Annotated in this window: 58 protein-coding genes, 1 other RNA gene, 3 pseudogenes, 1 riboswitch and 1 other annotated feature (1 of these 64 running past the window's edge); of the genes and pseudogenes, 44 read left to right on the top strand and 18 right to left on the bottom strand. The window is 38.0% G+C overall.

Annotated elements, in window-relative coordinates:
- Positions 1-2422, bottom strand: partial view of a vitamin B12-dependent ribonucleotide reductase gene (locus ACEN31_RS00790; RefSeq protein WP_407108309.1) — the 5' portion only. The gene continues 176 nt to the left of window position 1, outside the view; 2422 of the gene's 2598 nt are visible here — the first part of the coding sequence; the start codon lies at positions 2420-2422; its stop codon lies beyond the left edge, outside the window.
- Positions 2423-2786: 364 nt separating this feature from the next.
- Between ACEN31_RS00790 and ACEN31_RS00785 the strand changes: the two genes are divergently transcribed.
- The 7 genes and pseudogenes from ACEN31_RS00785 to ACEN31_RS00755 all read left to right on the top strand — a co-directional run.
- A complete protein-coding gene (locus tag ACEN31_RS00785) occupies positions 2787-3140 on the top strand; it encodes a hypothetical protein (RefSeq protein ID WP_138405535.1) in 354 nt (117 codons plus the stop codon).
- A gap of 133 nt (positions 3141-3273) precedes the next feature.
- On the top strand, positions 3274-3789 hold the full coding sequence (tadA, locus tag ACEN31_RS00780) for a tRNA adenosine(34) deaminase TadA (RefSeq protein WP_171031393.1): 516 nt from the start codon (positions 3274-3276) through the stop codon (positions 3787-3789).
- Between the two features lie 248 nt (positions 3790-4037).
- Positions 4038-4622: a uracil-DNA glycosylase family protein gene (locus tag ACEN31_RS00775; protein ID WP_407090614.1), complete on the top strand. Its 585-nt coding sequence runs from the start codon at positions 4038-4040 to the stop codon at positions 4620-4622.
- 41 nt (positions 4623-4663) lie between these two features.
- An RNA gene (gene ffs / locus ACEN31_RS00770) (signal recognition particle sRNA small type) lies at positions 4664-4757 on the top strand.
- 188 nt (positions 4758-4945) lie between these two features.
- Positions 4946-5125, top strand: coding sequence for a hypothetical protein (locus ACEN31_RS00765; protein WP_138403906.1), 180 nt, complete (start codon positions 4946-4948; stop codon positions 5123-5125).
- Positions 5125-5310, top strand: a complete 186-nt coding sequence (locus ACEN31_RS00760; RefSeq protein ID WP_268951492.1) for a 2-keto-3-deoxygluconate permease — start codon at positions 5125-5127, stop codon at positions 5308-5310. The genes ACEN31_RS00765 and ACEN31_RS00760 overlap by 1 nt, the downstream gene beginning before the upstream one ends.
- Positions 5311-5380: 70 nt before the next feature.
- Positions 5381-5593, top strand: a pseudogene (locus ACEN31_RS00755) (2-keto-3-deoxygluconate permease); the annotation flags it as partial.
- A gap of 37 nt (positions 5594-5630) precedes the next feature.
- Here the strand turns inward: ACEN31_RS00755 and ACEN31_RS00750 are convergent.
- The gene (locus ACEN31_RS00750; protein ID WP_138403903.1) at positions 5631-6566 is read right to left on the bottom strand and encodes a LysR family transcriptional regulator; all 936 of its coding nucleotides are present in this window, start codon (positions 6564-6566) and stop codon (positions 5631-5633) included.
- A 178-nt stretch (positions 6567-6744) separates the two neighbouring features.
- Between ACEN31_RS00750 and ACEN31_RS00745 the strand changes: the two genes are divergently transcribed.
- The 18 genes and pseudogenes from ACEN31_RS00745 to ACEN31_RS00660 all read left to right on the top strand — a co-directional run bounded on the left by ACEN31_RS00745 (position 6745) and on the right by ACEN31_RS00660 (position 24010).
- Complete coding sequence (locus tag ACEN31_RS00745; protein ID WP_407093573.1) at positions 6745-7344, top strand: NADPH-dependent FMN reductase; 600 nt, start codon at positions 6745-6747, stop codon at positions 7342-7344.
- Positions 7345-7368: 24 nt separating this feature from the next.
- Positions 7369-9786, top strand: a complete 2418-nt coding sequence (locus ACEN31_RS00740) for a flavocytochrome c (RefSeq protein ID WP_138403901.1) — start codon at positions 7369-7371, stop codon at positions 9784-9786.
- Positions 9787-10027: 241 nt separating this feature from the next.
- On the top strand, positions 10028-10213 hold the full coding sequence (locus tag ACEN31_RS00735) for an HIT domain-containing protein (RefSeq protein WP_328590763.1): 186 nt from the start codon (positions 10028-10030) through the stop codon (positions 10211-10213).
- Positions 10214-10455: 242 nt separating this feature from the next.
- Positions 10456-12360 (top strand): M13 family metallopeptidase, encoded by a 1905-nt coding sequence (locus ACEN31_RS00730; protein WP_407094757.1) that lies wholly within the window; start codon positions 10456-10458, stop codon positions 12358-12360.
- Between the two features lie 118 nt (positions 12361-12478).
- Complete coding sequence (gene dnaX, locus ACEN31_RS00725) at positions 12479-14617, top strand: DNA polymerase III subunit gamma/tau (protein ID WP_407108308.1); 2139 nt, start codon at positions 12479-12481, stop codon at positions 14615-14617.
- Positions 14618-14640: 23 nt separating this feature from the next.
- Positions 14641-15189: an ECF transporter S component gene (locus ACEN31_RS00720; RefSeq protein ID WP_407108307.1), complete on the top strand. Its 549-nt coding sequence runs from the start codon at positions 14641-14643 to the stop codon at positions 15187-15189.
- A 438-nt stretch (positions 15190-15627) separates the two neighbouring features.
- Positions 15628-15933, top strand: a complete 306-nt coding sequence (locus tag ACEN31_RS00715; RefSeq protein WP_407090331.1) for a YbaB/EbfC family nucleoid-associated protein — start codon at positions 15628-15630, stop codon at positions 15931-15933.
- 18 nt (positions 15934-15951) lie between these two features.
- Positions 15952-16548: a recombination mediator RecR gene (gene recR / locus ACEN31_RS00710; RefSeq protein ID WP_138403897.1), complete on the top strand. Its 597-nt coding sequence runs from the start codon at positions 15952-15954 to the stop codon at positions 16546-16548.
- 18 nt (positions 16549-16566) lie between these two features.
- Positions 16567-17202 carry a dTMP kinase gene (gene tmk, locus ACEN31_RS00705; protein WP_407094754.1) on the top strand — a complete coding sequence of 212 codons (636 nt, stop codon included), beginning with the start codon at positions 16567-16569 and terminating at the stop codon, positions 17200-17202.
- A 13-nt stretch (positions 17203-17215) separates the two neighbouring features.
- On the top strand, positions 17216-17545 hold the full coding sequence (locus tag ACEN31_RS00700; protein ID WP_338486704.1) for a cyclic-di-AMP receptor: 330 nt from the start codon (positions 17216-17218) through the stop codon (positions 17543-17545).
- A 15-nt stretch (positions 17546-17560) separates the two neighbouring features.
- On the top strand, positions 17561-18520 hold the full coding sequence (locus ACEN31_RS00695; RefSeq protein WP_407108306.1) for a hypothetical protein: 960 nt from the start codon (positions 17561-17563) through the stop codon (positions 18518-18520).
- Between the two features lie 31 nt (positions 18521-18551).
- Complete coding sequence (locus ACEN31_RS00690) at positions 18552-18911, top strand: initiation control protein YabA (protein ID WP_338486702.1); 360 nt, start codon at positions 18552-18554, stop codon at positions 18909-18911.
- Positions 18912-18936: 25 nt separating this feature from the next.
- Positions 18937-19698 (top strand): tRNA1(Val) (adenine(37)-N6)-methyltransferase, encoded by a 762-nt coding sequence (locus ACEN31_RS00685; RefSeq protein WP_407108305.1) that lies wholly within the window; start codon positions 18937-18939, stop codon positions 19696-19698.
- Positions 19688-20032, top strand: a complete 345-nt coding sequence (locus tag ACEN31_RS00680; RefSeq protein WP_407108304.1) for a GIY-YIG nuclease family protein — start codon at positions 19688-19690, stop codon at positions 20030-20032. Before ACEN31_RS00685 ends, ACEN31_RS00680 begins: the two co-directional genes overlap by 11 nt.
- Before the next feature lie 7 nt (positions 20033-20039).
- Complete coding sequence (gene rsmI / locus ACEN31_RS00675; protein WP_407090322.1) at positions 20040-20909, top strand: 16S rRNA (cytidine(1402)-2'-O)-methyltransferase; 870 nt, start codon at positions 20040-20042, stop codon at positions 20907-20909.
- A gap of 179 nt (positions 20910-21088) precedes the next feature.
- Entirely contained in the window at positions 21089-21946 is an 858-nt protein-coding gene (locus ACEN31_RS00670; protein ID WP_407108303.1) for a YdcF family protein, read from the top strand.
- A gap of 23 nt (positions 21947-21969) precedes the next feature.
- A complete protein-coding gene (locus tag ACEN31_RS00665) occupies positions 21970-22515 on the top strand; it encodes a DNA-3-methyladenine glycosylase I (RefSeq protein ID WP_407108314.1) in 546 nt (181 codons plus the stop codon).
- A gap of 134 nt (positions 22516-22649) precedes the next feature.
- A pseudogene (locus ACEN31_RS00660) lies at positions 22650-24010 on the top strand (IS1380 family transposase).
- Between the two features lie 190 nt (positions 24011-24200).
- Here ACEN31_RS00660 and ACEN31_RS00655 read toward each other — a convergent pair.
- The 3 genes from ACEN31_RS00655 to ACEN31_RS00645 all read right to left on the bottom strand — a co-directional run bounded on the left by ACEN31_RS00655 (position 24201) and on the right by ACEN31_RS00645 (position 25880).
- Entirely contained in the window at positions 24201-24731 is a 531-nt protein-coding gene (locus ACEN31_RS00655; RefSeq protein ID WP_407090319.1) for a 3'-5' exonuclease, read from the bottom strand.
- 80 nt (positions 24732-24811) lie between these two features.
- On the bottom strand, positions 24812-25300 hold the full coding sequence (locus ACEN31_RS00650; RefSeq protein ID WP_407090318.1) for a GNAT family N-acetyltransferase: 489 nt from the start codon (positions 25298-25300) through the stop codon (positions 24812-24814).
- Positions 25301-25580: 280 nt separating this feature from the next.
- Positions 25581-25880: a hypothetical protein gene (locus tag ACEN31_RS00645; RefSeq protein WP_153861772.1), complete on the bottom strand. Its 300-nt coding sequence runs from the start codon at positions 25878-25880 to the stop codon at positions 25581-25583.
- A 76-nt stretch (positions 25881-25956) separates the two neighbouring features.
- Between ACEN31_RS00645 and ACEN31_RS00640 the strand changes: the two genes are divergently transcribed.
- The 3 genes and pseudogenes from ACEN31_RS00640 to ACEN31_RS00630 all read left to right on the top strand — a co-directional run bounded on the left by ACEN31_RS00640 (position 25957) and on the right by ACEN31_RS00630 (position 29171).
- Entirely contained in the window at positions 25957-26340 is a 384-nt protein-coding gene (locus ACEN31_RS00640; protein WP_407090317.1) for a MerR family transcriptional regulator, read from the top strand.
- A gap of 166 nt (positions 26341-26506) precedes the next feature.
- Positions 26507-27826 (top strand): annotated as a pseudogene (locus ACEN31_RS00635) (IS1380 family transposase).
- 358 nt (positions 27827-28184) lie between these two features.
- A complete protein-coding gene (locus ACEN31_RS00630; RefSeq protein ID WP_407108302.1) occupies positions 28185-29171 on the top strand; it encodes a helix-turn-helix domain-containing protein in 987 nt (328 codons plus the stop codon).
- 62 nt (positions 29172-29233) lie between these two features.
- Here ACEN31_RS00630 and mscL read toward each other — a convergent pair whose 3' ends face one another.
- From mscL to ACEN31_RS00585, 9 genes are all read right to left on the bottom strand, one after another.
- On the bottom strand, positions 29234-29608 hold the full coding sequence (gene mscL / locus ACEN31_RS00625; RefSeq protein WP_407089777.1) for a large conductance mechanosensitive channel protein MscL: 375 nt from the start codon (positions 29606-29608) through the stop codon (positions 29234-29236).
- A gap of 119 nt (positions 29609-29727) precedes the next feature.
- The gene (locus ACEN31_RS00620) at positions 29728-30861 is read right to left on the bottom strand and encodes an NAD(P)/FAD-dependent oxidoreductase (RefSeq protein WP_407094750.1); all 1134 of its coding nucleotides are present in this window, start codon (positions 30859-30861) and stop codon (positions 29728-29730) included.
- A gap of 132 nt (positions 30862-30993) precedes the next feature.
- Positions 30994-31548 (bottom strand): folate family ECF transporter S component, encoded by a 555-nt coding sequence (locus tag ACEN31_RS00615; RefSeq protein WP_407108301.1) that lies wholly within the window; start codon positions 31546-31548, stop codon positions 30994-30996.
- 40 nt (positions 31549-31588) lie between these two features.
- Positions 31589-31691, bottom strand: a riboswitch (THF riboswitch).
- Between the two features lie 88 nt (positions 31692-31779).
- Positions 31780-32658, bottom strand: coding sequence for a triphosphoribosyl-dephospho-CoA synthase CitG (citG, locus tag ACEN31_RS00610; RefSeq protein ID WP_407089780.1), 879 nt, complete (start codon positions 32656-32658; stop codon positions 31780-31782).
- Complete coding sequence (locus ACEN31_RS00605; RefSeq protein ID WP_407108300.1) at positions 32651-33355, bottom strand: GntR family transcriptional regulator; 705 nt, start codon at positions 33353-33355, stop codon at positions 32651-32653. The genes citG and ACEN31_RS00605 overlap by 8 nt, the downstream gene beginning before the upstream one ends.
- 208 nt (positions 33356-33563) lie before the next feature.
- Positions 33564-34694 (bottom strand): sodium ion-translocating decarboxylase subunit beta, encoded by a 1131-nt coding sequence (locus tag ACEN31_RS00600; protein WP_407108299.1) that lies wholly within the window; start codon positions 34692-34694, stop codon positions 33564-33566.
- Positions 34695-34709: 15 nt separating this feature from the next.
- A complete protein-coding gene (locus ACEN31_RS00595; protein ID WP_407108298.1) occupies positions 34710-35069 on the bottom strand; it encodes a biotin/lipoyl-containing protein in 360 nt (119 codons plus the stop codon).
- Between the two features lie 16 nt (positions 35070-35085).
- The gene (locus tag ACEN31_RS00590; protein WP_138403881.1) at positions 35086-35382 is read right to left on the bottom strand and encodes an OadG family protein; all 297 of its coding nucleotides are present in this window, start codon (positions 35380-35382) and stop codon (positions 35086-35088) included.
- Between the two features lie 32 nt (positions 35383-35414).
- Positions 35415-36806: an oxaloacetate decarboxylase subunit alpha gene (locus ACEN31_RS00585; protein WP_407108297.1), complete on the bottom strand. Its 1392-nt coding sequence runs from the start codon at positions 36804-36806 to the stop codon at positions 35415-35417.
- Between the two features lie 450 nt (positions 36807-37256).
- Here ACEN31_RS00585 and citC point away from each other — a divergent pair, with 450 nt between their 5' ends.
- The 6 genes from citC to ACEN31_RS00555 all read left to right on the top strand — a co-directional run bounded on the left by citC (position 37257) and on the right by ACEN31_RS00555 (position 42980).
- The gene (gene citC / locus ACEN31_RS00580; protein WP_407108296.1) at positions 37257-38252 is read left to right on the top strand and encodes a [citrate (pro-3S)-lyase] ligase; all 996 of its coding nucleotides are present in this window, start codon (positions 37257-37259) and stop codon (positions 38250-38252) included.
- Between the two features lie 16 nt (positions 38253-38268).
- Positions 38269-38574 carry a citrate lyase acyl carrier protein gene (gene citD, locus ACEN31_RS00575; protein ID WP_218930095.1) on the top strand — a complete coding sequence of 102 codons (306 nt, stop codon included), beginning with the start codon at positions 38269-38271 and terminating at the stop codon, positions 38572-38574.
- The gene (gene citE / locus ACEN31_RS00570; RefSeq protein WP_138403877.1) at positions 38562-39449 is read left to right on the top strand and encodes a citrate (pro-3S)-lyase subunit beta; all 888 of its coding nucleotides are present in this window, start codon (positions 38562-38564) and stop codon (positions 39447-39449) included. The genes citD and citE overlap by 13 nt, the downstream gene beginning before the upstream one ends.
- 2 nt (positions 39450-39451) lie before the next feature.
- Positions 39452-40984, top strand: a complete 1533-nt coding sequence (gene citF / locus ACEN31_RS00565) for a citrate lyase subunit alpha (RefSeq protein WP_407108295.1) — start codon at positions 39452-39454, stop codon at positions 40982-40984.
- Positions 40977-41510: a citrate lyase holo-[acyl-carrier protein] synthase gene (gene citX / locus ACEN31_RS00560; protein WP_407108294.1), complete on the top strand. Its 534-nt coding sequence runs from the start codon at positions 40977-40979 to the stop codon at positions 41508-41510. Before citF ends, citX begins: the two co-directional genes overlap by 8 nt.
- Before the next feature lie 171 nt (positions 41511-41681).
- Entirely contained in the window at positions 41682-42980 is a 1299-nt protein-coding gene (locus ACEN31_RS00555) for an SLC13 family permease (protein WP_407108293.1), read from the top strand.
- 318 nt (positions 42981-43298) lie between these two features.
- On the opposite strand, the gene ACEN31_RS00550 is transcribed toward ACEN31_RS00555, so the two are convergent.
- A complete protein-coding gene (locus ACEN31_RS00550; RefSeq protein WP_407089789.1) occupies positions 43299-44471 on the bottom strand; it encodes an aminotransferase class I/II-fold pyridoxal phosphate-dependent enzyme in 1173 nt (390 codons plus the stop codon).
- A gap of 220 nt (positions 44472-44691) precedes the next feature.
- Positions 44692-44951, top strand: a binding site (T-box leader).
- Between the two features lie 46 nt (positions 44952-44997).
- Here ACEN31_RS00550 and ACEN31_RS00545 point away from each other — a divergent pair.
- Together ACEN31_RS00545 and ACEN31_RS00540 are read left to right on the top strand one after the other, a co-directional pair.
- The gene (locus ACEN31_RS00545) at positions 44998-46059 is read left to right on the top strand and encodes a methionine ABC transporter ATP-binding protein (RefSeq protein ID WP_138403872.1); all 1062 of its coding nucleotides are present in this window, start codon (positions 44998-45000) and stop codon (positions 46057-46059) included.
- Between the two features lie 55 nt (positions 46060-46114).
- Positions 46115-46795 (top strand): methionine ABC transporter permease, encoded by a 681-nt coding sequence (locus ACEN31_RS00540; protein WP_380706316.1) that lies wholly within the window; start codon positions 46115-46117, stop codon positions 46793-46795.
- A 56-nt stretch (positions 46796-46851) separates the two neighbouring features.
- Here the strand turns inward: ACEN31_RS00540 and ACEN31_RS00535 are convergent, their stop codons facing one another.
- Positions 46852-47571 carry a GntR family transcriptional regulator gene (locus ACEN31_RS00535; protein WP_197103029.1) on the bottom strand — a complete coding sequence of 240 codons (720 nt, stop codon included), beginning with the start codon at positions 47569-47571 and terminating at the stop codon, positions 46852-46854.
- A 153-nt stretch (positions 47572-47724) separates the two neighbouring features.
- On the opposite strand from ACEN31_RS00535, the gene ACEN31_RS00530 reads away from it, so the two are divergent.
- The 5 genes from ACEN31_RS00530 to ACEN31_RS00510 all read left to right on the top strand — a co-directional run bounded on the left by ACEN31_RS00530 (position 47725) and on the right by ACEN31_RS00510 (position 53641).
- Positions 47725-49173 carry a 6-phospho-beta-glucosidase gene (locus ACEN31_RS00530; protein ID WP_407108292.1) on the top strand — a complete coding sequence of 483 codons (1449 nt, stop codon included), beginning with the start codon at positions 47725-47727 and terminating at the stop codon, positions 49171-49173.
- 128 nt (positions 49174-49301) lie between these two features.
- Positions 49302-50060 carry a sulfite exporter TauE/SafE family protein gene (locus tag ACEN31_RS00525; protein ID WP_407094170.1) on the top strand — a complete coding sequence of 253 codons (759 nt, stop codon included), beginning with the start codon at positions 49302-49304 and terminating at the stop codon, positions 50058-50060.
- A gap of 123 nt (positions 50061-50183) precedes the next feature.
- A complete protein-coding gene (locus tag ACEN31_RS00520) occupies positions 50184-50567 on the top strand; it encodes a GntR family transcriptional regulator (RefSeq protein ID WP_407108291.1) in 384 nt (127 codons plus the stop codon).
- On the top strand, positions 50564-51925 hold the full coding sequence (locus ACEN31_RS00515) for a DUF5808 domain-containing protein (RefSeq protein WP_407094169.1): 1362 nt from the start codon (positions 50564-50566) through the stop codon (positions 51923-51925). The genes ACEN31_RS00520 and ACEN31_RS00515 overlap by 4 nt, the downstream gene beginning before the upstream one ends.
- Before the next feature lie 219 nt (positions 51926-52144).
- Entirely contained in the window at positions 52145-53641 is a 1497-nt protein-coding gene (locus tag ACEN31_RS00510) for a flavocytochrome c (protein WP_407101792.1), read from the top strand.
- Positions 53642-53725: 84 nt separating this feature from the next.
- On the opposite strand, the gene ACEN31_RS00505 is transcribed toward ACEN31_RS00510, so the two are convergent.
- A complete protein-coding gene (locus ACEN31_RS00505) occupies positions 53726-54379 on the bottom strand; it encodes a hypothetical protein (RefSeq protein WP_407108290.1) in 654 nt (217 codons plus the stop codon).
- 205 nt (positions 54380-54584) lie between these two features.
- Between ACEN31_RS00505 and ACEN31_RS00500 the strand changes: the two genes are divergently transcribed.
- Both ACEN31_RS00500 and ACEN31_RS00495 read left to right on the top strand, forming a co-directional pair.
- Positions 54585-55034, top strand: coding sequence for a universal stress protein (locus ACEN31_RS00500; protein WP_407089795.1), 450 nt, complete (start codon positions 54585-54587; stop codon positions 55032-55034).
- A gap of 190 nt (positions 55035-55224) precedes the next feature.
- Positions 55225-55866, top strand: coding sequence for a YczE/YyaS/YitT family protein (locus tag ACEN31_RS00495; protein ID WP_407094507.1), 642 nt, complete (start codon positions 55225-55227; stop codon positions 55864-55866).
- 32 nt (positions 55867-55898) lie between these two features.
- Here ACEN31_RS00495 and ACEN31_RS00490 read toward each other — a convergent pair whose 3' ends face one another.
- Positions 55899-56795 (bottom strand): mechanosensitive ion channel family protein, encoded by an 897-nt coding sequence (locus ACEN31_RS00490; RefSeq protein WP_407089797.1) that lies wholly within the window; start codon positions 56793-56795, stop codon positions 55899-55901.
- Positions 56796-57053: 258 nt separating this feature from the next.
- Here ACEN31_RS00490 and ACEN31_RS00485 point away from each other — a divergent pair, with 258 nt between their 5' ends.
- Positions 57054-57311 carry a hypothetical protein gene (locus ACEN31_RS00485; RefSeq protein ID WP_138403861.1) on the top strand — a complete coding sequence of 86 codons (258 nt, stop codon included), beginning with the start codon at positions 57054-57056 and terminating at the stop codon, positions 57309-57311.
- The last annotated feature ends 360 nt before the right edge of the window (positions 57312-57671 follow it).

The following is a 57671-nucleotide window of genomic DNA, read 5'->3' as shown; positions in this document are numbered from 1 at the left end:
GTCTTAATTCGTTACTGTCATCAACGATACGCGCCTCTTCCATTGGGAATAATTCGATATTTTCTGCTTCATTCTCTTCAGCCGCAAGTGTTAATACTTGTGAGTCACGAGACCCGTCCACATAGACCGTTCCACCTTTAGCGCCACCTTTGTATAAGCGTTCGTAAATACTTTGAACTTGGCTGACTTGGTATCCTTTAGGTGCGTTTACAGTCTTAGAAATTGAACTATCAACCCATCTTTGGATCGTTGTTTGAACATCAACGTGTGCTTCTGGCGCAAGTGACATAGCTTCAACGAAGAACTCTGGTAAATTTTCAGCGTCTGCTTCTGGGTGTGCATCAAGATATTCTTGAACAATTTCAGCATTCACTTCGATAAATTTACCAAGTCGTCCACTACGGAAGTATTTGAAAGCAAAGTAAGGTTCTAATCCAGTTGCTACACCAACCATTGTTCCTGTACTTCCAGTTGGAGCAACAGTTAATAAGTGTGAATTACGAATACCGTGTTCTAAGACACCTTCACGGATATGATCCGGCATTTTTTGCATGTAGCCTGTTTGAACGAATTTTTGACGAAGAACTTGAGTTTCTTCATCATTTTCGCCGATTAGAAATGGGAAACTGCCTTTTTCTTTTGCTAAAGCAATCGATTCTTCGTAAGCAGATACTGCGATTGTTTTGAATACCTCATCAACAATTTTGTTTCCTTCTTCTGATCCATAAACGTGTTCAGTATAGATGAGTAAGTCAGCTAAGCCCATAACACCTAGACCGATACGACGTTCGCCCAGTGCTTGTTTTTTATTTTCTTCTAGGAAATACGGCGTCGCGTCAATCACGTTATCTTGCATACGTACACCAGTCTTCACTGTTTCAATTAATCGGTCAAAATCTACGGTATGCGTATCTTTGTTGACCATGTTCGCTAAGTTAACTGCAGCTAAGTTACATACCGAGTAAGGTGCTAAAGGTTGTTCACCACATGGGTTTGTCGCGACAACTTTTTGACCGTATGCTTTCGCATTTGTATCATTATTCGCGTTATCGATAAAGAAGATACCGGGTTCAGCTGAATATGTTGCACAAATATTAATTAACTTCCAAAGCTCTTTGGCTTTGATTGTACGGTAATTTTTGATGCCGTAGCCTTTATCTGCCCATTCACGCACATCACCGTGGTCTGGCCATTCAGTATTATAAGCGACCATTTCAGCTTCAGTGTAATTTTCAACATCTGGGAATCTTAATGTCCAGTCCCCATCTTGGTCAATAGCTTCCATAAAATCATCAGTTAAAGTCACGGAAATATTCGCTCCTGTTAAGAATTCTGGGTTATTCACGCTATAAGTTCCGCCATCACGTAGTTTAGCTTGAGCATCTTTAATGTTTTGCTCTGAAAAGCCACCTAAACCTGGCATTGTTTTGTAACGAACGATATTTTCGTACATCGTTACTTCAGCTTGGTTTAATGGTGTGAACTTCAGTTTTTCTTTTGCTAATGTTTTAATCTGTTCGTCATCAGTTTGTTCGATTAAATATTGTAGAACGCGTGGGTTTTGCATTTTTGAGATAATAAATTCAATAATATCTGGATGCCAATCAGCTAACATAATCATCTGTGCACCACGACGGCTACCACCTTGTTCCACAAGATGTGTTAGTTGAGCGATGTCATCTAACCAAGAAACTGAACCAGATGACTTACCGTTAACCCCGCGAGCTAGAGTGTTTCTAGGGCGTAGTGTTGAACCGTTCGTTCCGACACCACCACCACGGCTCATAATCTCCATCACTTCTTTACGGTGATCTGAGATACCTTCACGTGAATCTGGAATGAAAGGCATCACATAACAGTTAAAGTAAGTTACATCAGTATTTGTTCCTGCCCCGTAAAGCACACGACCCGCGGGAACAAAATTCATTTCTTTCAATTGTGTATAGTATTGACCATTTAATTCTTCACGTTTAACTGTATCTGTTTCAACATCCGAAAGACCTTTGGCAGTACGCTTTGCAATCTGTTCATAATAAATTTCTAACGGTTTATCAATCGTTTCGATTTTGCGAGTGACAAGTCCGGTCTTTTGTTCAGTTTCATCTTCTAATGAACCACGGTATTCTTCTTCAATCCAAATAAGGACTTCGTTGTTAGCCGTATCAATGGCTTGCACAATCCCAATCCCTCTCGCTGGGTATTTAGGATCTGCTTTAACCGTTAAGATAACGAGGTCTCCAACCGCTAACGTTGATTTAGCCGCATCTTTAAATGAGTAACGATCTAACATAACCATTCTTGAAACCCCGCTGTGCGTAATATTCATATCGCTTGTCATAGGGAAGATTTGTGGAAATGCTTCGATAGCTTTATTTAATTGTTCTTTGTTCCATGTCACATGTTGATGTGTTGTTTGAGTCATATTTATATTACCCCTTTGTGAAAATGTTCCGTTAGCACTATATATTGTGCTGCTACTGTATTCTAACCCAATATATCGTATTTATCCAGAGTAAACTAAGAATCAAATTTTTTTGTTCGCCTTTTGTTCGCGCAAATCTTGCTAGATAAGGGTAAGCGATATTAAATAAATTTTCAACTATCAATTTTAAAATTAAATTTACTACAATAACGTGTTCTAATAGTATCTTACCGCAATATAATATAAAACATTGCGTTATAGCAAGTCGCTTTAATAGGTTGTGATAGCGTTTTATGCTATAATATACTTATCATTGAATATGAAGATGTTATAAATTTATATAGCATAAAAGGAGGAATTTTAAATGAGTAAAAAAAGAAATAATGTGTCACTTGGCTTAGTATTACTTGGTTCAGCTGCAACAGTTGCCGGAATTGCAGCGATGATGTACTACAACGATGACGTGCGTCATAGAGTTGAAGGTGTTGTGAACCGTGAGCGCGCTAAATTATTTGTAAAACATAAATTAAATGGTTCAGATAGTTTAGTAAATGCTGTTGATAACTTAAGTGATTCTGAAGTAAATACAATCGTTAAGTTAGCAAGTGGTGCTGGAAACGTTAAAGACCAAGCATCTGATGCATTCTCTTCAATTATGGATCGTGCAAAAGACATGTCTTCTGACGTGACTGACCGTGTTCAAGAGTATTTTGAATAATCTCTAAAAGAGTTAATAAATCCGAGTGAATCATGTACACTGAAGAGTGAAGTGGTTTGCTCGGTTTTTTGTGTGAAAAATAATTGAAGCTGTGCATAACGAATGAAAAGATATAAATATTACGAGGTGAAATATGTTAGAGGCAATTGAAATGGAAGAAGCGGTGCGATTAGAGCATGAAAAGTGGATGGAAGAAGCGATAAAAGAAGCGCTAGTGGCTAAAGAGAAGGCAGAAGTCCCGATTGGCGCGATTATCGTTAAAGACGGTGAAATTATTGCCAGAGGGCATAATGTCCGTGAGTTGGAGTTAGATGCTACAGGTCATGCAGAAATTAAGGCCATTCAGGCCGCGAATAAAGCGCTTGATGCCTGGCGACTGGAAGGGACAACAATGTATATCACATTAGAACCTTGTCCAATGTGCGCGGGAGCCCTTATCAATTCACGGGTAGAGAATGTAGTATACGGAGCAGTGGATCTAAAAGCTGGTTGTGGTGGAACACTCATGAATCTATTGGAAGACGAGCGGTTTAATCACCAACCTCAAGTGATTAAAGGAGTTTTAGCTGAGGAATGTGGACAACTTTTAACCAATTTCTTTAGAGAATTACGTGAAAATAAGAAAAAAATAAAGTTATCCACAGATTGATGTGCATAACCCCCATAAAAACGGGAACATCTGTTCAAAACTCTCGACTATGCACAGAAAAATGACTTATCAACAGACTTATGCACAGACTGAGCTGTTGATAACTACCTAATTGTTGATAAATTGAAGCATTAATCACATATTTTAATAGAAATTACCCTATAATGATAGGATTTGGGGCTGTATTTTTAACATAAAGTAAATTGTGGACAACTTGTTAATTAAATGGAAGGATGACAAACAGTATGATGGATAAGATCTATCAAGAAATCATGGAAGATGAATTGAATCGAGCCTATACTGAACGCGGGGTACCACCTTTATTCAAAGCGCCGAAAGAAGCAACAATGGCGATTATTGGCCAAGCACCAGGACGTAAAGCGGAAGAAACGCAATTATTCTGGAATGATCCCAGTGGGGACCGTTTGCGGGAATGGATGGGACTGACTCGTGAACAGTTCTATGAATCAAATAAAATTGCTCAGCTACCTATGGACTTTTATTATCCAGGTAAGGCTAAGACTGGGGATGTTCCGCCTAGAAAAGAGTTTGCACCGAAATGGCATCCACGTATCATCGATGAGTTACCAAATCTGAAGACAATTCTGTTGATTGGAAATTACTCACAAAAGCATTATCTTAAAAAAACACGTCAACGAAATTTAACAGAGACTGTTCGCCATTATGAAGATTACTTGCCAGAGTTCTTCCCACTAGTACATCCATCGCCTTTGAATCAGCGCTGGTTAAAGATTAATCCGTGGTTTGAAGAAGAGGTTATTCCAGTCCTTCGTAAATTAGTGCAGGAAGAAATATTAGAAATCGATAATTAATGCTAAAAAGATTTTGCATTCGAGTGTCTTTTATGCTATTATAAGTGTTGGCAATAGTGGAACCATGAATGAGTCAGGACCGGAAGGTAGCAGCTATAAGTGGTGAAGCTATGTGCCTTTTTTTTGTGCAATTATTTAAATGAAAGAACGCTTGTAAATCCAAGCGTTCTATTTTTTATTACTAAAACACATTTGACCTTTCAAACTAGACTATATCAAGATTATCCTTTAACAATAGTATATATTGAACATAATTAAATAATATCAAATAGGGGATGATAAGATGTTGAAGTCGATCAATAAGCTTCTTTTCAGGGACAGGTATGAAGCTTGGTGCTTTAAAGAAAGTAATCAAAAATCATGGTGTGCTATTACTTGCGCACTTCATTGTTGCGATTGGAAGTATTAATCCTGCGGTTTATTTAGCCTTAGTTAATGATTTTGGAAAAGAGAAAGACAAGACAGTCTTTGGTATTACCTCTTTGTTTGCCGAATACCATTAGTGCCGGTATTTATCTATAGTTTATCGTATGCTGATGGATGTGAATGGATGTTACTCGTTTCAACGCTGATTCCAGTGATTTTAGGAATAATACTTGGACATATCGTACAAGGGTTCCGTAAAATTTTCGGGACAGGAGTTGCAGCTTTACTACTTTTATTAGGATGGAATATTGGACAAGGTTAAAATTTAATTGAAGCTACGCAGTCCGGTTTAGTGGGATTACTATTTAGTTAACCTATACCAACTCTCACTTGACACAAAAGTATTGAAAAATAATGGAGTTGCCTCGCTTTCAAAGATGTCAGCAGCTGGAGCCTCGGTCAGAACGCCCACTGTTATAGGGGCAATGAAACCCGTGCTTATGGAATATGTCCTAAATGCGACCGCAAAACTACTAACAGTCGTGGTCGTTACAAGTCTCATGACACCGATTATTGTAAAAAGATATAAAGAAAATAACTTATAAAAAATCGTTAGATTCATCGATGAATCTAACGATTTTTTTATACAATCAAATGCGTCTGCACGTTCGTAATGAATCTATTTAAGAAATCATGATGTAAATCAGTTAAGTATAGTCGTGAAGAGTAAGCGATAAAAAAATCAACCGACATTAAGTCGAGGGAGATGGGATATAAATTATATTCTAAATCTTCCTGTAAAGTAGGCAAAGCACTTTCTGGGATAAAAGCAACGCCCGAACCGTGCTCTGCAAATTTTGAAACAGTATAAATATTTGTGGACTCTAAGACAATGTTAGGCGTGATACTATAGCGTTTTAAAAGGCGGTCAATTTGACGGCGAATTGCAGATCCACTTGATGTTAGCACCAAGTCTTGGCTTAATAATTTATCAATCGCAATTGTATTCGAGCTCAATTCAACAGAGCCACTGATATATAAATCCGAACTAGGTGGAATCACAGCATAATACCGATGGGTTCCACAAAGATGTGTTATCAACGAAGGGGAGACTGTCTCTGGATTTTGACCAATATAGAAATCAATCTCTTGATTCATTGCTTTCGCTTCACTGTTACTTGGTAAATCTTCTAGAATCGTTAACGTGACTTCGGGATGTGCTTGAACAAATTTTGGTAAAGTAATCGGTAAGATAAAGGTTGCGAGACTAGACAAGACACCAATACTGAGAGAAATGGGAGAATCTTCATTGTATTGAATTAACGTGTTTTTCAATTGATTTAATTCGGCATCTGAATTTTCCAAATATTGATAATACACTTTTCCTGCTTCAGTTAATTGTAGCTGAGGGCTTTTTCTATTAATGATTTCGGTGCCTAAGTCATCTTCGATTTTCTTAATAATTTGAGTGAGATAAGGTTGAGAAATGTACAGATCTTTGGCTGCTTTAGTGAATGAATTATGTTTGAGTAGCACATCAATGTATTGCAAGATATCTTGATAATTATTCAAAGTCATATGTTACACTTCTTTCTTATTGCTTTTTACTTATGATACCATAACTAAATAAATATTTCACAAATAGGTCATTAATATTTATTATATAGGTATAAAGTATTGAAGTTCATGAGCTAAATTTTTTACAATATCATGCTCATTTTGCCACATGCACAATGAATAGAAAGGGATTTTAAAGATGAAATTGATAGGAATTGTAGGTACAAACTCAGATCAGTCGACAAACCGCCAATTATTACAATATATTCAAAAGCATTTTAATTCACAAGCGGATATTGAACTCTGTGAAATTAAAGATTTCCCTGCTTTTAATGAACCTAAAGAAAGAATTGCTCCAAAAGGCATTCAAGAAATATCAGATAAAATACTCGCCGCAGACGGCGTTATTATTAGTACCCCAGAATATGATCACACGATTACAGCTGCATTGAAAAGCTTACTAGAGTGGCTTTCATATACAACTCAGCCTTTATTAAACAAACCAGTGTTAATTACAGGAGCTTCCCTAGGCTCACTTGGGTCGTCACGAGCGCAAGCACATTTACGTCAGATTCTAGATGCGCCTGAACTTAAAGCGCGTATTATGCCGAGTTCTGAATTCCTATTAGGTCGTTCTAGCCAAGCTTTTGATGAGGAAGGTAATTTAAAAGACCAAACAAAAGTTGAAGAATTAGAAGAAGTTTTTGAAGAATTCGTCGAGTTTGTTGAAATAACAAATAAGTTATTAGAATCATCGTCTAAAATCAGAAAGAGTCAAATGTCATTTACTTGGAAATAATTAAGATATAGGAGGTAATTAATTATGAAATTTGTTGGAATTGTTGGAACAAACGCTGAGTTTTCTTATAACAGAATGTTACTTCATTATATGAAGGGACATTTTACTGATGTTGACATTGAAGTACTAGAAATTGATAAAGTGCCAATGTTTAACCAATCAGATGATCAAACAGACAGTGAAGTGATTCAAGAGTTAAACCAAAAAATTATGGAAGCTGATGGGGTCATTATTGCGACACCTGAACATAATCACTCGATTCCATCTGCGTTAAAAAGTACTTTAGAATGGCTATCTTTCAAAGTGCACCCGTTCGATGGTAAACCTGTGATGATTGTCGGTGCATCTTATGATGTTCAAGGATCGTCACGTTCGCAACTTCATTTACGCCAAGTCCTTGACGCACCAGGTGTGAATGCGACAGTAATGCCGGGAAGTGAATTTCTACTAGGACGTGTGCATGAAGTCTTTGATGAAAACGAGCAATTAAAAGATGAAGGAACCATTAAATTCTTAGAAAGTTGCTTCAAAAAATTCGTCCGCTTTACTGATGTGGCGAACTTATTGAATATTCCTGAAGAAATCGAATTTATACCAGGGGAATACTCAGTAACAACACCTGGGCATAATGGTGATTTACCAATGGTGGTTCGCTTATCAAAGAACCGTATTGAAGCGATTGAAATTGATACTGAAGGCGAGTCAGCAGGAATTGCGGATGTTGTATTCACACGTATTCCAGAAGAAATTCTAGACGGTCAAACGTTAAACGTTGACGTTATTTCTGGCGCAACAGTGACAAGTAAAGGGGTTATTGATGGAGTAGCTACTGCGGTTGAATTAGCTGGAGCAGATGCAGAAGTTATGAGAAAACGTCGTCGAGTAACGCAACAACCTCAAGAAGAACCACTTGAAATCACAACTGACGTGGTTGTTATTGGTGGTGGGGGAGCGGGATTAAGTGCAGCCGCAAGTACACTTCAAGAAAGCAAAAAAGTAACATTGCTTGAAAAATTCCCATCGATTGGTGGTAACACAGTTAGAACGGGTGGACCAATGAATGCGGCCAACCCTGTCTGGCAAAATGGGATGACAGCTTTAGCCGGTGAAGATACAACGTTAAAAGGCATTCTTGAGCTGGATGAAGCAGAAATCCACGAGGAATACCGTGAAGACTTTAATATGCTTAAAGAACAAATTCAAGACTATTTCAACCAAGTTGATGGGAAAGAAGAATTTTTATTTGATTCAACTTTATGGCATCGAATTCAAACATATCTAGGTGGTAAACGACATGACCTAGAAGGCAATGAAGCTTACGGAAACTATGATTTAGTGAAGACGTTAACGGATAATGTCTTAGACTCAGTTCACTGGTTAGAAGATATCGGGGTTGAATTCGATAAAGAGAATGTCCAAATGCCAGTGGGAGCGAACTGGAGAAGAGGTCACAAACCGAAAGAGAATGAAGGATTTGCTTATGTTGATGCCCTTCAGAAATACGTACTTGCTCACGATGGAGAGATTATAACAGATACGTCAGTGGAAGAATTAATCGTTGAAGACGGTAAAGTTGTCGGCTTAATTGCTAATGGACCCAACAAGCGCAAAGTTATCGTTCATGCAGACTCAGTCGTTCTTGCTTCAGGTGGATTTGGTTCAAACACGAAGATGCTTCAAAAATATAATACATATTGGGCTGAGATTGCGGATGATATTAAAACATCGAATTCACCTGCTATTACGGGTGACGGTATTCGTTTAGGTGAGAGTGTTGGCGCAGATTTAGTTGATATGGGTTATATTCAAATGTTACCAACAACCGATCCAAATACTGGAGCGCTATTCTCAGGGCTACAAGTGCCTCCTGCAAACTTTATTATGGTGAACCAAGAAGGTAAACGATTCGTTAACGAATATGGAAGTCGAGATGAGTTATCTAAAGCAGCAATCGATAACGGTGGACTATTCTACTTAATCGCAGATGAGAACATCAAAGGTACTGCCATGAATACCAATGATGAGAAGATTGAGAAAGAAGTCGAGCAAGGCGTTTTATTCCGAGCAGATACACTTGAAGAATTAGCTGAGATGATTGGTATGGAGCCATCGGTATTAGTTGATACAATTCATAAATATAATTCGTATGTAGATGTCGGGGAAGATCCAGAGTTTCATAAAGGAGCATTTGAATATAAAGTTGAGAAAGCACCATTCTATGCAACACCAAGAAAACCTGCGGTCCATCATACAATGGGTGGATTAAAAATCGACTCAAATACACATGTATTGACTAAAGACGGCGATATTATTCCGGGTCTATATGCTACCGGTGAAGTTGCGGGCGGAATTCATGCCGGAAACCGTCTTGGTGGGAATGCATTATCGGATATCTTTACGTTCGGGCGCATTGCTGGTAAGAATGCCTCACATTTAGCATAAAGCACTGAGTTTCAAAATATTTTACTTCAGAGTAGGATGTTTGTTAAATCTTCAATATACTAGTGTGGAATAAGAATATGGAGGTATGTTACATGGTTTGGATCCAAATTGCGGTTATTGTCAAAAAGGTGAATGATTAGATGAGTTTGGCTATCTTGTAGGTGAGCTGGAAACGTCATTGGTTATTATTTTCCGTGAGCAAAGTCACCCAGGTCGTACCATTGTTGCGTAAAAAGATCACGTGAGTGAAATGGTCGATATTACAGACGAAGAGCGAAATAACTACTTTGCTGATATATCTAAAGTTGCTAAAGCAATGTATAAACTTTTTCCACCAGATAAAATTTACTATGGTGTTTACGGCGACAGTGGTTCGCATCTTCACTTCCATGTTGTACCTAAATATGAAGGCGAATTTGAGTGGTGAACACGCTTTGCGATGAATCAAGGTGAAACATTCCTCGATGAAGAAGCATACGAGAAGATGGCTTCTGATCTTCGTAAAGAATTAGAAATTTAATGATATTTTATGAGGTTAGATGCTGACATTCTGTCGATTGTCTTGGCTCATGTTTTATGGGAAAATATTAGCAAGTGTGAGCGTCACTTCACTCTAGCTTAATATAAAAGTGCTATAATAGACTAAATATTCAAATAGGAGTGAAACGAATGGCAATAGACAAAGAACTCATTAAAGATGATTTATATCAAGCGGTCAACGGAGAATGGCTTGAAACGGCTGTAATTCCAGATGACAAATCGTCAACCGGAGGCTTTATGAATCTGCGTGATGGCGTAGAGGAATTATTAATGACTGATCTGGAAAAGATGGTTGCTGGAGAAATTGAATTAACAAACGGTGAACAAGTTGAAATGCTTAAGTATTACAAACAAGCGATGGATTTCGACAAACGCAATGCGCTTGGGGAGACACCTGTTCAACCGTTACTAGAAAAGTTAAAAGCTTTAGAATCTATTCAAGACTTGCAGACACTTGCACCAGAGTGGGCACGTTACAGCTTACCTTTACCTTTCTCATTAGGCATTGGGCCGGATATGAAAGATACATCCACATACATCTTAGGTTTATCTGTGCCGGGTACGATTTTACCAGATACAACATATTACCAAGAAGGTAATGAAGCGGGAGAGCGCTTGTTAGTGGTGTATAAAGATATGAGTCAAAAGGTTCTTGAATTAATGGGATTTGAGTCAGTTGAAGCTGCAAACTTAGTTGAACAAGCAGTTGAGTTCGATGCTTTATTTATTCCACATATGAAAAGTTCGGAAGAATTAGCGGATTATACGATTACATACAACCCACGTACAGCAGAGGAGATCAAAAACTACTCACAAGACTTTGACTTCTTAGCTTTATTCAAAGAACTTATCGGTCAAGATATTGATAAAGCCATTGTTTCTGAGCCAGATTTTTTTGAAGCTTTCCATGGCATTGTTAATAATGAACAGATTGAATTACTCAGAGCGTGGATGATTGTGAATTTAGCCAACAGCCAAACTACAATGTTATCTGAAGAGATTCGTCAAGCGGGAAGTCTATATCAATTGGCTTTGTCGGGAAGTCCTAAGACACAAAGTGCCGAAAAGCATGCTTATTATTTTGCAATTAATACGTTTAGTCAAGTAGTTGGAGGTTATTACGGTAAGAAATACTTTGGAGAGAAAGCTCGTCAAGACGTGCGCGAGATGGTTGAAGCGATGATCCAAGTCTATCAAAATCGTTTGAAAGCAAATACGTGGCTGACACCGGAAACGATTGACCTAGCGATTAAGAAATTGGATGCGTTGGATATTTTTGTTGGATACCCTGATACATATCCAGCGATTTTCACTCAGTTAAAAGTTGATGAAGATGCGAGTTTTTATGCAAATACTGCGACCTTTACTCGTCAGTTTAATGAACGTGATTTTGCTCGTTGGAACAAAGATGTTGACCGCAGTGAATGGGGTATGAGTGCTGCAACTGTGAATGCTTACTTCCATCCGAATTATAATTTAATTTGCTTCCCAGCTGCGATTTTACAAGCGCCGTTCTATAGTGTGAATCAATCTCGTAGTGAAAATTACGGAGGAATTGGGGCAGTGATTGCTCATGAGGTGTCGCATGCGTTTGATAATAATGGAGCAAAATTTGACGCACAAGGAAATATGAATAATTGGTGGACAGAAGCAGATCTGGAAGCCTTTGATCAAAGAGCGCAAGCGATGATTAAGCAATGGGATGGCATTGAATTTGCGGGTGGAAAAGTAAACGGTAAATTGACTGTCTCAGAAAATATCGCCGATGGCGGTGGCTTAACTGCAGCGCTAGAAGCAACAAAACAAGAAGATGATGCGAACTTAGCAGAATTCTTTATGAACTGGGCGCGTATTTGGAGCTTGAAAGCCCGTCCTGAGTACCAACAACTACTTCTTTCGATTGATGTTCACTCGCCAGCAGAATTACGTGCGAACATCCAAGTGCGTAATATGGATGAGTTTTATGAAACATTTGATGTTAAAGAAGGCGACAAAATGTATTTTGCACCAGAAGACCGCGTTGTAATATGGTAAGATTATATTAGCAAGAGATGACTTCCCTTATGACTGTGAAATATATTTTATTTCATAGTCATGAAGGGGATTTTTGTTTATAATGAGTAGACTATGAACATGTGGAAGGGGAAAATAAATGAGTTATCAAGCACTTTACCGGGTTTGGCGCCCGCAAACATTTGACGAGATGGTTGGACAACCCATTATTAAAGAAACACTAAAAAATGCCATCAAATCGAATCATATTAGTCACGCTTATTTATTCACTGGACCGCGTGGAACAGGTAAGACCAGTGCTGCTAAGATTCTAGCAAAAGCGATTAACTGTCCGAACCAAACGGATGGAAACCCATGTAATAACTGTGACATGTGTCGCTTAATTACCGAAGGTCAGTTAGGTGATGTGGTTGAAATTGATGCCGCGTCAAATAATGGGGTAGATGAAATCCGTGAATTACGTGAGAACGTTCGCTATGCAGCTAGCCAAGCTCGTTATAAAGTATATATTATTGATGAGGTTCATATGCTTACGACAGCAGCCTTTAATGCTCTGTTGAAGACATTGGAAGAGCCGCCTGAGCAAGTGGTATTTATCCTAGCGACGACCGAAGCTCATAAGATTCCAGCTACAATCCTGTCGCGTACGCAACGATTTGACTTCCAACTTTATACAGATCAAGAGTTAATTGGAAGAATGGAAGAGATTCTTAACCATGACAACATCGACTATGACGAAGAAGCTTTAGCAATCATTGCGCGTTCAGCTAATGGTGGAATGCGTGACACCGTAAGTTTACTTGACCAAGCGATTTCTTTTAATACGGAAGAAGTGACTGTTGAAACTGCACTTGAGGTGTCAGGAAGCTTAAACCAAATGGCTTTATTAAACTATATTCAAACGGTTTTCCGTCAAAATATTGAAGAGGCCTTAGAAATCGTCAATGACCAACTACAAAAAGGGAAACAAGCGGCACGCTTTATTGATGAATTAATCTTATTCAGTCGTGATATGTTACTAACTTTACATATTAAGCAAAACCAAACACTCCTTAGCGAGCAAGAAATTCAACCTTTACGTGAAGAAGTCCCCGCAAATTTCTATTATGTACTCATTGATACATTGAATGAAACACAAGGAAAAATGCGTTTTAGTACCTCACCAAACTTATATATTGAAGTGATGACGATTCAATTAGCCCAAACGGATAAAAAACAATTGGTGAGCGGTAGGCAACAAGCTAATACTGCTAGCGCACCCAATGAAGCAGTTAATGGCGCTTTAATGGATACAGTGCGTCAGTTGGAAGAAAAACTTGCGGCCTTGTCCCAACAAGTGCAAAGTCAGGATAAATTAATTCGTGCTTACTTAGAGAACCAGCCGACTAATCAAGGTGTCCAACCGATTAATCAAGAAGGTAACGGGGAACTAACTAATGATGCGAAGCCAGTGGCCGAAGAAGCACCGAAAGTCCCACGTAAACGACCCGCTCGCCAACAAGCGCGCTATAAATTGAGATTAAATCATGTATACCGTGTATTGAATACCGCGACACATCAACATATTCGTTTGATGAAAGAGCATTGGCCAGCGGTCTTAGATGAATTGTCACCTCAACAACGAGCAAAATTCTTTGAAACAGAACCTTTAGCAGCCGGTGAAGGCAGTGCTTTAATTAGCTTCCCGAATCCAGCCTATGCTGGAGACGTTCAACACGGCCATGAACTAATGAAGTTCATTGAAGAAACTGTCGAGCAAAAAACTGGCATGTCAATGAAAATCATACTCATCTTAGCAAGTGAATGGGCGGATGTCCGTAAGAACTATGCGATGTTACGTAAGAAAAATAACGGCGCACCGATTCCAATTGAAGAAGATGAAACTGACAACGCAGAAGAAACCGTCGAAGTCGAGACAATAGCTGAAAGTGAAGTGCCAGATAACCAAACTGATACAGAGGAAGTCGTTGACGAGCAAGCAACATCTACTCAAGAAGTGTCTGAAAAGACACAAGAAACGCGTGTTAGAGAAGAGAGTGCGGAAGCTCCAGCAAAAGAGCTCCAAGAATCAAATCATTCGATGGATTCACTTGAAGCGTCTTTGCCGAATTCGACGAGAAGTATTGATGACATCTTCTCGCAAGAAGGCTCACCCAGTCATCGAGCTATGGAATTAGATAATAATGAACCTGAAGAAGAGGAAGGTCCCCCTGAGATTGTGTCCAAAGCCATCGAATTATTCGGTGAAGAGAATGTAAATATTTACTATGATCGTTAAAGATATGAGAGCAGGTATTGAATATGAATAATGAAAAGATTAATACACGAGATTTAACTCAGATGGCTACGTATGCTGCCTTAATTGTCTTGGCAATTTATATGATTCGAATCCCAATGCCATCAGCAATTAGCAATACGTTTGTCCATCCAGGGAACGCCTTAGTGATATTAGCTATATTGTTTATGGGCTTTAAAAAGGGAACCATCGCCGCTTTACTTGGCTTAGCGATTTTTGATATTACGTCCGGTTATTTACCAGTCGTACTTTTCACCTTAATTGAGAACTTTATCGTTCTATTAGTGGTAGAATGCATCTTTCGTTACGTGTTTCATTACGATAACCGAATGCGAAACATTATCACACTAGGTATTGTCGGAGCAGTGACTAAGATTGTGGTGATATTTTTCAAATATATCATCCAACAATTGATGTTAGGTTCAATCCTTGGTGGCGCAGTGGCTAGCGCGATTTCAGCACTGCCAGCTTCTTTATTTACTGGCGTTGTCACAGCTATTCTAGTCCCGTTACTATATTGGCCAATAAAGCCGATCTTTGACCGTTTTAAATAAAATCCTTTAAATAAAACCCGTTTAGTTTAGGCCTTGTCAATATCTGACAAGAAATAAGCTAAATGGTTTTTTTAGTATAGTATTTTGAAAATTATAGCAATAATATTGTTAATCTAGGAATAAGGGAAGCCTTTATAGATTATTATATGAAAAATGCCGTTGGTAGTCCGAAAAATATCAGATTATGTTATAATAGAGCTAAGCATTTAAGCTTATTTTGTTTGTGCAAAAATGACAGAATGATGCATAAAAAGAAAGATAAGATGAATCGTTTGACGAGCGGATGAAATCATTGGCTCTACCGCACTAACATAAGTGAGATAAACATTATATTAGTATATATAATGAACAAAATTAAAAGTGAGAGGCTGAGTGAGCGAATATTTAAGTAAAATATTGCTCGCCCAGAAAGCACAAAAAGGAGATATATTTATGAAAATGGGAAACATGCAAGGTATGATGCAAAAAATGCAAAAGATGCAAAAAGATATGGAGAAAGAACAAAAAGCGATTGAAACGTCAATTTTTGAAGCATCTGATAACAATAAATTAGTAACAGTTAAAGTAACTGGAGCAAAACGTATCGTTGAATTAGAAATCAAAGAAGATTTAGTGGATCCAGAAGATATCGATATGTTACAAGACTTAGTCATTGTGACTGTGAACGATGCTTTAGCACAAGTTGATAAAGCAACTGAACAACGTTTAGGGAAATTCACTCAAGGATTAAACTTACCGTTTTAGTAGAAAGTAGGAGACTGTATGCAATATCCAGCGCCGATTGCGAAGTTGATTAATTCCTTTACGAAATTACCAGGGATTGGAGCAAAGTCAGCCGCAAGACATGCTTTCTATGTGCTTGATATGAACGAAGCAGATGTTTTGGAATTTGCACAAAACTTAATTAACGCAAAGCGTGACTTAACGCATTGCAGTATTTGTGGAAATATTACAGACTCTGATCCATGTATTGTATGTACGGATGAAAGTCGTGACCGTAGCCAAGTGCTTGTTGTAGAAGATACTAGAGATGTCATGTCAATGGAACGAATGCAAGAATTCCGTGGCCTGTACCATGTGTTAGGTGGCGTTTTGTCACCGATGGAAGGAACAGGGCCAGAGGATTTAAATATCCCAAGTTTAATTAAACGACTTGAGGATGAGACAATTAAAGAAGTGATTATAGCGACCAATGCTACCGCTGAAGGTGAAGCGACGGCGATGTACTTATCACGCTTAATCAAACCTGCCGGGATTAAAGTAACACGTCTGGCCCACGGCTTATCTGTAGGTAGTGATATTGAATACGCAGATGAAATGACTTTATTTAGAGCCATTGAAGGTAGGCGTGAGTTATAAATGAGTTGGAGTGTAGAGATGACTAAAGGAAAATTTATCTCACTTGAAGGACCTGATGGCTCAGGTAAGACAAGTGTAGTAAGAGCACTAAAAGAAATGTTAGAGGCATCTGGGTACGATGTATTAACAACGAGAGAACCTGGTGGGAGCCCCATTGCGGAACGTATCCGAGAAGTGATTCTGGATGTAGATAATACCGCTATGGATGCAAGAACAGAGGCTTTACTATTCGCTGCGAGTCGTCGACAACATTTAATAGAGACGATTTTACCAGCCTTAGAAAAAGGCCAAATCGTTATTACAGACCGATTTGTAGATAGCTCTATTGCATATCAAGGCATTGCGCGAGGCATTCCAGTTGAAGATATTTGGGCGATTAACAAATTTGGGATTGAAGACCATATGCCTGATTTAACATTGCTCATTGATGTCTCAGCAGAAGTTGGTTTGGAGCGTATTTATAAAGCCCAAGGCCAACGTCAATTTGACCGCTTAGATCAAGAGAGTATTGATTTCCACCAAATGGTGCGAGAAGCTTTCTTGAATTTTGAAAAAGAGAATGAACGAATTATATTAGTGAACGGCAGCCAAAGTGTTGAAGAGGTTGCACAAGAATGTATCGCAATATTAAAAGACAAGGAACTTATAGATTAAGAGGAGGATCATCATGAAATTAGTCATTGCAATTGTACAAGACCAGGATGAAGCTGTATTAGGAAATGCGTTTCGTGAGGCCAATATTTCCGCTACTAAATTAAGTAGTACAGGTGGATTTTTAAAACACGGAAATACGACCTTTTTAGTTGGAGTGGAAGACGATAACGTTGATAAAGTCTTAGATATTATTCGCGATTGTTCAGAGCAAAGAGATCAAGTCGTTGCTTACCCAGCGAACTTAGATATGAACTTAGACGTCGCAACGTCATTTCCGATGAAAGTTGAAGTAGGTGGAGCGATTGTATTCGTATTACCAATTGATAGTTTCTACCGATTCTAGTCTAGAGGTGTCTATATGGGGCAATTAAGTCATTATTTTTATGAATTAATTCACCAAAACCGACTCGTGCATGGCTATGTATTTACGGGTGATGATTATGAAAGTAAAGAGCATGTCTCAACCGAACTGATTAAAGCATTAGGTTGTTTGAATAAGGATGAGGTAGGTCAACCTTGTGGCGTATGTGAACATTGTCAAAAGGCACAAGATCATCAATTAGCTGACGTCGTTTCAATTCAACCGGACGGGCAATCCATTCGAGTGAATCAAATTCGTGAACTGAAAGAATGGTTATCAACCAGTCCGATTGAAAGTAACTTCAAGTTAGCAATCATTGAAAGTGCTGAAACAATGAACCCTTCGAGTGCGAATGCCTTACTGACCTTTTTAGAAGAACCTGTTGAAGGAGTTTACTTAGTTCTTTATACTCAAGACAAAAGTAATCTGCTGCCAACGATTCAATCCCGTGTTCAAGGAGTTCACTTTCCAAGAGCGAATGTAAGTGATCGAGTAGCTTACTATATTGAAACTGGGGTATCCGAGGCGCATGCCCGTATTTTCGCAAAGATGTCTTCGGAAACTGCCCAAAGACTTGTGAGCGATTATGAAGAAGCAGACGTAACGAATTGGTTTAAATCGTTGAATTATTTTTATTCAACACTGGCTCATCGGAATCTTCATGCAGTGATCTTAGTTCAAACCCAACTAAAAAACTCCTTGAGTGTTCAACAGGCTTTAGACGGTATGGATTATTTATTAATCTTAAATCATAGTATGTTGAGAATATTGTCAAATACCGAAGTAGAGAATTTAACCCAAGCTTATTTTATTAACGAAGTGATTAAAACGAAACAACCGTCGCTAGCACATATTTTAGAATTAAACGATTTGATTCTTGAGACGAAACAACGATTACAGGCAAATGTTGCGCCTCAGTTAGCTACGGAACGCCTTGCTATCTTAGCAAGTCAATAATATATACGAAGAAGAGAGGGTGTGCCAAACAATGAGAGACAAAAATAATTACTTAGAAATGTTTGATGAAGCAGAGACACATTTGCTTCAGTTAAGTGATACAGTGGCACAGCTGAGAGAAGTCATTGACAACTTAGTTGAGGAAAACAATAAACTACGTATGAGTAACAATGATTTGAAAAGTCTGTTAATTAAATTTCAAACAGACGCTCAAGAAGACGTGACTGAAGGGGAAGAGGATAGTCAGACAAGTAGTGGGCGCGAGAGTCTTCTAGGCTTTTATAACGAAGGGATTCATGTGTGTCATGAGTTTTTCGGATCACGTCGTTCTTCTAATGAGCAATGTCTGTTCTGTCAGGAAATTCTAGAACGCTTAGGAAATCGTTCATAACATACATTTTTGAGGAGGCTTGTTCATGGATGTTCAAAATAAATCTCAACTCGTTCATTCAACTGAACGAGTTGATTCATTTTTAGGTGGAAAGTTAGGTATTATTCAAAGTACAGAGTATTTTACTTTATCAGTGGATGCTTTATTGCTAGCAAACTTCATTAAATTACCTAAAGGAAATAAATTTAAATACTTGGATTTTTGTAGTGGCAATGGGGTCATCCCGCTACTTCTGTCCCATCGAACAGAGGCACCATTAAACGGTATTGAACTGCAGGAACCTTTAGTAGATATGGCAAGACGCAGTGCGAAGTGGAATGGTAAAGAGGACCAAATTACCTTTGTTCAAGGAGATATTAATGATCTTAAACATACACAAGGGCAATTATATGACATTATTAGTTGTAATCCACCGTACTTTCTAGCAGAAAGTAGTAATGCGACCCACCGTTTGACAAGTCATGCTTTAGCGCGTCATGAATTGATGCTGACGATGGAACAATGGGTCAAAAAGGCAAGTCAAATTATGCGAGAAAAAGGTAAATTATTTATCGTTCACCGCCCGAGTCGTTTAGATGATTTAATCGAAACATTGCTAAATCACCATTTCAGTATTCACCGTATTCAGTTTATTCATCCGAAGAAGGACTTGAATGCGAATGGTGTCTTAATTGAAGCGATATATCGCGGAGGACGTCGCGGTGTGAAGATTGAACCGGTAATTGTAGTTCATGAAGATAACAATGAATATACACCGATATTGATGGCGATGTATAATGGCGAGTAAACAGGCATATTATTTCTACGTCTTATTCTGTCAAGACGGCACGCTATACGGAGGTTATACCGTTGACTTAGCTAACCGCTTGGCTACCCATAATGCGGGTAAGGGAGCGAAATATACCCGTGTTCGCAAACGACTTCCGGTTCGCATGATCTATGCGGAACGTTGGGAGAGCAAGTCGTTAGCAATGAGTGCTGAAGCAAAATTTAAACGATTAACCCGCCCCCAAAAGGAAAAATACTTAAAAGAGCATGGACAAGCAGATGTTAGAAGCCGACAACTTGTCTTTGTAAATAAATTTACCGATAATAAAGACGAAGAGCCAATAGAGGAGTAGGATCAGTGTGCAACAACATAGTTTCCAACAACAAGACGCAGGAATATTATATTTAGTGCCAACACCGATTGGTAATTTGGAAGATATGACGTTTAGGGCCGTCAATATCTTAAAAGAGGCTGATATTGTCCTAGCTGAAGATACACGAAATACGATTAAGTTATTAAATCATTTTGATATTCAAGCGAATTTACGTAGTTTTCATGAACATTCACGCAGTCATGAAGTCACAGCTTGGGTTAATGAATTACATGAAGGTAAGACAATTGCCTTAGTCAGTGATGCCGGAATGCCTTTAATTAATGATCCTGGGCAACCTCTAGTTCAAGCTTGTCTGGAAGAGGATTTGACAGTTGTGGCGTTACCAGGAGCGAATGCGGCTTTAACTGCCCTAGTTGCTTCAGGTTTACCAAGTGAACAGTTTACTTATTATGGCTTTTTCCCACGAGGGAAGGCAGATCAAAAAGCGGCTTTAGAAATTGTCGGGCAAAGAGATGAGACGGCGATTTTTTATGAATCACCTTACCGGATTAAACAAGCTGTATCGCAAGTTGTGACGCATTTAGGAGAAGACACGCAGGTTGTCATCGCGCGTGAACTAACAAAACGTTATGAAGAATACATTCGCGCGAGTGCAGCGGAAGTGAGTGAACATCTTAAAGACCGTGAACTTAAAGGGGAATGCGTCCTCTTAATCGAAGGTGGCTCTGTGAAAACAGCCATAGACGAAGCGGTATCGAATTTACCTTATAAAGAACACGTGGAATTAATGATGACCACCAAAGGGATTCAAGCGAAAGACGCCATTAAAGAAGTTGCAAAAATTCGTGAAGTTAAAAAGCAAATTGTTTATAATGATTATCATAACTTAACTTAAAAATATTCAGAGGGGGGAAAATAGTGCTATTGTATGGAATTGCCATTGTATTTTTGGTGCTATTTCTCCTCTCTTTTTTGACGAATTATTCTTGGCTCCAACCGTCTGCCTTCGCTTTGTACGGTTTAAATAGCTTCTTAATGGGCTTGGTTTTACAAAGTAATTGGACACCTGTCTTTATGTTTCGATATTTTTTATATATTATTAGTGGCTTTTTCATTGCGGCAGTGCCGTTTGTCTTATTACTGATTGCGATCTTAGCAATTAATCAGACCGTCCGACAACCTTCACCGAAGATTTCAAGGACGATTTTTAATCTTATCCTAGCTTTTACCTTGCTTGTCTTTGTCGGGGCAACGATTTGGGCAATGTTACGCTTGAATGATATACAAATCCAAGAAATTATTGGTATTTATATTTACTTATCGATTTACTTTGTCGGGACGTTTCTGTGCTATATTACGCTAAATTTTGCGATTAGTTTGTGGTCGAGAGGGAAGCAAGCAACGATTTTACTAGTCTTAGGAAGTCAGTTAGATGACATAGATAATGTGACGAATGTCTTGAGACGACGGTTAGACGAGGCAATTCAAATGTATTATAGACAGAAGAGCCGAACTCATTCAAAAATCACAATTATTGTTACCGGCGGTCCTCAGCATCAGTCAACGTATTCAGAAGCTGAGGGGATGGAGAATTATTTAATTCAAAAAGGAATCCCAGCCGAAGATATCTTATTAGAACCACGAGCGAAAAATACGGATGAAAACTTTAAATTCGCCAATGAGCTAATTAAAGAACATCGCCTGTCCGGGAAAGTGGCGGTCATTACGAGCCGCTTTCACTTGATGCGGGCGACCTATATTGCGCGCCAAAGTCACTTTAAAGCCTACTATCAAGGCGCAGGTACACCATCGTATTTATGGCCATTCTCAATTGTTCGTGAATATATAGCTTATATTTTACTTACTAGCGAGCTGAATTATGCCTTTATCATCTTATTAATTGCGATTGGTTTGTTCGATATTTTTTATTAAAAGGAGTGGAAAAAGTGACTGAAATCAAACGCTGTGAATGGATTGCGGGCAAACCAGATTATTATGTGGAATACCATGATCATATCTGGGGAGTGCCGGAACATGACGATCAATTGTTATTTCAATGGTTAATATTGGAAAGCTTTCATGTCGGCTTATCCTGGCAACTCGTCTTATCCAAAAAAGAGAACTTTATAAACGCCTTTGATCACTTTGACTATGAAAAAATCGCTGAGTACGGTGAAGAAGACATTGAACGTCTTTCAAATGATGCAGGAATTATTCGTCATAAAGGGAAGATAAGAGCTACGATTGCGAATGCACGAGCTTTTATGAAAGTTCAAGAAGAGTTTGGCACATTTGATGCTTACATCTGGGGCTTTGTTTCAGGTGAGCAAGTCGTGAGTCAATTAGATGAGGAACGGCCTACTCAAAGCCCCTTAAGTGATGCAGTGACAAAAGATATGAAGAAACGCGGGTTTAAATTTATTGGCAGTGTCACAATTTACTCATACCTTCAAGCTATTGGGATTATCAATGACCACGATTTAGCTTGTAATTTTCGTTAAAATTATCAAACAGACTAATTTAACCTGAATAATTCATAGTTTTTCTAAAAAGCTATGTTAACGTTGACTTTATCACTTTTATATTTGTTTGCTTCAGCACCCATTAGGTGATGTAAAAAGAACCCCTTTCTGATATGGTTAGTTCATTACAACAACAACAGAAAGGGGCTCTCTCAATGGATACTTTACAAGAAACAGTAGCAAAATTCAATAATAATTTACATGTCTCTCATACAGGTGGTCGTTTATCCAGTGATTCTGGATTGGTGCTCGTCGACGAATTGATGGATGCATTCCAATTCACTAAATATTCTGAAAATATAGTGACGTTTGATGAGGGGCGTAAGTACTGGACCCATACGATTGATAAGATTTTAAAGCAGCTCGTTTTACAGATTATAGCCGGTTATGACACAGATTCAGCGGCAAATATTTTACAAGCTGATCCAGTCTTACAAACACTGGCATCTGATGAGCCGTTTGCTTCTCAATCGTCTATCTCCCGATTCTTTGATCGCATAACGAAAAAAACAATTCGTAGTTTACAGGTCTTCAATCAAAAATTAATTGATAAGGCACGGTTAGTCCGCAATGACATCAATATGATTATCGATTTAGATTCAACACATTCGGATACTTTCGGCAATCAAGAACAAACTGCCTACAACGCCCATTATGGAACGAATGGTTACCACCCTTTGGTGGCCTTTGACGGGCTGACCGGAGACTTTTTGAAAGCAAAACTTCGGTCAGGAAATCAATATACTTCCAATGGAGTCAAGAGTTTCTTGAACCTTTATTGGAACATTATAACCAAGCGGTGCCTACGACAGATATCCTCGTTTGTGGGGATAGTGGATTCGCAACCCCAGCTATTTATGATTTATGTGAGTTGTACGAAAATCAGTATGTCATTCGGTTAAAAAGCAATCGAAACTTGACTCGTTTAGCTGAAGAATTTGTGTACTATGATAATAATCATCCATGGGATGAAAAAGAAGTTTACTATCAGAATGTGCCTTATCAAGCCGCTTCATGGACAAAACCTCGCCGGGTCTGTGTCCGATCAACACGAGAAGTCGGCGAATTACTTTTTCGCCATGCCTTTATTGTCACGAACTTCTCAAAAAACGTCTCTGCCAAACGAGTGTTTGAAACTTACAACAAGCGTGGTACGATGGAAAATTATATTAAAGAAGCAAAAAACAGTTTCTTTTTTGATAAGACGGATAATCCTGAATTCCTTGAAAATGAAGCACGTATGATGATTAGCCTACTGGCTTACAACATCGTTAACTTCTTACGCACCATCTGTTTTGATTTAAAATGGAAAGGACTACGAGTAAACACGATTCGCCTTCGATTGTTTAAAGTGGCGGGAAAACTGGTCACTACTGCCAGGCGAATGTATTTAAAATTATCAAGTTCGCATGTTTATCAGCGAGAGTTTTATGCTGTGTTCAGGCAAATCCAAAGGATTCGGCAATATATTTAAAAAGCTATTATTTAAAAAAACAAATAAGGGTGTCAAGGGTGAAGTGCGCCCAAAATCTGGTTGGTTAAAATTAATTCATGTTTTTCAGCACGGAAAAATTTCGGGAAATTTTAAAACATCCGAAAAAATTACAAAACACAGCAAAATTGAAAAAGAACTGTGAAAATAACTTAAATTTTAGAAGTATGAATTATTCAGGTCTAACTAATTGATCTAAGTTTGAAAACCGATTTTCATGTATAAACTTAGATACAATAAGCCCTGCCGCTTTAGCATCTGATAAAGCATCGTGATGCGTTAAAGGTATGCCATAGTAATTCGCAATCGTACTTAATTTATAATTATAAAAGTTCTTACGCACTGCCCTTGCAAGTTGATATGAACAAGCATATTTAAAGGCAGGTATTTCTAAACCATAGCGATTAAAATTATCTTTCAAAGCGCCCATATCAAACGTTGCATTATGAGCAACAACCGGTCGCCCTCCAATAAAATCTTCAATTTGTTTAGTTATATCATAAAATCTCGGCGAAGAAATGACCTCATGCTCTTGAATGCCATGAACATGAATATTCGCCAATGAGAAACTTTCATCTGGATTAATCAGTAGGTAATAACTGTCCAGTATTTCCCCATATTTGAAACGTACCATCCCGATGGAACAAATCGTATAACGATTCTGATTGGCCGTTTCAACGTCTAAGGCGACAAAATCATGCATACAATAACCTCTTTTCTTAATCATCTACCCATATTAAACTTCTTATAAACAAAAAGCAAACTGGACTCGAGGTAGTCTAGTTAATCATTATTAATCAATGAATAAATCATTGTAAACGTTTCTTCATCCTCGGTATAAATTTCGAAGCCTAGCGCTAGATACAACGTCAAAGCTCGGTTAGCCTTTTGCACAGATAACGATACTTGTTTGTAGTCTTTGTCTTTTAGTAATTGGAACATACTCTGTAATAATGTACGCCCTATCCCCTTACCACGATATGGGGATAGGATAGAGATATTCAATTCTGGAGTTTTACTATCCACATGCCCATAGCCTTCAACAAGTCGTACCCAAACTAAGCCAATTGGATTTTCTCCATCATAACTTGCAATGGCATAATCGCCTATCAATTGGCCAAATTTATCAATATATTTATTGAGTTCTGCTGTCTCGACAATCGAAAATGGAAAGAGATTCTTGGGATCCGGTTGAAATAATGCCTCATAAAGAAACTTTTGTAAAATTTGATATTCAAGTGCATTCACTTGTTTTATAGTGTAATGTTTCAATCCATGTCTCCTTTTATTTGGATTATATTACAAAAAAATGGAACTCAAACGTTCTTTTGAATTATTGAAAAAGATACTTTAAGTGGTTAATACTTTCCCTGTAATAAGCATTTATTTTATAATAGTTACATATAACACAAGCAATAGTAAGAAACTGAAAATAACAAGAAATCAGGTAAAACACTGTTAAATTAGTGTTTTACCTGAATTTTTAGAAACTTTTCATAATTTAGGTAAGATAACATCTAACAATTGATTTATTCAACAATCATTAGTTATCTTATTTCAACCAATTCCATACGAATATAAGCGTAATTGAAGTGATTAATCGGACAATCAGATGTATCCAGTGAAAAGAGTTTGTTGTCACTCCCATGAATACTGCAAAAATGATAAGAGCAATCAATCCAAAATACAATAGCCATTCTGGATCAGTTTTTACCGCAAATATCATTAAGCAAAGACTTAACAAAATATAGATTGGATGCGACCAATTGAATTGTTCAACCTTAACTTCTTCCCCAACAGCAATTACAGTAAGTAAACCATACAAAAAAATAAATATTCTAAATAAAATCATGAAATTCTCCTTTACTATTTGTTATACTTATCTTAAAAGATGGAGTAAGGTCTATGTCAAGAGAAAGGTAATCAAAATGAAAACAAAAGATATTACTAAGTTATCTGGTTTATCAAAAGATACAATTAGGTTTTATGAAAAATTAGGACTTGTGAAACCTAATAGGGAAAGTTATTCCAGAGAATATGCAGATCATGATTTAGAAAGAATAGAACAAATTAAACAATTAAAAGGTTTAGACTTTACGCTTTCTGAAATAAAGTTGCTTGTTGATATTGATGAAAAATATCAATCAATTGATGAAATCTACTCAATGACACATGATGATTATCAAGAAATCATCCAACTATTAGATAATAAAGTAAACTACTTAGAAGAAAAATCTAAGATGATTGAAGCTGGCTTGGCTAGGCTAAAAGTTATGCAAGAAAAAATTAAAAGCATAAATAATAACAGATGAACTAATATTTAGCCTGAATAATTCATAGTTTTACTAATATTGTTTTTAAACATTAATTTAATAGTATTTAAAGCAACTTACTTCATCACCCATTAGGTGATGAAAAAAGAACCACTTTCTGATATGGTTAATTCACTACAAACAACCATAGAAAGGGGTTCTCTCAATGGTTACTTTACAAGAAAATGCAGTGAAATTCAACAGTAACTTAATCGTTTCTCATGATGGTGGTCGTTTATCAAGTGATTCTGGTTTGATTTTAATCGATGAATTAATGGATGCTTTCCAATTTACTCAGCTCTCTAAAAAGATTGTTCGATTTAACGACAGTTGAAAATATTGGACGCATACGAATCATAAGCTTTTAAAACAGTTAGTGCTGCAAATTGTAGCCGGTTATAACACCGACTCTGCTGCAAATATTCTACAGCATGATCCGGTATTACAGACGCTCTTAACCGATGAGCCGCTGGCTTCTCAATCCTCAATCTCTCGACTCTATGATCGTGTAGAAGGTGAGACAATTAAGACGCTTCAAGTATTCAATCAAGCGTTAATTGACAAAGCCCGTCTGGTTCGCAACGATACAAATATGATTATCGATTTAGATTCTACCCATTCGGATACCTTTGGTCATCAAGAACAAACTGCTTACAACGCCCATTATGGAACGAATGGCTACCATCCTTTAGTGGCATTTGACGGCTTGACTGGCGACTTTTTAAAAGCCAAGCTTCGATCAGGAAATCAATACACTTCCAACGGGGTCAAAGAATTTCTTGAACCGTTATTGGAACATTATAACCAAACGATTCCAACCACTGATATTCTCGTTCGTGGAGACAGTGGTTTCGCGACACCGGATGTTTATGATTTATGCGACTTATACGAAAATCAGTATGTCATTCGGCTAAAGGCCAATAGGAATTTATATCGTTTAGCGGAAGAGTTTGTGTTCTATGATAACCATCATCCTTGGGATGAAAAAGAAGTCTATTATCATTCGGTTTCCTACCAAGCAGCTTCATGGTTCAAACCGCGTCGAGTGTGTATTCGTTCAACTCGAGAAGTAGGCGAACTCCTTTTTAAGCATTCCTTTATTGTCACGAATTTCTCAGAAAACATCTCAGCTAAAAGAGTGTTTGAAACCTACAATAAACGCGGTACCATGGAAAACTACATTAAAGAAGCCAAGAACAGCTTCTTCTTTGATAAAACAGATAGTCCTAGATTCATTGAAAACGAGGCCCGCATGATGATTAGCCTGTTGGCGTACAATCTGGTTAACTTCTTACGCACCTTGTGTTTTGAGCCAAAATCGAAAGGACTCCAAGTGGACACAATCCGTTTCCGTCTATTCAAAGTGGCTGGAAAACTAGTCAGCACTGCAAGACAAATGTATTTAAAACTATCGATTTCTCATGTTTATCAGCGAGAGTTTTATGCCGTATTCAGGAAAATCCAAAGGATTCGGCAGTACATTTAAAGAACCTGATTTTTAAAAAGTTCAAATGGCCCAGGGAGAAGTGCGCCTAAAATTTGAGTTCAAAAAGTGAAAAGTCTCAAAATAATTAAGTAGACCGAAAAAAATAAATAATTAGGATAGAAAATGGAAAACGATAAAGAAAATATAACAATATTGATAAAACAGCCTCTGAAATTAGAGGTATGAATTATTCAGGAATTAAGTATATATTGTTAATAGGAAAGAAATGCTAATATGTAGCCATTTGCAACCGCTAGTTGCGCAATTATACAGTGCACTGTATAGTTTGCAACTATCATTTGAGAGATAATAAGGGTAGGAAAAGAAAGATGAATACAGAACATAAGGAGTGTTATTTATGATATTAGCAGACAAAATTATCCACTTGCGAAAGAGATATAATATGACGCAAGAGGATCTAGCTGAAAAGTTGAATGTCAGTCGTCAGTCAGTCTCAAAGTGGGAAGGCAATCAAGCGACACCCGATTTAAACAAAGTCCTTAAACTCTCAAAACTTTTTGGTGTCACAACCGATTATCTCTTAAATGATGATGATGAAAGTTTAGAAACAGAAGAGGAAGTAGCAGCTGAACCCGAGTTGCCAAAAGCAGATTATGTGTCTGTGTCACTGAATACAGCTAAAGAATACTTAGAAGAGAAGTCAGATTTTGCTCATCGAATTGGTATAGGGGTTGTGCTACTAATAAGTAGTGTCATTCCGATTGTGACTTTAACAACACCATCGATGCTTCGAATAATTCCAGAGAATGTCAGTGAAGCGATTGGAATTAGTGCGCTGTTCTTACTTGTAGCCTTAGGTGTCGGTGTGATGATCTTTGCGAGTATGCGTATGCAAAACTTTGCGTTTTTAGAAGAAGCTTTTGAGTTGGAGTTCGGTGTTCGTGGATTTGTTGAGAAAGAGATAGACAATTATCGTCCGATTCATACGCGACAATTATCCTTTGGCGTTGGTTTAATCATAGTGAGCGTACTTCCAATCATTATCATTAACCTGTTATTTCCTAGTTTTGCGGAAGACCATATTGGTTATGTTGTAGGGATTTTCTTCGCGGTGGTTTCTATGGCTATCTATATGTTGATTTCTACAGGAATTTATTGGGGCAGTTTGAATACATTACTTAATCACCGTCAGCCAGAGGATGAGGAAAGTGAAGTAGTTGAACGTCTAGCCGGTATCTATTGGCCTTTGGTGACAGCGATCTTCCTTGGTTATAGTTTTATCACAGCGGATTGGGGACGCAGTTGGTTCATTTGGCCGATTGCAGCTATGATCTTCGCAGCCTTATCTGGTGTAGTGGATTTTCGCAACCAGAAGAATGAATAAAAGCAAAAAACTCAGGCACCTTGTTAATTTAACAGGTTGCCTGAGTTTTAATGTCTAAAGAATTATTTTTTACGTAATTCTCCTAAAATTTCTTCTAATAATTCAGTTTCAGTTGGTCCAGCAGGTTCTTCGTCTGGAGCAACGATTTTTTTATTTTGTACTTTCTCTAACGCTTTAAGTGTTAAGTATAAGAATAAAGCCACTAAGATAAAGTTAATAATAGCTTGTAAGAATAACCCAACAGCTAATTCAGTGTTACCAATTGAAATAGCAACACCGGATACATCTGCTTGACCTGTGACTGCCACAATAATCGGCATGAAAATATCGTTAACTAATGAATTAACAATTGCAGTAAATGCAGAACCCATAATAATACCGGTTGCCATAGTGATAATGCTGTCGTTCGCAATAAAGCCTTTAAACTCTTTCCACATAAGAACATCCTCCTCAAGGATAATAATAAAATAAATTGCTAATTCAAATATACCACGTTTTCAATTAAAACTCTAATCATGTGATTATAAGAATTACTTATCTTGGCAGGGTGAGCTGACTATTGAGCGTCATTTGCTTGAATGTATTTTTCAATCGGAAAAGCCTCTTTATCAATGTCCCAAGCATCAGTTTCAACGAGTTTTGCCCACTGATAGCCTAAGAATGGCCCACTTGTTAGACCAGATGATCCTAAGCCACTGATTGCCCAGACATTGTCTAAGTCTGGTACTACACCAACAAGCACTGAGAAATCTGACGTATGCGCCCGTGTTCCTACTTTAGATTCAACGATGTCATGGTCATCAACACTTGGCATCCATTTTCTAGCTTCATCTCGTAATTCATGTAGCACAGCTTCATCAACATCTAAGTTGTCGCCTTGGTCATCTTCGTGTGTTGCACCAATGATAATTTCACCATTATTGAATGGGATGATATCACTTTGTCCTGGAGGCATGATCACTGGCCAATGTTGGTCAACCCAGTCAGTATGTTTAAGCACAAAGAGTTGACCCTTTTGAGCACGAATATCAACCTTGTATCCTAGAGGTTCTAATAAGTTTGTTAAACCAGGACCAGGAGAAAGAAGTAAGCGGTCAAAATTATGCTTAGCCACCGAAGGGGTAGAAATGTAGATATCCCCACTTTCTTTCTTAAGTTGGGCTTTTTCACGAATGATTTTCCCACCTAAGTCTTGAATTGCTTGGTGAAGTGTATCAATAAGGGCATCACCATGAACGCGACCCCCACCTTCAACCCACGTCGCTGGATGATCCGATTCAATTAAAGGTAAATAATCCGAGATATCTTCTGTTGAAAGTTTCTTAACTTCTCCAATTGAAGGTGAAGCTTCTTGTTTCGCTTCTGCTTGATCAAGGTCTTTTTGAACGCGTTTATCTGTATTTCGAATCATGATCGTACCATCGATTTGATAGATGGCGTCTGTATTATAACCATCATCTTTCAAATCTTGCATAAACTGATGATAAAACTCAGCCCCTTTAGATACTAGAAAGTACCAAGGCTTATTCCGACGTAAAGAGAACCAAGGGCAGATAATACCTGCAGAAGCACGCGTAGCTTGGCCAACTCCGTGGTCAAAGACTGTGACTGTGTGACCAGACCGCGCTAAATAGTAAGCCGCCGTTGAACCGACAATACCCCCACCAATAATTGCAATTTTTTTAACCATACTATCACCTTTCCTGATTACTTGTTCCTTATATTATAAAGGATTTTTATGTAAAAAAACAAAAAATCTCTGTCCAACGTGCCAGTAATCACTGGGCTCGCACGCTAGACAGAGGGTTTTTATTGAATGTTTTTAAAATTGATATTTTTTAATGAGTTTTTCGATGGTTGGTGACTTGAATAGGAACGTTAATATAATCGTGTTAATTGGTAATGAGATAAGATTTTTAACAATTCTCATTGGCATGAAAGCAGCCCATGCTCGGCCATACATCATGCGAATCCACACGGAATTCAAACCTAAATTGATAATTAATGTCACGAGTAAAACCGCAACAAACACACGTTTCCAACTGATTGGCTTACGCCATAGAACCCAGCCGTAAATCCATCCACCTAAAGCGGCACTTAACGTGAAGCCAGGGAAAAAGAACCCACTCCCACTAATGAAAAAAGTGATTAAGTCTGTCACTGTTGAAACGAGCAAAGCGAAAAAGGGACCAAATAAAATCCCACTAAAAGCTGTACCGACAAAGCCAAGGCCGATTTCAGCTAAGTTACCGAAATTTAAAGACGGAATGAAACTTAAGACAATCCTTGCGGCGATCATAACCGCCATTAAAGTTAACTGCGACGTTGTAACTTTCCTTGGTCTAATGTTCTGCTCGACGTCTACCTTCTTGTTCATATAAATACTCTCCTCTTTCACAGAGAGCCACACAGTGATATGCAGCGAATGCAAAAATAAATCGCACCTAGTTCAGTGAACCAAGTTTCGTTTCTTAGCAACATCCCATCTAAGAACACTTCACGCTTATTTTTTACTCTGTTATCCTTTATTTAATTGTTTCCAATTATATCTTCATTATACTGTATTTTTGTTAGAAAATATAGCTCACTAAGGAAGAAGGGCGCTGTATTAAAAATCTGCTTGTTCTAATAGAGACAAGAAGATACCTAAAGCTAAAGCATCCGCCGCTCCACCAGGACTCAGATGTCGTTCAATCATCACTTGGTCATATTCGTGCAGCGCTTCTAGAAATTCGCTCGGCTCATTAGGATCATTAAATAAAGTAAGTGCTTCCATCTTAATGGTTTCCCAAGCTTCGAACCCACCCCGGTGAATAATATTGCCGTCTTCAATGTGTCCCATGATGAGTAGCAATGCTTTTAATAAATTATGTTCTAGTATTGGATCATCTAAACTACGTAAATAGGGCATCAACACATCTTGTAAGATAGGGTAGCCACTAACTGCTTCGCCACGAATCCCCGTAATGCCATGTTCAATATACAATCTCTCGCCATGAGATAGTTTTTCTCTTGTATGCACATCATCAAAATCTTTCAGTAAGATATCTTTGGTCATTAAACGAATCAATTGAAACGCTTCGGTTGTATGAGAAGCTGACCAAGTCGATAACTGCTTACGCTCAATAATATAACCTACAGCTACAAGTAAAAGGGCGAATGAAAAGTTAGCACCTTTATGAGTATTAATACCATGCGTTGCTTCAAACATAGCGATTTCCGCATTAATCCCAATACGTCTTGAGCCGTTAAATAATTCACTTAAATCTTCTGTTTGATGCAAACTTCTCCCTAAGTCATAATACTGCTTAAAGAAAGGTTCAAAAGACATTACGCTATCAATAAACGTGTAATAGTTCATATCTCGATGCGAACCATTATTGAAACGATCCACTAAACCTGGTTTAGGTGATAAAGAAACCTCATACATCAAAGCTTTCGTTGCGAGACGGGGAATGCGATGATGGATTGAGTGTACATTATCCAATATTACGATTCTCCATATTTTCAATAATAAACTTCAATGAATGATCGAGATGCTCATGAATAAGCATGGTCATTGTTTCAACATCTTTCTTTCGCATCCCTCTTAAGATTAAGAAGTGCTCTTCTAGTGCAATTTTACTGCGAACTTCTGAACGAATGGATAATTCTCTAAAGTAAACGAGATAGGCTTGCAGCTCATCAATAATTTTCGGTAGACGACGCATCTGTGACTTTTCATAAACATAAGCATTAAACCCAGAGAAATTATTAATTAGGTTATCAATTCGGTCATCAGATTCTTTTGTCTGAATGCTATCCCCGCTTTGTAAATGGCGCTCAAGTTCATCGAAATCCTCCTCGGTCATCAGGTGCATAGCTTTCGTAAAGGCAAGTGTGTCGAGTGCTTTACGAATATCATAAATTTCATATGCATCTTTAATACTAATCCCTCTAACAATCATCCCGATACCCGGAACATGCTCAACCAGTTCTTCTTTTAAGAGTTGTTCGAGCGCATAGCGAATAGGAGTTCGACTAATGTTCATTTCTTCTGAGAAAACGGATTCATTAATACGCTCACGTGCGGGAATTTCACCTAAGATAATGGTACGCTTAAATGCGTGATAGACAGAAACTTTTAACGTTTGATTGGAATTGATATCTAAATTTGCCTTAACGGCTTCAACTGTAGAATCCATTGTATACCTCCTAAATTATATATTACTCTTTTCAAAGGACAAAATGTGTCATTAAACAATGCACTTGAATTGTATACTTATTTGAGTTGAAATTCAATAAGCTATGGTAATAGCTTCAATTCAACATACATAAATACAAAATACTAAAAAAACGAAGGTGCACTTTGTTAAAAGTATACCTTCGTTATAAACACATTTGTTACATTGATTATCCAAAGAAGCTTAGTAAGATACCAGCTGCAACAGCTGATCCGATAACTCCAGCTACGTTTGGTCCCATTGCGTGCATTAATAAGTAGTTATTAGGGTTTGCTTTAATCCCTTCAGACTGTGCAACACGTGCAGCCATCGGTACAGCAGAAACACCTGCAGAACCAATTAAGGGATTCACTTTACCATTTGTTAGTTTGTACATCAGTTTACCCATAAGGACACCACTTGTCGTACCAATAACAAAGGCGAATAGACCTAAGAAAATAATTTTGATTGTATCAAATGATAGTAATGTAGCGGCATCTGCTGAAGCACCTACTGAAATACCTAAAAGAATTGTAACGATATACATCATTGAATTCTCTAAAGTTGTTGTGATTAACGGTACAACTTTACTTTCACGAATTAAGTTTCCTAACATTAACATCCCAACTAATGATGCTGCTGAAGGAATTAGTAAACTCACGAATAAAGTAACAACGATTGGGAAAATGATTTTTTCCTTTTGTGATACTGGACGTGCTTGCGTCATAACAGTTGTTCTTTCTTTTTCAGTTGTTAATGCACGCATAATTGGCGGTTGAATAATTGGAACAAGCGCCATGTATGAGTAAGCAGCAATCGCAATTGTTGGCAAGATATGCTCAGCTAATTGAGAAGAAATATAGATAGCTGTTGGGCCATCTGCTCCCCCAATAATACCAATCGCAGCAGATTCACTTGGCGTCATACCTAAGGCTAAAGCACCGAAGAATGCAGCGAAGATACCGAATTGAGCAGCTCCACCTAATAATAATGTTTTTGGATTCGCAATAAGCGGACCAAAGTCAGTAGATGCTCCTAAACAGAGGAAGATCAGTGGTGGGAATATTCCGAGCCCGACCCCTTGATATAAGTAATGAAGCAATCCACCATTCTCTATTGCAGTAGCAGGATCCATTAATCCCGTCAGAGGTAAGTTAGCTAGTAACATACCGAATCCAATTGGAATTAATAAATATGGTTCATAGTTTTTAGAAACGGCTAAAAAGATTAAAACCAAAGCCAACATAATGACGATGATTTCTTGTATAGTTACACTTAAAAACCCGGAAGTTTGTATAAGTTCATTGATTGTGTCTAACATGTAAACGAATACCTCCTATATAGTCAGTAGTAATTGATCAGATTGTACACTGTCACCTTGACTGACACTAATTGAACCAACAACACCATCAGCAGGAGCAACAATTTCGTTCTCCATCTTCATAGCTTCTAAGACGATTAATGTATCCCCTTGAGCAACTGATTGACCTGGTGTGACAGCAACTTTTAAGATAGTTCCAGACATAGGTGCGTTAATTTCTGTTCCGGCTGATGCTGCAGCAGGGGCTGGAGCACTTTGTGTTTCTTGAGTAGCAGGAGCAGCAGTTTGACCCGTTGACATATCTGCATCAGCAGGTAATTCTTTTACCGATACGCGGTATACTTCATTGTTAATTTCGATTTCGTATTTTTTCATGATTTATATCCTCCGATTATTTAATTCGTTTTGATTCTTGGATTTCTAACTTCTTGTTTGGCTCATCTTCTGACGCTAGTGCTAAGGCAACTAATTCAGCAACTTGTTGATGCTTTTTGTTTGGTGCTAAGTTGTTTGTGTTTACTGCAGGTGCTGGTTTAGCTGCTGCAGGTGCAGGTTCGGCTTTATCACTTCCGTTAACAAACTTTGCAATCATTTCTGTTAGTCCCCAAAGAACTAGTAGTACTGAAAATACTGTAAGCATGGAAACGATAGTTAACATCAAACCGTCCATAATACTGATTGATTCCATCTAATTAAATTCCTCCTTCGTTCATCGACTCTTTATTGACCGTAGCGTGCTTGAATCTTAATTGTTTCTCCCGCTACTGGTTTAGGTTGATATTTTCTTTCTAGGTATTGCTGACCCACTTGTGGGAATAAAGCATAAGTTAATACGTCTTCATCATTTTTACCTAGGTCGCCTAATTCAGCTTTAAGTTTTTCGAACTCTGGCTCTAAACGATCTGCTGGACGCGTTTCGATGACTTCTGCGTCACCGATAATTGAGCGACGGAATTCCTCATCCACTGGTGCAGGAGATTTACCATATAAGCCTTTTAAGTAGTCCTTAATTTCGTTAGGCACCATCTTGTAGCGTTCTCCAGCTAAGACGTTGAATACCGCTTGTGTTCCAACCATTTGACTTAAGGGTGTTACAAGTGGTGGGAAGCCCATGTCCTCACGAACAGAAGGAACTTCGTTAAGTACAGCATCGTATTTATCTAAAGCACCTGCTTGGCGGAGTTGTGAGTTTAAGTTCGATAACATACCACCAGGAACTTGGTAAATTAAAGCTTTAGGATCAGCGAACATCATTTTACTGTCTAATGTTCCGTCTGCTAAATATTTATCACGAATGCCTTTAAAGTAGTCCGCAATTTCTTCTAAAGTATCAATGTTTAAGTGTGTATTAATATTTAATTCTTCTAATGTTAATGCCATTGATTCAGTAGGTGGTTGACTTGTTCCTTCAGCTAATGGAGAAATCGCTGTATCAATAATATCAACGCCATTCTCAACAGCAGCTAAGTAAGTCATTTGTGACACACCACTTGTTGCGTGCGTGTGTAAGTTTAATGGCACATCAATCACAGCTTTAATCGCTGGAATTAATTCACGAGTAACAGCCGGAGTTAAGATACCAGCCATGTCTTTAATACAGATTGAGTCAGCACCCATATCGTTGTATTCTTTTGCTAGTTTTGTGTAATACTCAACGGTATGAACATCACTTGTTGTATATGCAATTGCTAATTGTGCATGTGCACCGTATTTCTTAACTGCTTCAAGTGAAGCGCGAACATTACGTGAATCGTTTAACGCATCGAAGATTCGGAAGATATCAATGCCGTTCTCAACAGCCTTTTGAATAAACTTATCAACAACATCATCAGCATAGTGACGGTAACCGATTAAGTTTTGACCTCTAAGTAACATCATCAATTTCGTATTCGGCGTACGTTTACGAATTTCGCGTAGTCGTTCCCATGGATTCTCATCTAAGAAACGAATCGCTGAGTCATAAGTTGCACCCCCCCAACATTCAAGTGCGTAATATCCCGCCGAGTCCATTTTCTCAATAATTGGAAGCATATCTTCTGTCGACATGCGCGTTGCCATCAAACTTTGATGCGCATCTCTCAAGACGGTTTCATTAATACGTACTTCAACCATATATATATCAACCTTTCTCATAAGTTATATTTATCTTTATTGTAAGCGAAAACACCTTGGAATGAAATTCTTTTTTGGGAAAATACTGTTCTAATGGTGTTTTTTTTGCGTATAAATTTTTGCATAAAATAAAAACAAGACTAAATATACCTCTAAAAAACCTTATATAAATGCCTAATTAAAACGGCTTCATATAGAAGAAGTAAATTCAATGCAGCTGTTTTACAGGTTTGTTCTGTCATAATATTTACATCAGAATAACATTCTAATCGACTGATAACGTTAACATGTTAGGCAGCATAAGGATTAGAATTATAAAATACAGGGGAAAAACAACACGATTAATAAAATTAATATATAATGAATAGTAGAATGAAGAAATAAATGATTTTCTTCATACAATATTGGTTTGGGGCAGGCAATAGAACTTTTAGTCAATAAAAAAGGAAGATGATAGTGTATACAACGAAACGTTTATGGATTCATCGAAGCCAAAGTGCACGCAAAGATTGGGAAGATTTATTAGAAACTTCCAACTTAAGCACTCAGGAACAGACCGATTATACAGTCGGTATTTATAAAGGTGATGATCTCCTTGCTACTGGTTCATATGCTGGCAACGTTATTAAATGTGTAGCCGTTCATTCAGACTATCAATCAGAAAACTTTCTGACGGATATTGTTGTCCGTCTAATGGATCAACTAAGAAGTAATGGCTCAAATCATTATTTCGTCTATACATGTCCAAAGAATAGTGTTTACTTTAAATCACTAGGCTTTAATAAGATTGTAGAGACGTCGAATGTTACCTTCATGGAATTTGGTCATCCTAATTTTGAAGATTACTTATCTATGTTAAGTAATCATAAAAAAGAAGGAAACAATGGCGCAGTTGTTATGAACGCCAACCCGATTACTAATGGACACCTTCACTTAATAGAAGAAACAGCCAAACAAAGTGATTACGTGTATGTATTCGTTCTGTCTGAAGATCGTTCTGAATTTAATGATGAGGAGCGAATGATGTTGGTAAAACGTGCAACCGCTGACATGTCAAATGTCATTGTCTTACCAACGAATGATTATATGGTCTCTTCGGCAACATTCCCATCGTACTTCTTGCGAGATCGTGCTCAAGAAAGTGTCGCACGAATTCAAGCAACGGTTGATGCTACGTTATTTAAAGAAAGAGTGGCTCCGATTCTTAATATCAAACACCGCCTCGTCGGTAAAGAGCCCTATTCACGCGTAACAGAGATTTATAACGAAAGTATGAGCGAAGTTTTTCAAGATGATTTGGAATTAGAAATTATTCCAAGATTAGAAGTAGAAGGTGAAGTGATTAGTGCAACGAAAGTACGTCAAGCACTTTCGGAAGGTCATCCAGAAAGCATTAAAAATTTAGTTCCAAGTACAACGTACGACTATATTCAAAACAAAAAATAAATTTGAGGTGAAAAAGATGGAAATTAAACAAAATGGTGTCGCAGGGACAGTAGAGTCATCTGACATTATGGTCACTGTGGCTCAATCAGATAATGGTATCGTGATTGAACTAGAAAGTAGTGTAGAGAAACAATTCGGAGCACAAATCCGTAAAGTCATCAAAGAAACTTTAGAAAAACTTGGAGTGGAAAACGCAAAAGTAACGGCTGTTGACCAAGGTGCATTAGATTGTACCGTTCAAGCAAGAACAATTGCAGCTGTTTACCGCGCTGCTGATGAAACTACATTTAACTGGAAGGAGATTGCAACATGGAGCGTTTAAGAAGAACGATGATGTTTGTGCCTGGTGCTAACGCAGCAATGCTTAGAGATGCACCTTTATACGGCTCAGATGCAGTAATGTTTGATTTAGAAGATGCTGTATCATTGAACGAGAAAGATACTGCACGTATGTTAGTACATAATGCATTAAAAAATATTGACTATAGTAACGTTGAAACGGTTGTTCGTATTAACGATTTAAAAGCTGGTGGAGATCAGGATATCGAAGCATCAGTATTAGGTGGCGTGAACGTGATTCGTTTACCAAAAACTGAAAATGCACAAGAAATCAAAGACGTCGAAGCTGTTATCGAACGAGTTGAGAGAGAAAACGGCATCGAAGTGGGTACAACAAATATTATGGCTGCGATCGAATCCGCTACAGGTATTTTAAATGTACGTGAGATTGCCCACGCGTCAGACCGCTTAATCGGTATTGCTCTAGGAGCAGAAGACTACGTGACAAACATGAAGACTGAAAGAAGTGCCACTGGAGAAGAATTATTCTTCGCACGTAGCTTCATTCTACATGCAGCGAGAGATGCAGGTATTGCAGCTTTAGATACTGTTTATTCAGACGTAGATAACGAAGAAGGCTTCAGAAATGAAGTACAACGTATTAAACAATTAGGTTTCGATGGAAAATCAATTATCAACCCTCGTCAAATTCCAATTGTTCATGATGAATACGCACCAACTCAAAAAGAAATTGACAATGCAAAAGAAATTATTTGGGCAATTCAAGAAGCTGAAGAAAAAGGTTCAGGGGTTATCTCTGTTAACGGAAAAATGGTTGATAAGCCAATCGTTGAACGTGCTGAGCGTGTGATTGCTTTAGCTAAAGCAGCGAATATCATTACAGAGGAGGAACTATAATTATGGTTAAGAATACAGTCGGTCGCGATATTCCACAACATATTGTTGATCAATACGGTGCTTATGGAGAAGAATCTAAATACAGCAAACAATATGAAGAGTCTATCCGTAAAATCAATCCTATTAAACTAGGTGATGACAAATTAGTAGGTAGCTTACGTGAAGCGATTGAAAAAACAGGACTTAAAGACGGTATGACAATTTCTTTCCACCACCACTTCCGTGAAGGTGACTATGTACTAAACATGGTCATGGATGAGATTGCAGCAATGGGAATTAAAGATTTAACGATTGCACCAAGTTCAATTGCTAACGTTCATGAGCCATTAATCGAACACATTAAAAATGGTGTAGTCACAAACATTACATCAAGTGGTTTACGTGATAAAGTCGGAGCAACAGTTTCAGACGGAATTATGAAAAACTCAGTTGTACTACGTTCTCATGGTGGACGTGCACAAGCAATTGCATCAGGCGAAATCAAAATTGATGTTGCCTTCATAGGTGCGCCAAGTTCAGATGCCTATGGAAATATAAATGGTACTAAAGGTAAAGCAATTTGTGGCTCGTTAGGTTACGCGAAAGTGGATGCAAGATATGCAGACAACGTTGTAGCCATTACAGACTCATTAATGCCTTATCCAAATACACCAATTAGCATTCCTCAAACAGATGTTGACTATGTTGTTGAAGTTGATGCTATCGGAGATCCTTCAGGGATTGCTAAAGGGGCAACTCGTTTCACACAAAATCCTAAAGAATTAGTTATCGCGAAATACGCTAACCAAGTGATTACGAACTCACCATACTTTAAAGATAAATTCTCATTCCAAACAGGTACAGGTGGTGCATCATTAGCTGTATCGCGTTACTTGCGTGAAGATATGATTAAAGAGAATATCACAGCTAGTTTTGCATTAGGGGGTATTACAAATGCAATGGTGGAGCTACATGAAGAAGGTTTAGTAGATAAATTAATTGATGTTCAAGACTTCGATGCACCATCAGGAGAATCATTAGGACGTAATCCTGAGCATACGGAAATTGACGCAATTTTCTATGCTTCACCATTATTTAAAGGTGCTGCAATTAACCAGCTTGACGTATGTATCTTATCAGCACTAGAAATTGATACAGACTTCAACGTTAACGTTGTAACGGGATCAGACGGAGTAATCCGTGGAGCCATTGGTGGTCACCCAGATACAGCATCATCAAGTAAGATGTCATTAGTTATTTCACCATTAGTTCGAGGAAGAATACCTACAGTGGTTGAACAAGTTAACACTGTGATTACACCAGGTTCAAGTGTTGACGTAGTTGTTACTGAAATTGGTATCGCAATTAACCCAGAACGTCAAGACTTAGTAGAACACTTCAAGAACGTTGATGTTCCACAATTTACAATTGAAGAATTAAAAGAGAAAGCTTATGCAATTGTAGGAACACCTCAACCAATTGAATATGGAGAGAAAGACGTTGCTTTAATTCAATACCGTGATGGTACGATGATCGACGTTGTTCGCAATGTATAAGGAAGAAGTATTTAATGGCCCGGAAGTGAGTTTAATGGAGATGTTGGATGCACGTGAAAAACGTGCATTTAGACAGACCCAGATTATTAATGAACATTCTCCGGGTTCATTATTATCTGTCACTTTGAATATACCAGGTAATATTAAAACATCTCTTTATCTAGTGGGTGTCTTTGAAGAAATGCTGACAGAAATAAAAGCAAAGTTAGACGATGTGACGGTTCAGTTTTCAGAAGATTTGAACTTGCCAACTGGGCCAGAAGCATATTTCTTTGTGGATATTGATAGCATTGAATTGAAAAAAAGAATGGTGGCACTTGAAGAAACGCATTCAAAAGGCCGTGTCTTTGATTTAGATGTTGTTAAATTAGAAGACGGAAAATTAAGCAGTTTGAAGCGTGAAGAGGTTGGAGTAGGAAAGCGTCAATGTTATATTTGCGACCGTCCAGCTAAAGAATGTGCTCGTTCTCGCAAACACTCAATTGAAGAATCACAAGAAGCAATCGCGAATATCCTTTTAGGATAAGCGATTGTCTATTGGGTTTTATGTGAAATAATACACATGTAAAGAACAGTTAAAAGACAGTGCGCATATTGTTTTAATAGTATTACTATATTAGAATGTAACTGTAAACGGTTTCTTAATGAGTGTTTGGGGGAAGTTTCACAAAATAATATATATATATAGGAGGAAAAAATGAATTTAGCAATAATAGGTTTTATACTCATAATCATATTGATGTTTGTCTTAATCGGAGAGAAAATGTCTCCACCGATGGCTTTCATCATTTTACCACTGATCGCAGCAGTAGTTTCTGGAGCAAGTATTGCGGACATAAGTTTATACGTTAACGATGGATTGGCGTCTATCTTAAACACTGCGGTTCTGTTCTTATTCTCGATCTCGTTCTTTACATTAATGTCAGAACAGGGATTATTCGACCCGTTAGTGGATTTTGTAATTAGTAAAGTTGGTAACAAAATCACTGCGATTTTTATCGCTATTTTACTAGTTGCTGTTGTATCTCACTTAGATGGTAGTGGTGCTTCAACTTACTTAATTGTAATTCCAGCATTCAAACCAATTATGGATAAGTTAGGCGTTCGTCCAGTAGTATTTTTAGGAACAGTTGTTGGGCTAATGTCAGCGATGAATATTATCCCGTGGGGTGGGCCAACGATTCGAGCGGCTTCAGTTGCAGGGGTAGAGGTTTCGGATCTGTATTCATTTATCTTCCCAGCTGTTGTTGTAATGTTCTTATTAGCAATCGTGAATGCTGTTGTTAACTCACGTCGTAAACGTGAAGGTTCAGGTGTTGATGGAAACATTAATATTGCTGATTTAGCAGATAATGCTGACGCAGAACCAAAAACAAGCAAAGGTCTTTATATCTATAACTTAGTTGTAACATTAATTATGTTAGCTTTATTATTCATTGATACTGGTTTACCAATGCACTTTATCTTCATGGTTGCCTACGCATTCGCAATCCTAGGTAACTTTAGATCAGTGAAAGAACAAGGTAAGAAGATCCAAGAATATGGTAATAACGCTATCGTTATGACGATGACATTATTCGCCGTAGGTATATTTATTGGTGTTATTGAAGGTTCTGGAATGGTTGAAGCAATGGCTACAACGATTATTAACGCATTACCAGAATTTATCGCACCACATACTCACTGGTTCTTAGCATTATTCTCAGTACCATTAATGATGGTTCTTGGTACAGATGCTTTCTACTTCGCATTACTTCCAATTGTAATCGGAATTGTAGAGCCGTTTGGAATTTCAGCATCGACAGTTGCTGCTACATTCTTAATTACAGGTACTTATGGTACTTACATCAGTCCAACAGTTGCTGCCAACTACGTTGGGGTATCATTGGCTGGTACAACCATTGGTGAGCATATTAAAGCAAACTTACCAATTATGTGGGCAGCAAGTATCATTACATTAATAGCTGCAACACTCTTAGGTGTAGTGCAATTCTAGAGCCACAAAGCAACAAACTGTTTTTCATTAACAATAAAAACACACAGTCCGCTGTGTGTTTTTTCTTTGCAGATTTTTAAAGATTCGGGTGGTAACTGGAAGAATAGGCGAGAATTGTTCCATTTAATCACTTTAACCAGAACAATAATAAAATATTCTTCCATTTAATCACTTTAACCAGAACAATAATAAAATATTCTTCCATTTAATCGGTTTAACCGGAAGAATAAATAATAATTCTTCTACTTAACCACTGATTAACCAATACAAAGAACACCTCCAAGCATCACTTGGAGGTGTTGATAATTATCACTATACTTATTTAAGTTTATTTTCTTCAACAAAAGCTTCAATACGGTCAACGGCTGTTTCTAGGTTTTCTAGATTTGCAGCATAACTTAGACGGAAGTAGTTTTTACCAGCTTCACCGAATGCTTGACCAGGCACTAGACCAACTTTTGCTTCGTGAGCAACTTTAAGACAGAAGTCCATGTCGTCGCCTTCAAACCAATCTGGAATCTTGATGAATAGATAGAAGGCACCATTCGGTGTTGAGACATCGAAGCCCATATCGCGGAATCGGCCCAATAAGTAATCACGACGGATCTTGTATTCTAAGCGCATTTCTTCAATGGCTGCGTCTCCTTCTTCTGAGTAAGCAGCAAGTCCAGCAAATTGTGCTTGCGTTGTTGGCGCATTGATTGCACCTTGATGAATAACAAAAATTTGTTTTAAGACATCTGCAGGCCCCGCAACAATCCCCATACGCCATCCAGTCATAGAATGCGATTTAGATGCACCATTGATTAAAATAGTGTGTTCTGGAAGATATTTAGCTACTGAGACGTGTTTGCCTTTGTAAGTTAACTCTGCATAGATTTCATCTGAAATCACCCAAATATCATGTTTTTTAACGACTTCAGCAAGGCCTTCGATTTGCTCAGCTGTATAAGTATGTCCTGTTGGGTTTGATGGGTGGTTCATTAATAAGACTTTAATGTCTTTATCTTCAGTCAACACTTTGTCTAAGCGTTCTGGCGTTAAGATGAAGTCATCTTCTGTTACGTCTACCGGTACAAATTCCCCACCAGTTAAGTTTACTTGAGTTTTGTAAACGGCATAGTTCGGCGCAGCGGCAACAACTTTATCACCAGGGTTTAGTAATGCATATAGTGAAACGAAAATTGCTTCAGTCGCACCCACGGTTACAATAATTTGATCTTCAGCACGGTAATCTAGGTCGTACTTACGTTTTAAATAACCGCTAATCGTTTCACGTAATTCAGCTAACCCTTTTGAATGGCTGTATCCGTTAAAACTTTTATCGATAGATTGAATTGCTGCATCTTTAATGAAACGAGGTGTTGGAAAATCTGGTTCACCTAAGGTTAATTTAATTAAGCCTTCGATACCTGAAATTTTATCATTAAAGGCACGAATCGGACTCGGTTTAATAGATTTTAACGTTTCTTTTGTATTTCTTTTTGTCATATATATTCCTCCTACGTATTGCATTGTATAGAATAAACTCATCTGATTTTAATCTTAATAACAACCTCATAATACCATAATTATTAAAATTTAGGAAGATTGAAGTGATAGTGTGCGTTTTAAGTGTTGTAGTTTTTGCTGTTTTTGATTATGAGAATTACATAAAGTGCATTGACATTATTCTCATTTTTAGATATGCTTACACACAGATAAAAAAAAACTAAACGCTATGAAATGGTAAGTAAGAAGTGACATCTTTCAAAGAGAGCTCGCAGATGGTGAAAGTGAGTAAAGAGATAGCTTGTGAACATGGCCATGGAGCGGTCATTCTGAAGATAAGTAAGAATGAACGGAAACAACCGTTAACATCGTCGCAGTATAAATATTTTCTTAGAGATTTGTACTGTATGAGGCTAGGCTAGTAATGGTTTGGCGAATTAAGGTGGTACCACGAACTTTTTATGCACATTCGTCCTTTTTTAAAGAGATGAATGTGTTTTTTTTGTATAGATAGGAGGATAAAAAATTGATTGAACTAAAAGATATCGATGTTATTTTTAGTAATGATGACAAAGTTGTCACGGCGGTTAAAGACGTGAATATTACAGTTGATCGCGGTGAAATATTCGGAATTGTTGGCTACAGTGGGGCAGGTAAAAGTACCTTAGTACGTACGATTAACTTACTACAGCCACCCACACAAGGAACGGTTACGGTAAATGGACAAGAAATGCAAAAATTAAGTAAGAAAGAATTACGTGGAGCGCGTAAAAAAATTGGAATGATTTTCCAACATTTTAACTTAATGGATTCGCGTACAATTTTTGATAATGTCGCTTTTCCGTTAAAAGGAAGTGGCTTGAGTAAAGATGAGGTCGCTCATAAAGTGGCTGAGTTATTAGATCTCGTTGGTTTAGAAGAGAAGACAGATAATTATCCAAGTCAATTATCTGGAGGTCAAAAACAACGTGTCGCGATTGCGCGTGCCTTAGCGAATGATCCAGATGTCCTGCTATGTGATGAAGCAACAAGTGCTTTGGATCCCAAGACAACATCGTCAATCCTAGATTTATTACGCAAATTAAACGAACAATTAGGTTTAACCATCGTGATTATTACACATGAGATGTCTGTAGTCAAAGACCTATGTCACCGCGTAGCTGTTATGGAAGACGGGCATGTATTAGAACAAGGTTCAATCGTTGATATGTTCACAAATCCTCAAAAATCATTAACAAAAGAATTTATTAATACAGCCACTCACTTTGACCAAGAAATCGGTTTAGTCCTCACGCATCCAATGATACAAAACATTGATGAGAATGGTGAGATTATTCGCTTGAGTTACGTTGGAGATGAAACAACGAAACCCATCTTAAGTAACTTAGTACGCGAATTTGATGTAAACGTCAATATCCTTTACGGACATGTGGAAATTTTACAAAATACACCGATTGGGAATATGTTAATCGCAGTCGAAGGGACATCAGAGAATGTTGATAAAGTGATTGAGCATCTTGAAAATAGTGATGTCAGTACACAAAGATTTAATGATTTAGTAAAAGAATACGTGAAGAGGGAGGGATAACATGAGCGAATTAGTCTTAACAATTGGAAGTAGTTCGAAAGAAGTGTCGTCAGGTATTGTTACATTTTTAGAAACACACATTCCATATGCCTGGGAATTAAGAGAAGAATTTGTGGAAGCCATTTGGGAAACAGTTTATATGATGCTCGTATCTATTGGAATCGGTGGTTTAATCGGTTTGATACTGGGTATTATTATGACAGTGACTGGTTTCAATGGGATTTTAGAGAATAAAGTCGTTTATAAGGTCTTAGATTCACTGGTGAATATCTTCCGATCAATTCCATTTATTATCTTACTGGCCTTATTAATTAATGTAACAAGAGCAATTGTTGGAACAACGATTGGACCAACAGCTGCAACAATTCCAATTATTGTAAGTACGATTCCATTCTTTGCTCGTCAAGTTGAGATCGCCTTATTAGAGGTTAATCCAGGAGTGGTTGAAGCCGCTGAGGCCATGGGATCATCAAGTTTTGATATTATTACGCGTGTTTATTTACGCGAAGGTTTAACAGCGTTATTACGTGTAAGTGCCTCAACAGTTATTAATGTCATTGGTTTAACAGCGATGGCCGGAACTGTTGGTGGGGGTGGATTAGGTACGATGGCTATTGCCAGAGGTTACCAACGTAGTCGTATGGACGTTATCCTAGTCGCTACTGTGTTAATCTTAATCATCGTATTTATTACACAATTAATCTTTAACTGGTTAATCCGAAAGACAGAACATTAAATTTAACAAAAGCAGGTACTTTAGAATCAATGGATTCGTAAGGTACCTGCTCTTTTTTAGTTCATTAAGTTGTAGTAGCTATTTCCTTGGATAAAGAATTGCGATTCTTCATAATGGTAGATAATTTTTGAATAATCAAACGGCACACCATTGGCCAAGTAAAAGATCGATTCGACTTGAATGCCTGGGTCGCCTTCTTGTAATTCTAAGTAAGCGGCATTTTGTTGATTTAATTTACCAACTCTGAGGTAATGGTCTAAGAAACTGATTTGCAGTTTTAGATTGTTTGTTAAGTAATTAAATACGGATTCTTCAGCGATTTGTTCATTCAAATACATCACGATATTTTTATCAAAGTAAGATTCTTCAATACAGAAGATGCGCCCCTCAATATAACGGAGTCGCTTCAAATAATAAACTGGTTGATCAGCGTCGATTTGTAGATGGGCCTGAACGGTTTCAGACGGGATGACTTCTTTCAGTTCTAAAACTTTTGAAGTGAGGTCAAATTCACGCAGCATGCTGTTGAAACCTTGAATTTCCATCATGTTAATATACCCTTTTTGGCGACGACCGCGCACAAAAATCCCGCTACCTCGCACTTGGTAAATGAGACCATGACTTTGTAATTCATCTAAAGCTTTGATGACTGTATTCTTGCTGACTTCGAATTGACTCACAAGCTCATCTAAGCTTGGTAACTTGTCACCTTGACGAAGATCTTTGTCTTCAATCAGGTTCATTATTTCTTTGGCTATGTATTCGTATTTAAGCATGTTATTAGTCCTTTACTTAGTTTGTTTGTCAACACTAATATACCATAGAAGCTTCACCTTGACAAAGTGTACGGGTATAATTATAATTATATCCGTACTGGTCAATATTTTTTAATAGAATGATGATTGACAAAGAAAGAGGAGGATATATTCATGAGTAAATTACCAAAAGATTTCTTATGGAGCGGGGCAGTGGCTGCCCATCAATTAGAAGGTGGCTGGAATGCAGGCGGTAAGGGGCCAAGCGTTGCGGATGTAATGACTGCAGGTGCCAATGGGCAACCACGTGAAATTACTGAAACCGTTGAAGAAGGAAGATACTATCCAAACCATGAGGCGATTGATTTCTATCATCGTTATAAAGAAGATGTGGCGTTATTCGCTGAGATGGGCTTAAAAGCGTTCCGTACGTCAATTAACTGGACGCGTATTTTTCCAAAAGGTGACGAAGCAGAACCGAATGAAGAAGGTCTACAATTCTATGATGATCTTTTCGATGAGTTATTAAAGCATGGTATCGAACCGGTGATTACCTTAACTCACTTTGAAATGCCGCTGCATTTGGCTCATGAATATGGTGGATTTAGAAACCGTAAAGTCATTGATTTCTTTGTAAAATTCGCTGAAGTTGTATTTAACCGTTATAAAGATAAAGTAAAATATTGGATGACTTTCAATGAAATTAATAACATGATGGATTATTCGAATCCAATCTTCTTATGGACGAACGTCGGGGTTCAAGTTAAAGAAGGCGAGAATCCTAAAGAAGTCATGTATACAACTGCGCATAATGTTCTTTTAGCAAGTGCAAAAGCTGTTGCGATTGGTAAAGAAATTAATCCGGATTTTGAAATTGGCGCAATGGTTTCTCATATTCCAATCTATCCAATCAATTCAGACCCTAAAAACGTGATGCTTGCTGAAGAATCAATGCGTCTACGTTACTTCTTCCCAGATGTTCAAGTAAATGGTTACTATCCAAACTATGCTCTAAAAGAATTCGAACGTGAAGGCCTGAATATTCCAATGGAAGACGGTGACGCAGATATTTTAGCTAATGGAACCGTTGATTATCTAGGGTTCAGTTACTACATGTCGAATGCGGTTGATATTAATAGCGGGCAAGGTGAAGATGAGGAAGCAAACGTTCATGGTAAGATTCCTTATCGAGTTGACAATCCTTACTTATCAGCTAGTGATTGGGGCTGGACAATTGACCCTGTTGGTTTACGTTATGTATTAAATCGCTTGTGGGATCGTTATCAAGTTCCTTTATTCATCGTTGAAAATGGTTTTGGAGCAGTAGACACGGTTGAAGAAGACGGCAGCATCCATGACCCAGAGCGTATTAACTACTTAAAAGGCCATATCGAAGAGTTAATTAAAGCAGTCGATTATGATGGCGTTGAATTAATGGGTTACACTCCTTGGGGAATTATTGACTTAGTTTCATTTACTACCGGTGAAATGAAAAAACGTTACGGAATGATTTATGTTGACCGTGATAACGAAGGGAACGGAACTCTCGACCGTTCGAAAAAAGATTCATTTGAGTGGTACAAAAAAGTTATCGCAACAAATGGCGAAGATTTAGAAGCTTAATTTAAGAAGGCTCGAACATGGGGGGTGTTCGGGCTTTTTGTTGTCTAAATGCCCCTTTCCTTAATAGACGCCCCCTTTAGTCTATGCTACACTCAAAGAGTTGAAATATAAGTGAAAGAGGTTATTTGATGGATTATACTCTAATTTTAATGGTTGTTGGAGCGGTCTTTTTAGGCTCACTCATGCGTGCAACCTTTGGTTTTGGGGACTCAGTTGTAAGTATGCCATTATTAGCGCTACTACCGATTCCATTTTCAGTATCGGTGTCATTAATTGGTCTGACTGGGATGACAACTGCATTGATGTCAATTCAAAGAGGTTGGAAAGATAAAGATCCAGTCGTGATTAAGAAATTAACACTCGCAACAATCATCGGGATTCCGGTTGGACTGATCCTAGTTCGCTTTGCAGAACAGTCAGTGATTAACTTGATTTTAGGGAGTGTCTTAGTGATTTATTCAATGTATTCACTCACGGCCTCACCCGCGCGTCGAGAATACTTACAAGCAAAATTTGAAAATCCAAATTACTCTTATCCATTCGGATTTCTAGGCGGTATGTTAGGGAGTGCCTATAATATGAACGGTATTCCAGTGGTACTTTATGCTGCGGCCCGTGATTGGACGCCACGTCAGTTTCTAGGAACAGTTCAATCTCATTTCTTGATCTCGAGCGTATTTGTTATTTCCGGTCATGCTTTAAGTGGCTTTTGGAATTGGGATGTGGCTATTTACTTCGCCTTTTCAGTTCCAGTCGTTGCTTTAGGCATGTATATCGGAAGAAAAATTTACAACAAAATAGACACTGACAAATTTAGAACTTATATTTTTATTATGATTCTAATTCTAGGTGCAGTTAATATTGGTAACTTTATCCAAGCGGTGTAAGCAATGAGATGGAGCGTTTTTAACTAAACGCTCTATTTTTTATCGTGATTTGTGTATATGGTGTATTATATGATATAATACAACTAAGGAAGATGGAAAGAAGTGAATCGAAGGGGTGAGAATATGTTAATGGAGATAGATTTATCAGCGGAAACACCGATATATCAGCAAATCCGCGATCAAGTTGTTTTGGGAGTCGGCCGCGGGGATTTAAAATATGGAGAAAATTTACCAAGCGCAAGACAACTTGCTCAAGATTTGGGCGTCAACCCAATGACAGTGAACAAGGCTTATCAAACGTTGAAGCGTGAGGGAATTATTGTAGTGGACCGCCGAGTTGGAACAAAAGTGCGGGAGAATCCAGATGATATGATTGAAAGTGAGTATTTAAAACGACTGGAAGTGACTTTGGCAGAAGGCTTAGCCAAGACGGAAGATAATCAAGCTCTTAAAGAAAAAGTCGTGTCGATGTTAGAAAATTTAATTGAAGGGAGAGAGAATCAATGATTTTAATGACGATTATTCTAATCCTAGTCTTTGTAATGATGATGAATTACGCCGTCAGTTACCAAAATTTCAAAATATTTGGCCTGTCTTTTGCGCCAGAACATGCTGAAACAGATGAAGTTAAGACATTACAACGCCAGTTTAGAGTGACTCAACTAATTATAGGAGCCGTCTTTATTGGCTTGTCATTCTTGGTGAGTTTGGATCTATTCCAAGGGTTGCGCGATTTTATGTGGATACTCATATTATTTAGTTATTTTGTCTTATCTTATGTGCCGGTGTCGATTTGGCAGAGAAAATTCATGGCCTTAAAGCAGGAAAAGGGTTGGATATATGAAACACAAAAACGCGTGGTCGATATCAGTGTGACCCGAGAAAAAGGAAAAGCAGCGCCAAGCAAGAAATGGGCATGGCTCATTTGGTTACTGAGTTGGGTGCCAGTAATCATGGCATGGGTCGCTCAAAGTTCAGGAAGTTTCCTTCTGCCTTTAATCCTTGTACCGCTAACGCTCATCGTGATACCCTTGTCTTATGATATGGTGATTAGCAGTAAGACGCCGTTTGTGTCCAAAGATAGTGAAGTGACCCAAGCTTACATGCGTCATTTTGAAAGAAATAATGCGGTGAGTTACTTGGAGATGAGTTTAATGGTCAATATCTTCTTTATTGCTTTCACAGCACTCGTTCTCTTTAATCCATCGGATCTGTGGCTAATCCTATTATTGGGTGTGTTCTTACTAGCCATTGTTGCTTTAATGGCCCGAACAACTCAGAAAAATAAAGACCTCCAAGCAACATTTTTTGATCAAGCGGAATGGCAAATGCCTGAAGAAGAAGGCCAGTATAAATGGGGTGCCTACTATAATCCAAATGATTCCAGATTATTCGTGCCTAAACGTATATCCGGAATGGGTACGACAATTAATGTCGCTCATCCAGCTGGAAAGGTCATTATGGCGATCCTCGGAATCTTAGTCGTCGGTATTATTGGGCTCGTTCTGATGATGAGTCTGTCAGAATATGATGTTTCAATCCAAGCAGATACGGTTGCCGTCGAAGCACCGATGTACGGACTTGAAGTGGCCTATGACCAAATCGAATCGATTGAATTAAATGAAGGTCCGTTAGAAGGCTCACGCACAAATGGTTTTGGTGGAATGGAGAAACGCTTTGGTCATTTTAACTTAGAGGGTTACGGACCAGTAGAACTCTTCATCTATGACAGTCATCCTTACCACATCGATATTCAGTTTAGTGACGGGGAGTCACCAGGGTGGTTGATCTTTAACCAAACGACGCAAGCAGAGACTGAAGCCGTGTATCAAGCATTAGTAGAACAATGGGAAATGAATCAGTAGTAAAACGAACCAAGCACTTAAAGGTGTTTGGTTTATTTTTTAGATGTGTTTAATGCGCATTCGAATTGAAAAGGACTGCAGATTTAATCAAAAAAATACACATTAGTACGTAAAACCGAAATATTCCGACATAAGTTATAAAATTTATTTATTCAACATATTGAAATGACTTTCATTAATATGTATAATATGTGTATTAAATCACAAAGGGGTTAAAGTATGAAGTTCGTTTGTAAGATAATGAAGTCAGTATTGATTATGGGTTTAGTATTAAGCAGTATAGTAGGTAGTTTGAACGTTAGTGCACAAGATAGCGAAACAGATGCAGAAACTGGAGCATCGGAAGTCACAGCAGACTTTACACACCCAGATGATTTAGCAGAATCATATGATGTCATAGTTATTGGTGCTGGTGGAGGAGGAATGGCTGCAGCAATTGCTGCCAAAGATGCTGGATCAAATGTGGCCATATTCGAAAAAATGCCAATATTAGGTGGAAATACTCTGAAATCATCAGCTGGAATGAATGCATCTGAATCTAAGTTCCAAGAAGCTGAAGGTATAGAAGATTCAAATGAATTGTTTTTTGAAGAGACAATGGCAGGCGGACACGATACAAACGATGAAGAGTTAGTTCATTATTTAGTAGATAATTCTGCTTCAGCAATAGAGTGGTTAGACTCTATGGGTATCAATTTAAGTAGTATTACCACTACAGGAGGTATGAGTGTACCAAGAGCTCATCGTCCTGAAGATGGATCAGCAATTGGAGGATATCTAGTGGACGGCTTACAACGAAATGTATTTGAACGTGAAATTCCAACTTTCGTAAATGCCAATGTCACTGAAATACTAGAAGAAGACGGAGTAGTCACTGGTGTCCAAGTTAATATTGAAGGTAATGAACATCAAGTGAATGCAAAAGCTGTAATTATTGCAACGGGTGGTTTTGGCGGTAACTTAGAAATGGTTACAGATAATAATCCGGATTTAGAAGGATTTGTTACGACGAATCACGAAGGAGCGACCGGAGATGGCTTAGTAATGGCCCAAGAAGTTGGCGCTCAGTTAGTAGATATGGATCAAATACAAATTCACCCAACAGTTGAGCAAGAGACATCATATTTAATTACTGAAGCAGTACGAGGTGAAGGTGCTATTTTGGTTAATAAAGAGGGCGAGAGATTTTTTAATGAATTAGATACACGTGATGCAGTGTCACAAGCAATCTTATCTCAAACAGATTCATCTGCTTACGTAATTTTCGACCAAGCACTAAGAGGGCGAGTGAAAGCCATAGATCAGTATGAATCAATGGGCTTGGTTAAAGTTGGAGATACTATTGAGGAATTAGCTACTACTATAGAATTGGATCCAGAAGTATTGAGTCAAACTCTATCGATTTGGAATGATAGTGTAGCAAACGGAACTGATGATAACTTTGGAAGAACAACGGGTATGGAGATTGCATTAGAAGAAGCGCCTTTTTACGCAATAAAAATTGCGCCAGGAATTCACCATACAATGGGCGGGGTAAAAATTAACACAAACGCTCAAGTATTAAATGAAGCTGATGAAGCAATTACTGGTTTATATGCAGCTGGTGAAGCAAGTGGTGGTGTTCACGGATCAAATCGCATTGGCGGAAATGCTATAGCTGATATAATTATCTTTGGTCGCCAAGCAGGAGAGCAGAGTGCGTTATTCGTAAACTAAAATCCGATCTATAAAACTTTAACAAGGGGGCCGACAATGATTAACTGTCAGCCCCCTTGTTTATTTGCAATTGACTCATACAAATTATTCAACTGGAACTTCTCCATATTCACTCAATGCAGTGGTAATAGCATTTCCTTCGTCATCAAAGATATATTCAGAAGCGATTTCACCAATTTCAGGGGCGTAGTAGTATCGTTGTACCTCACCCTCTGGCATAACCGATTCAATCACTAAGACATCATGATACGTTTCACCCTCAACTTCATGTTCAGCGAGAATATCCGTGACTGTAAACTCTAGTTCATCGCGGTAACCTCTTGTAAATGTGTCTCCAGCCGCTAACTCTGCTGGGAAGAATGTCGCGACTTGCTCATCTAGGGAGTCTTCGTGATAACGGAAGTCTTCGCCTTCGTACGAATTTGGGTAGTAAGCTAATTCGATGACACCATCTTCAGTCAATTGATAGACATAAGAGACAGTATTACCTGTATTGGCACGACTGACTTGGTAAATCCCGTCTTCATCAGGTTCATAATCTAAAGTTAAGGTAAAAGGCGCAAATTCCATGCCAACTCCTATGTGATCATAATAGGGATAGAATAAACCAGGTGCGTAGTTGCTAGTATCAACACTTTCAGTTGCTTCTTCAGCGGTTACTGCAGAGCTAAAGCCGGCAAATAGTACCGCAGCGAATAGTATTGACACCAGAATGCGTTTGAGTGCGTTCTTTTTCATATTTGGATCCCTCTTTCTAAAATGCGCTCGAGTTTGAAATTGCCACAATTCTTTGACACATCTCTCCTCCTTTTAACTAAATTCTACTATAAACAAGTCACTATCTAAAATAATATCCATTTTATAGAAATATTAAGCTTCTCTTAAGTAAGCGCATTCATTATGTGTTATAATAAATATATAAGACATACAGGAGGTGTGTAAAATGTTACATGAGTATCAACGCATATTAGTTGCGACAGATGGATCTGAAGGCGCTGAGTTGGCTTTGAATAAAGCCGTAGCAATTGCTGAACGGAATAATGCCAAACTATTTATTTTACATGTATTAGATACACGAGCAATCCAAGCGACATCAAGTTCGGATATTCATTTTAGGGATGCATTAAGAGACCTAGGTAACCGTGTGATGAGCGATGCGAAGGATTTAGCGACAGGGCGTGGCTTAACAGATGTTGAGACAATCCTTGAGATGGGATCTCCAAAATATGTCATTGCTGAAGATATTCCAAAACGCGAGAATATTGATTTAATTGTCATGGGTGCGAGAGGTATGGGTGCCGTTGAAAGATTCTTTATGGGATCTGTATCGGAAAATGTTATTCGTCATGCATCGTGTGACGTATTAGTAGTAAGACCAAAAGAAAGTGAATAAATTGACACATGATGTTGAGAAAGGATCTGAACAGTGTATTTAAATAGTCAATAATGCCTACTAGATCTAAAGATTTAGTAGGCATTTTTTTGAATTGTAACAGCACTTATAATCGAATCAGTTGCATATTTACCTCCAATTGTATTAACCTTAAGGAATAGAGATAAAACTAAATTTTAAGGAGCTATTTATGTTTTCAATAAATGGGAAAGAATTTATATGGAAGGCGTTAATGTCTTTAATGGGTATTACCCTCATCAGTTTTGGGGCTGCATTGAGCCAAACAATGAATATGGGCTTGGATCCATTCACTGCGATTAACACAGGTGCGAGTGAGTTACTTGGCTTTACTTTGGGGAATTATCAGTTATTTGTCAATGCTGCGATTTTGGCAATTATTTTGTTTTTTGACCGGAAGATTATTGGCTGGGGGACGATTTTTAACTTAGTGCTTGTTGGTTACATGATTGAATTCTTTATCAGCATGTTAGAGTCATTCATAGACCCAACTCAGTTTGCCTTTATCGTTCAGCTTTTAATTACAGTGGTCGCGATTTTAATCTTTACTTTCGGTGTCGCTTTATATATGGACGCTGATCTTGGGGTATCACCCTATGATGCGATAGCGCCAGTCATCACTGACCGCGTTTCAGCGAGTTACAAAACTGTCAGAATGATTCAAGATATAATTGTTGTAATTACTGCGTGGATTCTTGGGGGTCCAGTTGGCGTTTCAACCTTCATCACTGGTTTCCTGGCTGGTCCGTTGATTGATTTCTTTTCAAACCGTTTCACAAGGAAACTAACCGACAAAATCGAAGCACAAGCATAAAAAAGGACGCCTATCTCAGGCGTCTTTTGCTTTTAAGAAAATATATCATCTGCATTTTCTTTCTCAACTTGAACCATTGTATTCATGCGTGACAATTCACTCATTGGAATTGGATGGCCTGCTTCATTTAAAGCATCGGCGAATAACTTGTAATAACGTCCCTCGACGTCAACCACATCATCAGCGTCTTTAACCCAAATCCGTATTTTATAGATGAGTCGTCCGTGTTTGTCTTTCATCAAGCCAATAAATTCCGTCGTGTCATTAATTTGATCATCGGACTCGATGACTTGACGGTAAGTGTCTTTAAGTAACTCTTCATAGGCCGCAAAGTTAATATCTGTGGGAATCAATAAATCCAAATCAATTCGGACTGCTTCGCGCGACAGATTTGACAATTCTTGAATATTTCCATTGGGTATAAAATGATGAATCCCGTTATAATCGCGAATCACCGTAGTTCGCACCCCAATACTGTAAATGCGCCCTTCATAACCGTTAATGGCGATGTGATCACCCACATCAAATTGGTGTTCAATCAAGATAAACAAACCATTCACCAAATCTGAAACTAAATCCTTCGCTCCTAAACCAACCGACAAACTCGCAATCCCAGCTCCAGCAACTAAAGTTCCCACTGGAATGCCAAGTATTGAAAGTACGCTGTAACCAACGAAGAAGTAAAATGTATAAAGAACGATATTCAGCAATAGTCGTTGAATCGTATTGTTTCTTGAAAAATTATAAAACTTAAAGCGCTTTGTGTTTTCAAAGTAAGTTGTAATAATTTTCTCAACTAACACCCGTACAAGCCATAAAGCAGCGACGGTCAATACGATCCGGAAGATAGCGCTAAGTCCATCTTCTAGCAAACCTTGAAAATCAAATGAAGAAAAAATATTATTAATCGCATTTCTTAAATAAGACATTAGTCAACTCCTTTCCTTAAATGTTTATTTGTTGGGCTTGCGGGGCGTCGTGACGAGGCGCGACGTACTGCAAGTCAATTTCCGTAGCGTCGTGCTCACTCACGACGCCCTGCAAAGCCAACTTAATTATGTTTGCCTTACATTCATTATAGGTTAAATTTAATAAGCATTTCAAATTAGACGCGTAAGTAAGTGTTCACAGTGTCTCACCTCATTATTTTCAGTTTATGTTAGAATGAAAGCAAAGAGGTGAGACAAGTGAACAATCTAAATTCAATTACACGAGGTATCAGTGCTGTTATCATCATTGGAGCATTTATTGCACAAATGAATGACCTCATATCAAGGCATATCTTCACTTCACTACTACTTTTTGCTGTTTCAATCCCACAACTCTATACTGCCTGGGAAATTTATTATAAAAACGACAAAAAATGGAACCTCACTTCAATTGCGATGACCATTCTAGGAGTGTTCTGTATTATATCAGCAGTAAGTATCTATATTATTGGTTAAAAATGACCTTGCGGTTCATCGTGACTCAGCGCGATGGACCGCAAATCTGTTTCCGTGGTGTCGTGATCGCCCACGACGTACCGCAAATTCAAATGCGTAGTGTCGAGCTCACTCACGACGTACCGCAAACGAAAATACGGAGCGTCGTGCCACCACACGACGCCCCGAAAACCAAAAAACCCACCTCAAATCATCAATTTGAGGTGGATTTCATCTATTATTTAGTCGCGCGCGATAAAGCCCATATAATTGTGTAAAAGTAAAAAACCATAATAATCTCTTTGGTACAATGTAGTTGACAGACAAACATTGAAAGGAAGATTATTATGGCTCAATTAAATATTACCTTAAATTTAGAAG

It is taken from the genome of Ruoffia sp. FAM 26255 (genome assembly GCF_045528525.1).
Lineage (GTDB): Bacteria > Bacillota > Bacilli > Lactobacillales > Aerococcaceae > Ruoffia > Ruoffia tabacinasalis.
The sequence above is the reverse complement of the archived record's forward strand: the minus strand, read 5'-3'. Positions and strand labels throughout refer to the sequence as shown.

Coding starts and splice junctions, on each gene's coding strand:
- ACEN31_RS00785 (WP_138405535.1), top strand. CDS start 2,787: ATGAGTAAAAAAAGAAATAATGTGTCACTTGGCTTAGTATTACTTGGT.
- tadA (WP_171031393.1), top strand. CDS start 3,274: ATGTTAGAGGCAATTGAAATGGAAGAAGCGGTGCGATTAGAGCATGAA.
- ACEN31_RS00775 (WP_407090614.1), top strand. CDS start 4,038: ATGGATAAGATCTATCAAGAAATCATGGAAGATGAATTGAATCGAGCC.
- ACEN31_RS00765 (WP_138403906.1), top strand. CDS start 4,946: ATGAAGCTTGGTGCTTTAAAGAAAGTAATCAAAAATCATGGTGTGCTA.
- ACEN31_RS00750 (WP_138403903.1), bottom strand. CDS start 6,566: ATGACTTTGAATAATTATCAAGATATCTTGCAATACATTGATGTGCTA.
- ACEN31_RS00745 (WP_407093573.1), top strand. CDS start 6,745: ATGAAATTGATAGGAATTGTAGGTACAAACTCAGATCAGTCGACAAAC.
- ACEN31_RS00740 (WP_138403901.1), top strand. CDS start 7,369: ATGAAATTTGTTGGAATTGTTGGAACAAACGCTGAGTTTTCTTATAAC.
- ACEN31_RS00730 (WP_407094757.1), top strand. CDS start 10,456: ATGGCAATAGACAAAGAACTCATTAAAGATGATTTATATCAAGCGGTC.
- dnaX (WP_407108308.1), top strand. CDS start 12,479: ATGAGTTATCAAGCACTTTACCGGGTTTGGCGCCCGCAAACATTTGAC.
- ACEN31_RS00720 (WP_407108307.1), top strand. CDS start 14,641: ATGAATAATGAAAAGATTAATACACGAGATTTAACTCAGATGGCTACG.
- ACEN31_RS00715 (WP_407090331.1), top strand. CDS start 15,628: ATGGGAAACATGCAAGGTATGATGCAAAAAATGCAAAAGATGCAAAAA.
- recR (WP_138403897.1), top strand. CDS start 15,952: ATGCAATATCCAGCGCCGATTGCGAAGTTGATTAATTCCTTTACGAAA.
- tmk (WP_407094754.1), top strand. CDS start 16,567: ATGACTAAAGGAAAATTTATCTCACTTGAAGGACCTGATGGCTCAGGT.
- ACEN31_RS00700 (WP_338486704.1), top strand. CDS start 17,216: ATGAAATTAGTCATTGCAATTGTACAAGACCAGGATGAAGCTGTATTA.
- ACEN31_RS00695 (WP_407108306.1), top strand. CDS start 17,561: ATGGGGCAATTAAGTCATTATTTTTATGAATTAATTCACCAAAACCGA.
- ACEN31_RS00690 (WP_338486702.1), top strand. CDS start 18,552: ATGAGAGACAAAAATAATTACTTAGAAATGTTTGATGAAGCAGAGACA.
- ACEN31_RS00685 (WP_407108305.1), top strand. CDS start 18,937: ATGGATGTTCAAAATAAATCTCAACTCGTTCATTCAACTGAACGAGTT.
- ACEN31_RS00680 (WP_407108304.1), top strand. CDS start 19,688: ATGGCGAGTAAACAGGCATATTATTTCTACGTCTTATTCTGTCAAGAC.
- ACEN31_RS00670 (WP_407108303.1), top strand. CDS start 21,089: ATGTTTCGATATTTTTTATATATTATTAGTGGCTTTTTCATTGCGGCA.
- ACEN31_RS00655 (WP_407090319.1), bottom strand. CDS start 24,731: ATGCATGATTTTGTCGCCTTAGACGTTGAAACGGCCAATCAGAATCGT.
- ACEN31_RS00645 (WP_153861772.1), bottom strand. CDS start 25,880: ATGATTTTATTTAGAATATTTATTTTTTTGTATGGTTTACTTACTGTA.
- ACEN31_RS00640 (WP_407090317.1), top strand. CDS start 25,957: ATGAAAACAAAAGATATTACTAAGTTATCTGGTTTATCAAAAGATACA.
- ACEN31_RS00630 (WP_407108302.1), top strand. CDS start 28,185: ATGATATTAGCAGACAAAATTATCCACTTGCGAAAGAGATATAATATG.
- mscL (WP_407089777.1), bottom strand. CDS start 29,608: ATGTGGAAAGAGTTTAAAGGCTTTATTGCGAACGACAGCATTATCACT.
- ACEN31_RS00620 (WP_407094750.1), bottom strand. CDS start 30,861: ATGGTTAAAAAAATTGCAATTATTGGTGGGGGTATTGTCGGTTCAACG.
- ACEN31_RS00615 (WP_407108301.1), bottom strand. CDS start 31,548: ATGAACAAGAAGGTAGACGTCGAGCAGAACATTAGACCAAGGAAAGTT.
- ACEN31_RS00605 (WP_407108300.1), bottom strand. CDS start 33,355: ATGGATTCTACAGTTGAAGCCGTTAAGGCAAATTTAGATATCAATTCC.
- ACEN31_RS00600 (WP_407108299.1), bottom strand. CDS start 34,694: ATGTTAGACACAATCAATGAACTTATACAAACTTCCGGGTTTTTAAGT.
- ACEN31_RS00595 (WP_407108298.1), bottom strand. CDS start 35,069: ATGAAAAAATACGAAATCGAAATTAACAATGAAGTATACCGCGTATCG.
- ACEN31_RS00590 (WP_138403881.1), bottom strand. CDS start 35,382: ATGGAATCAATCAGTATTATGGACGGTTTGATGTTAACTATCGTTTCC.
- ACEN31_RS00585 (WP_407108297.1), bottom strand. CDS start 36,806: ATGGTTGAAGTACGTATTAATGAAACCGTCTTGAGAGATGCGCATCAA.
- citC (WP_407108296.1), top strand. CDS start 37,257: ATGATAGTGTATACAACGAAACGTTTATGGATTCATCGAAGCCAAAGT.
- citD (WP_218930095.1), top strand. CDS start 38,269: ATGGAAATTAAACAAAATGGTGTCGCAGGGACAGTAGAGTCATCTGAC.
- citE (WP_138403877.1), top strand. CDS start 38,562: ATGGAGCGTTTAAGAAGAACGATGATGTTTGTGCCTGGTGCTAACGCA.
- citF (WP_407108295.1), top strand. CDS start 39,452: ATGGTTAAGAATACAGTCGGTCGCGATATTCCACAACATATTGTTGAT.
- citX (WP_407108294.1), top strand. CDS start 40,977: ATGTATAAGGAAGAAGTATTTAATGGCCCGGAAGTGAGTTTAATGGAG.
- ACEN31_RS00555 (WP_407108293.1), top strand. CDS start 41,682: ATGAATTTAGCAATAATAGGTTTTATACTCATAATCATATTGATGTTT.
- ACEN31_RS00550 (WP_407089789.1), bottom strand. CDS start 44,471: ATGACAAAAAGAAATACAAAAGAAACGTTAAAATCTATTAAACCGAGT.
- ACEN31_RS00535 (WP_197103029.1), bottom strand. CDS start 47,571: ATGCTTAAATACGAATACATAGCCAAAGAAATAATGAACCTGATTGAA.
- ACEN31_RS00530 (WP_407108292.1), top strand. CDS start 47,725: ATGAGTAAATTACCAAAAGATTTCTTATGGAGCGGGGCAGTGGCTGCC.
- ACEN31_RS00525 (WP_407094170.1), top strand. CDS start 49,302: ATGGATTATACTCTAATTTTAATGGTTGTTGGAGCGGTCTTTTTAGGC.
- ACEN31_RS00520 (WP_407108291.1), top strand. CDS start 50,184: ATGTTAATGGAGATAGATTTATCAGCGGAAACACCGATATATCAGCAA.
- ACEN31_RS00515 (WP_407094169.1), top strand. CDS start 50,564: ATGATTTTAATGACGATTATTCTAATCCTAGTCTTTGTAATGATGATG.
- ACEN31_RS00510 (WP_407101792.1), top strand. CDS start 52,145: ATGAAGTTCGTTTGTAAGATAATGAAGTCAGTATTGATTATGGGTTTA.
- ACEN31_RS00505 (WP_407108290.1), bottom strand. CDS start 54,379: ATGAAAAAGAACGCACTCAAACGCATTCTGGTGTCAATACTATTCGCT.
- ACEN31_RS00500 (WP_407089795.1), top strand. CDS start 54,585: ATGTTACATGAGTATCAACGCATATTAGTTGCGACAGATGGATCTGAA.
- ACEN31_RS00495 (WP_407094507.1), top strand. CDS start 55,225: ATGTTTTCAATAAATGGGAAAGAATTTATATGGAAGGCGTTAATGTCT.
- ACEN31_RS00490 (WP_407089797.1), bottom strand. CDS start 56,795: ATGTCTTATTTAAGAAATGCGATTAATAATATTTTTTCTTCATTTGAT.